This window comes from Stenotrophomonas sp., from assembly GCF_032061965.1.
Taxonomy (GTDB): Bacteria; Pseudomonadota; Gammaproteobacteria; order Xanthomonadales; family Xanthomonadaceae; genus Stenotrophomonas.
Genome location: NZ_DAMBEF010000002.1, coordinates 1 through 56240, shown reverse-complemented (window position 1 = coordinate 56240; position 56240 = coordinate 1). Strand labels below are relative to the sequence as shown.

The window sequence follows — 56240 nt, the reverse complement described above, 5'->3', positions numbered from 1 at the left end:
ACTTCGGCATGTTTTCGGTCAGCCCCACCGCCCAGGGCGGCGGCATTGGCAAGCAGCTGATGCAGCGGGCTGAGCAGTACGCGGCCGAACAATGGCAGGCCCCCAGCATGCAGATGACCGTGATCGACTGCCGCGCCGAACTCATCGCCTTCTACGAACGCCGTGGCTATGTGCGCACCGGCATCAAGAAGCCTTTCCCGTATGGCGACGAACGCTTTGGCATCCCCAAGCGCGATGATCTGCAATTCGAGATCCTGGAAAAGCCACTGGGAGCCACCGCATGAGCGAGACCTGGACCTTCATCTGCGCCAGCCAGGAGCTGTTGCCTGGGGAAATGAAGACCGGCTTCGATGAAGTCACCGGCGCGCCCATCGTCGTATTCAACCTGGACGGTGAGCTGTACGCGCTGGAAGACCAGTGCACCCACGAGGAGTTCGAACTGTCCTCCGGCGAGTTGGACGCGGACGAAGGCAGCATCGAGTGCATCCTGCACGGCGCCCGTTTCGACGTTCGCGATGGCCGCGCCCTGTGCGCCCCCGCCTACACCGCCGTACCCAAGTTCCCAGTGAAGCGCGAGAACGACGGCATCTGGTCGCGCGACGACCGCGACTGAGCAGAACGCGCGGCGTCTGGCCCAGGCCTTGGGCCGGGCCATCGTGGCTGACGATTCCACTGTCGCTGGCTGGGTCGTGTCCCTGCGCGGTTCGGCCTGCCACACACGCCGGCTGCGTACCCTTTGACCGGGCGGCTGTCTTGCGCACAATCGCATTGCAAACGCAAACAATTCTCAATAAGATGCGCATCTATCGCAATAACGCGATGTTAACGGTCCCTGCGCCTCTTCATGTCCGCCACGCCCGTCAAGGCTTTGCCGAACACTGTCGCCTCCGTGCGACAGCGGCTGCCGTTGCTGATGCTGGTGTTCGGCATGTTGCTGGTCTGGGCCGTCGCCCTGCAGGCGAAGGCAGTTGCCGCCGCCCCGCTGGCGATGACGGGCTACACGCAGATACTGGTTTCGCCTGAACCGGGCCACCCGCAGCAGCCGCTGCAGATGGTTGCCATCAGCGAAGCCGGCAGCGAATCCTCCCGCCCGACCCGCTCGCGCCCCGCACCGCTGCTGTCGGCACCGGTCATGACTGCTTCGCTTACCGCCCACCGCGTCTTCATGACTGCCGCCAGCGACACGCTGCTGCAGCACGCGGTGGAGCGCGCCCAGCGTTATCCGTTGGCGCCTTACCTGCTGCTCAATCCCGGCCACGCCCCGCCTGGCGCGCGCGCCATCTAAGCAGCCTCCGGCAGTGCCCGCGCCACAGCGTGTGCCGTTGCCAATTCCCCGCTTTCCACCTACACCCCCCTCGGCGCCATTCGGCCCGTGAGGTCAACTCGTCCTTTTCTCCCGGATATACCTGTCCATGACCCACATCAAGACCCGCAAGTACGCACCGCGCGCCACCATGCTCGCCACCGCCACGCTGGCTGCCGGCTTCTCGCCGTTGACCGCACTGGCTGCCGACGCAGACGCCGACTCGGCCAAGAACAAGGCCACCGATCTGGATCAGGTGCAGGTACGCGGCAGCTGGTTCGCGCCATCCTCGCCCAAGTTCACTGCCGAACTGCTGGACACCCCGAAGTCGGTATCGGTTGTCACCGAGAGGACCATCCAGGAAATCGGCGCCACCAACCTGGTCGATGCCCTGCGCATGGTGCCGGGCATCACCTTTGGTGCCGGCGAAGGTGGCAACTCCACCGGTGACCGTCCGTTCCTGCGCGGCTTCGATGGCCAGAGCAACATGTTCGTCGACGGCCTGCGCGACGTCGGCACCCAGACCCGCGAAGTGTTCGACCTGGAGCAGCTGGAAGTGGTCAAGGGCCCGAGTTCGGCCTACGGCGGCCGTGACTCCGGCGGCGGCAGCATCAACCTGGTCAGCAAGACCCCGAAGCTGAAGAACGAAACCAGCGCCAGCATGGGCATTGGTACCGACAGCTATGCGCGCGGCACCGTTGATGCCAACTACGTGCTGGGCGATGGCATCGCTGCACGTTTGAACCTGCTCAAGCACGAATCCGACATCGCCGGGCGTGACGCCGCCAATGTCAGCCGCTGGGGTATCGCACCGTCGATCGCCTTCGGCCTGAACGGCCCGCTGCAGCTGATCGCCAGCCATTACCACCTGGAAACCGACGACCTGCCCGATGCGGGCGGCTTCCCGTATGGCGACCCGACCACCGGCACCACCACCGGCGCGCCGATGGTTCCCAACCGCAATAACTACTACGGCCTGATTGACCGCGACTTCCAGCGCACCCGTGCCGACATCAGCACCCTGGACGCCAGCTACGCCTTCGGCGAGCACAAGCTGCGCAACATCGCGCGCCTGGGCAACACCAGCAATGACTACCTGTGGACGCAGCCGGACGACAGCAAGAACAACCCCAACAACTTCGGCACCTTGTGGCGCCGCACCAACAATCGTGCGATCGACACCAAGACCTTCGCCGACCAGCTGAGCCTGACCGGCGCCTTCCAGACCGGCGGCCTGAAGCACAGCTACAGCGCTGGCGTTGAGTACAGCGAAGAGAAGAGCAGCAAGGGCAGCTATGTGATCGGCGGCGCGGGCACCAATAATCCGCTCACCGGCAACCAGAACTGCCCGACCACCGGCGCAGCCACCGGCTATAACTGCACCGACTTCTACAACCCGAACCCGAACGATCCGTGGTCAGCCACCCATCCGGTTACCCGCAGTGACAAGGGCCTGGATATCGAGCAGACGACCAAGACCAAGTCGGTCTACGCATTCGACACCATCGAATTGAGCGAAAAGTGGCTGGTCAACCTGGGCCTGCGCTGGGACGACTACGACACCGAACAGGTCACCCCGGTCGCCGGCAAGGCCCCGACGGTGCTGAACAACAGCGACGGCTTCCTGAACTACCAGGCCGGCGTGGTGTTCAAGCCGACCGCCAACGGCAGCATCTACCTGTCCTACGGCACCTCCTCGACCCCGCCAGGCATGGACAGCGGTGAAGGCAATGACTCGATCAGCGCCGCCATCGAGAACCTCAAGCCGCAGGAAACCAAGAACTACGAACTGGGCACCAAGTGGGACCTGCTCGACAAGCGCTTGAACCTGACCGCCGCCATCTTCCACACCGAGATGAGCAATGCGCGCGTCGTCATCGACACCGGCACCACGCAAAATGCAGGCAAGAAGGCGATCAATGGTCTGGAGCTCAGCGCCACTGGCCAGATCACCGATAGCTGGAATGTTTCCGCTGGCTACACCTACATGGACTCGGAGCTGAAGGACAACGGTTTTGTCTGCGGCGTCACCGTGCCGCGCGGCCAGCCCTGCCCTGCGGGCCAGTACATCGTTTCGCCGAATAACGGCAACATGTTCCCGAATACCCCGAAACATGCCGCCACGCTGTGGACCACCTATGCACTGCCGTTCGGCCTGACCATCGGCGGTGGCGCCAGCTACGTCGACAAGCAGTACGGCGATGCTGCCAACACCAAGTGGATCCCGAGCTATACCCGTTGGGACGCCATGATCGGCTACGCCATCCAGGACAACATCAGCCTGCAGTTGAACGTGCAGAACCTCACCGACAAGACCTACTTCACCAAGGCCTATGCCTCGCACTACGCGAGCATCGCCCCGGGTCGCGCGGCCACGCTGGCACTGAACGTCAAGTTCTGATGCCCGCATGACCGGCAACGGCGGCAGGCGCGAGCCTGCCGCCGTTGTGCATTTCCGTTCCTGCCACGGCAGACGACAGCGACCACCCGCACTGGCTACCATCGGCAGCAGATACCGGCGGAAGCCTGCACACAGGCAAGACGATGTCCAACTCATTTCCAGGCGATGTCGCTGCACTCGCCCAGCAACTGGTGAACGATCCGCATGGCACCTTCGCGCAGGTCCGCGAGGCGGCGTTGGCGGGACAACTGGACGCACAGCTGCTGCTGGCGCAACTGTATATCGAAGGCAAAGGCGTGGACCGCGACGAACAGGCCGCCCTGCTCTGGTACGAAACCGCCGCCAACAACGGCAGCGCACTGGCGATGAACATGCTCGGTCGCTGCCATGAGCTGGGCCAAGGTTGCGCGCCTGACGCCACACTGGCTGCGGTCTGGTACCGCAATGCTGCCGAAGCCGGTCTGGACTGGGGCATGTACAACTACGCCAACCTGCTTGCTACCGGCCGCGGCGTCGCACAGGACCGGCCCAAGGCCTTGGCCCTGTATACACAGGCTGCAGAACTGGGCCATGCCAAGTCGATGAACCTGCTGGCGCGCCATCTGGAAGACGGCCTGGATATCGAGCGTGATCCGCAGGCCGCCTTGGCCTGGTACCAACGCTCGGCCGAGGCCGGTGATTTCCGCGGCCAGGCCAACCTTGCCTCCATCCTGCTGCAACAAGGCCAGGTCGAACTTGCCGTGCAGTGGCTGCAACTGGCATTGGCTCATGGCAGCCCTGCTTTCATGGCGCATATCGTGCCGGAACTGGCCGCCTCGACGCACCCGCAGATCCGCGCACTGGTCGCACACCACACCGTTTGAGGAAATCCCATGCTGCTGCATATTCCCAACGTCCTGAGCCCTGAGCAGGTCGCCGTGTTCCGGCAGAAACTGGATGCCGCCGACTGGACCGATGGCCGCGAGACCGTCGGTCATCTGGGCACCCACGCCAAACGCAACGAACAGCTGCCGGAACAGTCCGCGCTGCGCCGTGAACTTGGCGAAATCGTGCTGCTGGCCCTGGTGAACAACCCCTCGTTCTTCAGCGCAGCGCTGCCACTGAAGTATCTGCCGCCGCGTTTCAATCGCTATACCGGCGGCGGCACCTACGGCTTCCACGTCGATGGCGCAGTGATGAACCTGGGCCAGGGCGAACAACTGCGTTCGGATGTGTCCTGCACGCTGTTCCTGTGCGAACCGGACGAATACGAAGGCGGCGAGCTGATCATCAGCGACACCTACGGCGAGCACGAAGTGAAGCTGCCAGCCGGCGACCTGGTGGTGTATCCCTCCAGCAGCCTGCACAAGGTGCAGCCGGTGACGCGCGGTGCGCGCCTGGCCTCGTTCTTCTGGGTGCAGAGCATGGTGCGCAATGACGCTCACCGTCGCCTGCTGTGGGAAATGGATACGTCCATCCAGCAACTCACGCTGGACTGCCCGCAACATCCGTCCCTGGTCAGCCTGACCGGGATTTATCACAACCTGCTGCGGCAATGGGCTGAGACCTGAGCACGGTGTAACCCCGTGGCCCGGCCAAGCACTGCGCGCCCGGGGCTGTCGGCGCAGAGCCCAGCAATCGGCATGCCTTGCTCCCCGGGTGCGCTTCGCTTACCCGGGCTACAACGACCGCGATCGCGGCTTTTCCGCGCGCACCTGACAGGTGTGTAACCCGGGTAAATGCAGCGCACCCGGGGCTGTCGGCGCAGAGCCCAGCAATCCAGCATGCCTTGCTCCCGGGTGCGCTTCGCTTACCCGGGCTACAACGACCGCGCCTGCTGCTTTTCCGCGCGCACCTGACAGCACCGTAGCCCCCGGGTAAGCACCGCGCACCCGGGGCTTTCGGCGCAGAGTCCAGCACTCCGGCATGCCTTGCTCCCGGGTGCGTTGCGCCTACTCGGGCTACAACGACCGCAACCGCTGCCTTTCCACGCGCACCTGACAGCACCGTAGCCCGGGTAAGCACCGCGCACCCGGGGCTCTCGGCGCAGAGCCCAGCACTCCGGCATACCTTGCTCCCGGGTGCGCTTCGCTTACCCGGGCTACAACAATCGCAACCGCTGCTTTCCCGCGCGCACCTGACGGGTGCGTAGCCCGGGTAAGCGCAGCGCACCCGGGGCTGTTGCCGGAGAGTCCAAATATCCGTCTGTTTCTTACTCTCCCTGCGCTGCACCCCTACCCCACAGCTCTGCTACTCCCCGACTCCACAGTGGCCATCTTTTCGATAGTAATTCTTATTTGCAAAGGCTAACGAATCCCATCTACAATCCCCGCGCCAGCGCAGGTCAACCTGACCCCGCTCGTCACCGGGGGATACATGCAGCATCCACAGCGTCAATCAGGCGAGAAAACGCGCGGCATTCATGCCGGGCGCAACTTGTTGCTGACGGTGTTGGTGCTGCTGTCCATGCTTGCCGGCCTGACCGCAGGTGGTGCGCAGCTGGTTCGTTACGGTCTGGCCGAAGCCAGCGCAACGGCCCCGATTGAAGAACGCCAAGGTGGCGATCGCCATCTGGAAGAAGAAAGCCCGGCCAAGCTGCGCCGGGTAAGCAGCCTGAGCCAGGCAAAAGCGGCGCAGCCGCTGCCTGCGTCCACGGCACGGCCAGCGACGCCCTCACCCACGGTGGCGCAACTGGCAATACTGGAGGCACACAGCCTGGGCCATCCCTTGCCCAGCCAGCGCCAGCAACGCGGACAGGCACCCCCGCAGGCCTGAACTGACGGCCTCTGCCCGCCGCGTTACCGCATCACCGCGCCTTTCTCCCTTGCTGCCAGCCCGCACGCCCTGCGTTTGCGGCCGTAAGCCTGCATCCGTCTTTTGCTTTCGACTTCTTCCGAGGTATCCCCATGGCCCTGCGCCAGCGCCACCGTGTGTCCGTTTCCCGCCACCTGCTCAGCCTCGCCGTGCTCGGCGCAATCAGTGCCAGCGCCCATGCCAACGGCAGCGGCGCGCCCACCACGCTGGACAAGGTGGTGGTCACCGCCAGCGGCTTCGAGCAGAAGATCACCGATGCACCGGCCAGCATCAGCGTGGTCAGCCGCGAAGAACTGTCGCTGCGTCCCTACACCAGCCTGATTGATGCGCTGCGTGACGTCGAAGGCATCGACGTCGGCATGGAAACCACCGACAAGAACGGCCGCGCCACCATCTCCATGCGCGGCATGCCCTCGGAATACACGCTGGTGCTGATCGATGGACGCCGCCAGAGCAACGTCGGCAACCTCTACCCGAACAACTTCGGTGGTGGTCAGTTCGCCTACATGCCGCCGTTGGATGCAGTGGAGCGCATCGAAGTGGTGCGTGGCCCGATGTCGACCCTGTACGGCGCCGACGCCATGGGCGGCGTGATCAACATCATTACCCGCCGCAACCAGAACGAATGGCACGGCTCGGTGACCCAAGGTTTCACTGTGCAACAAGAAGACGCCTTTGGCGATGCCCGCACCACCGACCTGTACCTGAGCGGCCCGCTGATCCAGGACCGCCTGGGCATGACCGTGCGCGGCAGCTGGTACGACATCGACGAATCGCGACCGGAATGGGACTCGCTGCCGCTGCCTGATGGCAGCCAGTGGGAGCGCGCGCTTGGCTTTGGCGGCGGCGGCAAGGCCGTGGCCAACACCAACTGGAACAGCGGCATCCGCCTGAACTTCAAGGCCAACGACAATCACGACCTGTGGCTGGACTACGACGTCTCCCGGCAGAAGTACGACAACAGTCAGGGCCAGACCGGCACCCTGGATGGGCTGGAAAGCCTGTGGCGCAGTGGCGTGGCGACCATTCCCGATGGCAACGGTGGCACCACCAGCCGCCGCGTGGTGCAGCCGCGCGTGGGTTACACCGCCTACCAGCGCTATGAACTGGACCAGCTGTCACTCACCCACCAGGGCCGCTACGACTTCGGCACCTGGCAGACCAGCCTGTCGCGTACCCAGAGCAACAACCTGGGCCGCTCGCTGCCGTTGACCCTGGCCGAGCGCGCCGACCTGCAAACACTGTGGAATGACGTCTGCCAGCGCCAAGGCCTGGCCGCCAACTGCAACATGCCCAGCGGCAACCTCACCGTGCTCAATGATGCCGAGCGCAGCCGCCTGCAAGCCTTCCTGCCGCGTCCGCTGCGCACCATGGAGCTGGACGCGATGGTGCTGGACACCATGCTCGACATGAGTTTTGGCGCACACAAGGTCACCGTTGGCGGCCAGTACAACAACACCGACATGACCGATGGCGTATTCGGCATGGACGGCAACGGCTACCGCGACAACGTCAAGCAGAAGCACCGCACCTGGTCGGTGTTTGCCGAGGACAACTGGTCGCTGACCGACGCACTCACTGCCACCCTCGGCCTGCGCTATGACCACCACAACATCTTCGGCAGCCATGTCAGCCCGCGCGCCTACCTGGTGTGGAATGCCAGCGATGCGTGGACCGTCAAGGGCGGCATCAGTACCGGCTACAAGACCCCGCGCCCGGACCAGCTGTTCCCGGGTGTCACCGGCTTTGGTGGCCAGGGCGTGATCCCGATGGTCGGCTCCCCGCACCTGAAGCCGGAAACCAGCACCAACTACGAAATCGCCACCTACTACGATGGCGAACGCTGGGGCTTCAACGCCACCGCCTTCCTCAACCGCTTCGATGACAAGATCGCCAGCGGCGGCAGCTTCGCCAACTGCGAAGTGGCACCGGCCAACAGCGGCTACTGCGTGGACGTGGGCCCGGGCTGGGCAGCGCTGGGCTATAGCGTTTTCAGCCAGAGCGTGAACCTGGACAAGGCCGAGACCCGCGGTGTCGAACTGGCCAGCCATGTCGACCTGCTGGACAACCTGCAGCTGCGCGGCAACTACACCTACACCAAGAGCGAACAGACCAGCGGCGCCACCAAGGGCCAGCCGATCGCCGGCAACCCGGCCAAGCACATGGCCAACGCCAGCCTCAACTGGCAGCTCAACGACGCCATCAGCCTGAGCCTGATCGGCGAAGGCCGCTACGATCGCTATCGCGACACGCTGGTATCCAATGTGGGCGGCACCAACAGTTCCACTGTCCGCTACTACGAGGACTACACCACCTTCCACCTGGGGGGCAGCTGGAAGCTCAACGATTGGCTGACGGTCAACGCGCGGGTCAACAACCTGTTCGACAAGGACTTCGTCTCCCAATCCTGCATCCTCACCTCACCCAGCGAGTACAGCTGCGTGGACGACTATGCAGTGAAGGAACAGCGCCGCAGCTACTGGCTGTCGCTGAACGCGAAGTTCTGATGGGTGTAGCGGGGCACGGGCAGCGCCGAGCGCTTGCCCACCCCGCCTGTCAACGCCGCAGCCTCACAAACGTTTCCAACACAAGCAACACCGCTCCCTCCCTTTCACCCAGTGAAGGGGAGGGTTGGGGAGGGGTAGCCTTTGACTTGGCTTCTCGGCCTTACGCGAAGAACCAGAGCAAGAGCAAAAGTAGCCACTTCCCGCCCCTCCCCTTGCCTCAGGCAAAGAGAGAGGCATAGCACGGCACAAATTGCGAATCATTCTCATTAATGCTCTAATTGTCCCCCTTCGATAACTGATATTCCCGTGTCCGCAGAGCGCACTACCGCCACCACCGTGCAACAACAGGCCAGCCGCGGTTTCTGGCTGCGCACCCTGCACCAGTGGCATTGGATCAGCTCGGCGGTATGCCTGATCGGCATGCTGTTGTTCTCCATCACCGGCATCACCTTGAACCATGCGTCCAAGATCGAAGCCAAGCCGCAGGTGCAGAACCAGCAGCTGGAGTTGCCGCAGGCCATGCTCGGTGCCCTGGGTGATCGCGAAGACGGCAATGCGCCGCTGCCTGGCCGTGTCGCCGATTGGTTGTCCACGCGCCTGGATGTTTCCATCGGCAAGCGCGAGGCCGAGTGGTCAGCCGAAGAAATCTATCTGTCCATGCCCGGCCCCGGCAGCGATGCCTGGCTGAGCATCGACCGCGAAACCGGTGCGGTGGAGTTTGAAAAAACCCGTCGCGGCTTGGTCTCGTATTTCAACGACCTGCACAAGGGCCGCAACGCCGGCCCGGGCTGGGGCTGGTTCCTCGACGTGTTCGCGGTGGCCTGCCTGGTGTTCTGCATCACCGGCCTGTTCTTGCTGCATCTGCATGCGCGGCAGCGGCGCATGACCTGGCCGCTGGTCGGCCTGGGTTTGCTGATCCCGCTGCTGATTGCCCTGCTCCTCATCCATTGACCGTCCTACTCCCCGGAGTCGCACCATGCGCGTCACCCTGACCATCGCCCTGAGTGGTTTGATCGCCACCGCTCCCGCCGCCTATGCCGCCAGCCTCGACGTCAACGTCGAAGTGCCCAAGCTCAACGTGGCCGAATACCACCGCCCGTATGTCGCGGTGTGGATCGAAGGTGCCGACCAGAAGGTCGCCGCCAACCTGTCGGTCTGGTACCAGTTGCGCGACACCGCCGAAGGCCATGGCACCAAGTGGTTGCCGGACCTGCGCCAGTGGTGGCGCAAGAGCGGCCGCACCTTGCAGGTGCCGGTGGATGGCGTGACCGGCCCGACCCGCCCGGTCGGCAAGCACCAGCTCAGCTTCACTGACCGCCAGCCGCAGCTGCGCAACCTGCCCGCCGGCCAGTACACATTGGTCGTTGAAGCCGTGCGCGAAGTCGGCGGCCGCGAGCTGGTCAAGATTCCCTTCAGCTGGCCGGCACGCGCCGCGCAGAACGGCAGTGCCCAGGGCACGTCCGAGCTGGGCGCCGTCACCCTTGCCGTCAAGCCCTGATCCACTTCAACAACGGAGCCAACCGATGAAGCGTTCCCTCCTGCTTGCTGCCGCCATCGCCGCAGTCCTGCCCTTCTCCGCCGCCGCCCACAAGGCCTGGCTGCAGCCGTCGCAGACCGTGATTGCCGGCACCAATCCGTGGATCACCGTGGATGCGGCCGTGTCCAATGACCTGTTCTACTTCAACCACGTGCCGCTGCGCATCGACAACCTGGTGATCACTGCACCGGATGGCAGCGTCGTGCAGCCGCAGAATGTCGCCACCGGCAAGCTGCGCAGCGTATTCGACGTTGAGCTTACCCAGCAGGGCACCTACCGCCTGGCCAACGTCAATGCCGGCCTGATGGCCAACTGGCAGGAAGACGGCAAGCCCAAGCGCTGGCGCGGCAATGCGCAGACCTTCGCCACCGAAGTGCCGAAGGACGCCAAGGACCTGAAGGTCTCCGAAACCAACGGTCGCGTGGAAACCTTCGTCACCAATGGCAGCCCGAACGACACCGCACTCAATCCGACCGGCAAGGGCATCGAGCTGGTCGCCGATGGCCACCCGAATGACCTGTTCGCCGGCGAAGCAAGCAAGTTCAAGCTGCTGGTGGACGGCAAGCCGCAGGCCGGGCTGGAAGTGGAAATCACCCGCGGTGCCACCCGTTACCGCAACGCCCAGGAAGAGATCAAGGTCACCACCGACGCCAACGGCGAGTTCAGCGTGACCTGGCCGCAGGCCGGGATGTACTGGCTGGAAACCGGTACCGAGGACAACAAGACCTCGATCCCGCAGGCCAACGTGCGCCGCCTGAGCTACGTGGCCACGCTGGAAGTGCTGCCGCAGTAAAGCTCTAAAAGCCCCTCTCCCGTCCGCGGGAGAGGGGTTGGGGTGAGGGCAAGGCCGAAGCCGGGCTCCTGAAGCCGCGGCAGACCCACAAAAACAAAAGCTCCCCCTCATCCGCCCCTTCGGGGCACCTTCTCCCGTAAACGGAAGAAGAAACACCTGCCCCAGCTGGCCTTTTGATACCGATGTCCTCCAACTCCGACATCGCCGCCCTCGGCGGCCACACCATGGGCACCAGCTGGAGCGTCAAGCTGGTCGTTGCACGCAGCCGCGATCTGCATCCGCTGCATGCCGGCATCCAAGCCGAGCTCGACCGTGTCGTCGCGCAGATGAGCACCTGGGAAGCCGACTCGGACATCAGTCGCTACAACCGTGCCGCCGCCAACAGCTGGCATGCACTACCCGATGACTTCTGGAACGTACTGAGCAGCGCGCGCGACATCGCCGAACGCAGCGCAGGCGCCTTCGATCCCACTATCGGCCCCCTGGTCGCACTGTGGGGCTTTGGCGCCGATGCCGCCGCACAGACCGTGCCCGAGCCCGCGCGGCTTGCCGAGGTGGCTGCACGCTGCGGCTGGCAAAAGCTGCAGCTGGATCCACAAACGCAAAATGTCCTGCAACCCGGTGGCCTGCAGCTGGATCTGTCGGCCATCGCCAAGGGCTATGGCGTTGATCTGGTCAGCCGCTGGCTGCGCCGCAACGGCATCGAGGCCGCGCTGGTCGAAGTTGGCGGCGAACTGCATGGCTATGGCCTGAAACCTGACGGCCAGCCTTGGCGCGTACTGGTTGAATCCGCGCCGGAGGAAGATGCCGGTGCCGACTATCCACCGCGCGTACTGGCCTTGGACGATCTGGCGGTGGCCACTTCCGGCGACCGTTGGCATCACTTCGAACGTGAAGGCGTGTCCTACAGCCACACCCTGGACCCACGCCACCATGCGCCGGTCAGCCGCGCCGCTGCTGCGGTCACCGTGATTGCCCGCGACGCGATGCTTGCCGATGCCTGGGCCACCGCCTTGACCGTGATGGGCGCTGATCAGGGCCCGGCCTTTGCCAACAGCCATGACTTGGCTGCACGCTTCATCACCCGCACCAACACCGGCCTGATCGAAACCATGAGCCCCGCCTTCCAGCGCTACCTGGACGCCAGCGCGCAATGAACCCCAACCGCTCCACGCGCGCCCTGCTTGGCAACCTCGCTGTAGGCCTGGCCCTGCTGTTGATCGCCCTGCTGCTGTTGCGCCTGCATCTGGGCGAACGTTGGTGGCCGGCACCGCCACTGGCGCCACAGTGGTGGATGGCCCTGGCAGCATTGGTGATCTACGCAGCCGCCTGTTTCGCCCTGTGGTGGTGCACACGCGAACGCGACGATGAGGTCGGTGACAGCAAGGAACCGCCCATCCTGGTGGTGTGGGCCAGCCAGACCGGTTTTGCCCAGCAGCTGGCACAACGCACCGCGGCACAGCTGCGTGCCGCCGGCCACAAGACCCGGCTGCGCGCGATCGACCAGGTGGATGCGGCCTTGCTCGACAGCAGTCGCCAGGCTTTGTTCATCGTCAGCACCACCGGCGAAGGCGACCCCCCCGATCACGCCCTCGCCTTCCTGAGCCGGGTGATGCCGCAGCCGCTGCAGCTGCCGCAGCTGCAGTACGGCGTGCTGGCACTGGGCGACAAAACCTACGAGCACTATTGCGCCTTCGGCCGGCAGCTGGATCAATGGCTGCGCATGCACGCTGCACAGCCGCTGTTTGACACCGTTGAAGTCGACAACGCCGACGCGGAGGCACTGCGCCATTGGCAGCAGCTGCTGGGCCAGCTCGGCGGCGCAAGCACGGAGACAAGTGATTGGAGCGCGCCGGCCTATCAATCCTGGCTGCTGCGCAAGCGCGAAGTTCTCAACCCCGGCAGCATCGGCGGCAAGGTATTCCACCTGCAGCTGCAACCGGCCGATGGCAAGCTGCCAGCCTGGCAGGCCGGCGACATCGCCGAGATCGGCCCACGCCAATCCGCCGCCGCGGTGACCCAATGGCTGCACGCACACGACTTCACATCGACCGCCGTGCTGGCCGATGGCCGCTTGCTGCGCGACGCCCTGGCTGTTTCGCATCTGCCCGAAAGCTGCGACACCGGCGATGCCGACGCCCTGGCCGCCAGCCTCAAGCCCTTGCCGCACCGCGAATACTCGATTGCATCAATGCCAACCGAAGGCAGCCTGCAGCTGATGCTGCGCCGGCAGTTACGTCCCGATGGCACGCCGGGCCTGGCCAGCGGCTGGCTCTGCGACTACACCGCCATCGGTGACAGCATCGACCTGCGCCTGCGCAGCAACAGCAACTTCCACCCACCCAGCAACGATGCACCGCTGATCCTGATCGGCAACGGCACCGGCATCGCCGGCCTGCGTGCACATCTGCGCGCCCGTATCGATGCAGGCGCGCGCCGCAACTGGTTGCTGTTCGGCGAGCGCAACGTGGCGCACGACTTCCATTTCGGCGACGAGCTGCGGCAATGGCAGCGCGAGGGTGGAATCGAGCGATTGGATACGGTTTTCAGCCGCGACGAGGGCGCCTTCCACTACGTACAGGACGCATTGGCTGCGCACAGCAAAGTGCTGCGGCAATGGCTGGATGACGGCGCCACCGTGCTGGTCTGCGGCAGCCTGCAGGGCATGGCCCCGGCGGTGGACAAGGTCATCATCGATGCGATTGGCGCCGACGCACATCAGGCACTACGCATTGCCGGCCGCTACCGCCGCGACGTCTACTGAGCGTAGTGCCGAGCCATGCTCGGCAGAGGCCTTACACGCAATCCCACCTGTAGTGCCGAGCCATGCTCGGCAGACGCGTTCCCGGCAATGTCCATGCCGAGCATGGCTCGGCACTACAGGTTAAGCCTTGCGCTGTTGGTTCTTTGGTTTCGCGGCTTACGCCGCTCCTACACAACCGGCGTCAGCCGTATCGCCAGCAGCTCACCGCCGCCGCTGAGCGAATAGCGCTGCCGTTCGCCCGCCCCCAGCCACGCGGTATCGCCCGCCGACAACGCCGGCAGTACACCGCCCTCGAACACTGCCTGCCCGGCCAATAAATGGATCGCCCACGCGGCCTGTGGCTCGGTGAAGAACAACATGTTGCCCACCAGCGGCCGATGCAGCAGTTCGGCCTGCAAGGCATCCCGCCGCCACATCAGGTTGAAGTCCTGGGTCACTCCGTCGACCAGCTCGCCGACGATGTCTTCTTCGCCAGCAAAACGCAGGCGCTGATACGGCGGCAGCAGGGTTTGGCAACGCCCATCGGCGAAGCGCAGGCGCAGACCTTCACCCTGCAGCAACACCAGCTCGCGTTCGACACCAGGGAATGCGGAGAATGCCGCGTCCTGTTCGATCTCGGCGATGGACAGGCGCAGCTGCCAGTCGCCCTGCTCCGGCAGGCGCAGGATCTCTCGCGTCCACCCCAGGCCATTGCGCCAGCGCTCGCGCTGGTAGAGCGCAGAGGGAATGACGCGGGAAGGAGAGTTCAATGTATGCATCGGCCAATGATGCCATCAGCGCGGATGTGCGGGAGAGGTATAAGTCGCTAAGCCACAGATCCAACAGCGCAGAACAAAGCCAACCCCTCCCCAACCCTCCCCTTTGCCATGCAAAAGGGAGGGTAAAAGCCCTTACTTCGGCATCGCCAGATTTTCAGCCGTCAGGGCCTTGCCCGCACGTGGCGTGGTCGCAATCACCGCGTCGGCCGGCAACGCCGTGCCCTTGTCCAGCCGTGCCTGCACGCGATCCAGTGCTTCGTACACGTACGGCAGCAGTGGCAGATAGCGCGAACCGTAGTCAGGCAGCCCCAGGAAGCCGTCGAAGTGCTGCACATGCTGCACCTTCCAATAGCTCACCTCGCGATCAGCGGCCTTGGCCGCGGCCACATACGGCGCGCTGCTGAACGCCGGCGGGATCAAGCCATCGTCGGCGCCATGCACCACCATCACCGGCAGCCCCTTGCGCGGCACGCCCGCATGGGTAGCCTGGATGCCGGCCTGCACGCGCTTGGCATCTTCGCCCTGCCCGTCCCACAGGCCACGCAGGCACTTCAGCCCTGCGTAGGTCAGGTCCGGCAAGGCGACCTTGCTGTCCAGCAGGCCAACGCCGGCGCCCGGTGGGATGCCGCTGCCATCGGCGATCCATGCAGCACGCTCGGCGGCGGTGGCTGCCCGTGGCGAGAAATCCGGGTTCTGTGCCGCAAAGCTGAAGCCGCAGGGGTGCTCACCCACACCGTAGCGGCCGTAGGCCGAGGCATAGGTCGCAGCGATGGCACGCCACAGGTCGAAGCCGGTGGACAATGCACCGGCCCGCAACGAGGCCTCGGTCCAGCCCTTGCTTAGCATCAAATCGTAAGCCGACTTGGCCTGCGCAGCCGGGGTGGCGCCGCTGATCACGCCTTCGGCGGCCAACGTTGCACAACGCACCATGGCGCCGGCCTGCAGCGCCGCGGTCATTGGCGGCTGCGGCAGATCGCTCATGTGCAGTTGCGCGCACGGCATCAACAGCGCCGCCTCGGTGGTGTAGTCATACAGCGCGCGTGCGCCGGGACCGGACGAGTAAACGCTGGGTTCGCCGGCCACTACCGCATCCAGCCAGTCGCCTTCCAACTCGGCCGCACGCAGTACCGCACCACCGCCGTTGGAAATGCCGACCGCGATGATGCGGGTGTTCTCAAAGGTGAAAGGCGCTGCCTGCGGATAGGCCTGCGCCAATGCCACCAGGGCGAACTCAGCCGCCTGCTTCACGTGGCGGCCCCAATCCGCCTCCGGGTTGTCCTTGGAGTGCGCATGCTTGAAGGCCACGCCCGCTGCATTGACGCCTGCATCCGGCACGAACGCCAGGTCACTGACTTCGCCCAAGGCCCCCATGGTGCCGTTGGCGCGCACACCAACCTGGGCGTCCAGATCGTAGTAATCGCTGCCGGCGCCCTTGTCGGTATAGACCACGGCGCAGCCCTTGGGCAGGCCCCAGGCCGCTGCCACCGAGACCGCGCCGTAGATACCGCGCGAACCCGACGCCGGCGCGACCAGCACGCAGCGCTTGGCGGTATCGAAGTTGTCCGGCACCTGCGCCAGCACGCGATGCGGCTGCTTGGCACCGGGCAAACGTGCCAGTGCAGAAAATTCGCGGCCCGGCACACTCTGCAGGGTTCCGAACAGCTCGCCATAGCCGCCACCCGGGGCCAGATCGGCAATACCGCGCCAGCTGCCCCACATCGCACGCCTGCGCAATTCATCCAGCGTCGGTGCAGCCGCGTCGGCAAAGGCCGGCGGCGCCATGCTGCGCAGGCCTGCCAGGCCCAGGCCGGCGGTGAGCAGGTCATCGCTGCCGCGATGCTCGCTGCGAAGTTCGTTGCTGAACATGGAAGGCTCCACGGACTTGGAAGCTGGGCCGCTGGCACAGGAGGCCAGGCTCAGTCCGACGAATAGGCCGCAGGCGGCGCGCAGTAAGGATTGGCTCATGGGCGCACACTAGCAGAGGCACCGCCGGCGGCTCATCGTACTTAAGTACCACGCGCCGTTAGCACTGCGACTGCTACGTTTGCCCCCTACTTTCCCCCACGTTTTACGGAGTACCCCATGGACCGTTTCCTGCAAGGCCGCACCGCGCTGGTCACCGGCAGTACGTCCGGCATCGGCCTGGCCATAGCCCAGGCGCTTGCCGCCGCTGGCGCGCGCGTGGCCATCAATGGGCTGGGCACGCCCGAGCAGCTGGAAGCCGCACTCAAGAGCGTGACCGATGCTGGTAGCGAAGCCCGTCACTTTGACGCCGACCTGCGCAAGCCGGACCAGATCGCACACATGCTCGAGGCCGTGCAGGCCTGGGGCGATATCGACGTATTGGTGAACTGCGCCGGTATCCAGCACGCCGCGCCGCTGGCCGAACAGCCGCCGCAAAAGTGGGACGACATCATCGCCATCAACCTCAGCGCGGCCTTCCACACCATGCAGCACGCACTGCCCGGCATGGCCGAACGTGGCTATGGCCGCGTGGTCAACATCGCCTCGGTGCATGGCCTGGTTGCGTCCAGGAACAAGGCGCCGTACGTAGCCAGCAAGTTCGGCATCGTGGGCCTGAGCAAGGTTGCCGCACTGGAATACGCCGCAGCCGGCAATCGCGAAAGCGGCGGTGTCACCGTCAACTGCGTGTGCCCGGGCTGGGTGGAAACCCCGCTGATCGAGCCGCAGATCCAGGCCCACCGCAACGGCGGCAGCCGCGAAGACGGCGTCCGCGCCATGCTCGAGGAAAAGCAGCCCAGCCTGCGCATGTCGCTGCCCGAAGACATCGGCGCGATGGTGGTCTGGCTGTGCCGCCGTGAGTCGCACAATCTCACCGGTGCCGCAATGCCGATGGATGGCGGCTGGACAGCGCAGTAAGGCAGGAACCAGTTGTCGGGAACCAGGAACCAGGAACTAGGAACTAGGAACCAGTAACAGCGGAGCAACGCACACTTGCTGCTTGCCTTTGCCTTGCCGCTCTTCCCTCGTTCCGGGTTCCTGCCCTCCAGTTCCTGGCCTTTATTCCAGGAGATTGATTTTGACTTCGAGTGCGCATCTACTGGCCCCTGTTTCCTCGCCACTCGTTCCCAGCCCCATGCCCAGCTTGTTGATTGCCGACGACCATCCCTTGTTCCGCGCCGCCTTGCGGCAGGCGGCCAGCGAGGCGATGAGCGACCTGCAGGTGCGTGAGGCGGAATCGCTGGAAGGCGTGCTGGCCGCGTTGGACGCGACGCCGGACACCGACCTGATCCTGCTTGACCTGCATATGCCGGGCAATCATGGGCTGGCCGGGCTGGCCGCGATCCGCGCCCAGCATCCGGGGGTGGCGGTGATCGTGGTCTCGGCCAACGATGATCCGCGCGTCGTGCGTCGGGCACTGGACCATGGCGCGGCCGGTTACCTACCCAAGAGTTCGGGCCTGAATGAACTGCGCGAGGCCATCCGCAGCGTCATGGCCTGCGAGCAATGGTTGCCCGCCTCGCTGCGCGCTGCGGTGTCACGGGCGCAGTCGTCCAGTCACGACAGCGCTTTGGCAGCGCGCCTGGCCAGCCTGTCGCCGCAGCAGTTCCGGGTATTGGCCTTGGTGGCCGAAGGCCTGCTCAACAAGCAGATCGCCGACCGCCTGGATGTGCAGGAACGCACGGTCAAGGCGCACTTGTCGGCCATCTTCGAGCGTCTGGGCGTACGCAATCGTACCCAGGCCAGCGTTGTGCTGCGCGAACTGGAACTGAGCGACCCCGCACGCCAGGCGCTGTGATCGCTATTGACGCCGCGCCTACGCGCCGCGTCCCATTGCCGCCTTGTGCAGCAGCATGCCGGCCAGCATCGCCGGCACAAACCACAACGCCTCCGTCGACAGCACGCCCAACCCCACCAGTGCCGGCCCCGGGCAATAGCCCGCCAAGCCCCAGCCGATACCGAACACCGCTGCGCCGATCAGCAAGGGCCGATCAATCTGGCGCAGATCCGATATCTGAAAACGCTCGGCCAATACCGGCGCCGGCCTGCGCAATACGAAACGGAACAGCAGCATCGTCGTGCACACGGCACCGCCCAGCACGAACAGCAGGGCCGGATCGAAGTCGCCAAACACATCCAGGAAACCAAGGATGCGTTGCGGATCGGTCATGCCCGACAGCGCCAGCCCCAGGCCGAACAGCGCACCGGCAACCAGTGCCGCCAAGGTAACGCGCGACGTGCTCATGCCACGTGCCTGACGATGTAGGTGGTCAGTACCGCCGTCGCCATGAAGGTCAGCACGGCAGCGAACGAACGCACGGACAAACGCCCCAGGCCACAAACGCCGTGGCCACTGGTGCAGCCATTGCCCATGCGCGTGCCAAACCCCACCAACAGCCCCGCTACGACCAGCAGCACGGGCGAAAAGCCCTGGCGCGGCGTGTAAGCGCCTGGCACCAGCCACAGATACACCGCGCCGGCACCGATCAAGCCGATCAGGAACGCACCGCGCCAGGCCACTTCACCACGACGCGGCATCAACACACCGCCAACAATCCCGCTGATACCGGCAATACGCCCGGTCAGCCACAGCAACAGCGTGGCGGCAAGGCCGATCAACACACCTCCGGCCAAGGCCAGCATCCAGCTGTTCATTGCGCCGTTCCCATCTGGTCCAAGGGCAAGCGCAGGTAACGCACGCCATTGGCATCGGCCTCGGGCAGACGGCCGCCACGGATGTTCACCTGCAAGGCCGGCAGGATCAGTTTCGGCACCGGCAAACCAGCATCGCGCTGCTGGCGCATCTGCACGAAGGCCGCTTCACCGGTACCGCCCTTCAGGTGCACGTTGTGCTGCTTCTGCTCATCGATGCTGGTCTGCGCCTGGGCTTCGCGGCGATCGCCGGGATAGTCGTGGCACAGGTAGATGCGGGTGGCCTGCGGCAGCGCCAGGATCTTCTGGATGGATGCGAACAGGCGATGCGCATCACCGCCGGGGAAATCGCAGCGTGCCGTGCCGGTATCGCTGGCGAACATGGTGTCGCCGATGAAGGCAGCATCACCGATCACATAGGTCAGGCTGTCATCGGTGTGGCCCGGCGTGGCAATCACCCGTCCTTCCAGCGCACCGATATTGAAGGTATCGCCATCGGCGAACAGGCGATCAAACTGGCTCCCATCGGCGACAAATGCATCGCCCAGGCCGAACAGTTCCTTGAAACGGCGCTGGACCTCGACGATGCCCTGGCCAATGGCCACCGGTGCCTTCAAGGCATCGGCCAGATAGCCGGCGGCGCTGAGGTGGTCAGCGTGCGCATGCGTTTCCAGTAGCCAGGCCACCGTCAGCAGCTTGCCCTGCACGAAGGTCAGCAGGGCGTCGGCCGAGCGCGTGCTGGTACGCGCAGCGGCGGCATCGTAGTCCAGCACCGGATCGATGATGGCCGCCATGCCACCATCGTGGTCGTAGACCACGTAGCTGAAGGTACCCGTGTCCTTGTCGTGGAAGGCCTGTACCTGCGGGGAAGTGGCTTGCACGTTGCTCATGGGATGGCCTCGGCCTTTACTTTAGCTTTTTCTAAATTAAACTAGGAAAACCCAAAGTACAAGTCTGGACCCTGAACCGAAAATGGTCACCCAGGACATGGATATGGAACAGATGCAGGCCCACGCTGAACAAGCGGCGCAACTGCTCAAGTCGCTGGCCCACCCCGCCCGGCTGCGCGTGCTGTGTCGCCTGGTCGAAGGTCAGGCCTCGGTCACCGAACTGCAGGCGCAGGTCGGGCTGTCGATGTCGGCGCTGTCGCAGCACCTGGCGCTGATGCGCGAAGGCGGCCTGGTGACTACGCGCCGAGAGGCGCAGACCATCTACTACACCTTGGCCGACAGCCCCGCCCTGGGCGTAATGCAGGCACTGCACGCTGCGTATTGCGGCAGCGCCGCGCAGGCGAACCGGTAGCCGCACCAAGCATCTCGCCAGCCGTCACTGAGCCATCGTATAGGCGGCCAGCAGCCGATCAAGGATCGACTTCAGCGCCAGCGGACGCACGGGTTTATGCAGCAGGGTCAACCCCTGCTCCAACACTTCACGCCGCGTGGCCAGACTGTCATCGGCGCTGAGGATCAAGGTGGGCCGCACGCCAAAACGTTCACCCAGGCGCTGATGCAAGGCCGTGCCGGTATCGTCATCGTCCAGGTTGTAATCGAACAGCCACAGCGCAGCCGGCTGTGCCTGCAACGCTGCCACTGCCTGCGCCTCACCATCGGCTTCGGCTACCTGATAGCCCCAGCCACGCAACAGCCCGGCCAGTCCCTGCAACGCCGCCGGATCGTTGTCCACCACCAGCACCGGCACGCTGCCCAGCAGGCTATTGCTGCTGCGCGGGCTTGGCACTGCCACACTCTGCGGCGACATCGCCCGCCGCAACGACACTGAAAACGCCGTGCCACGGCCCTTTTCGCTACGCAGGCGCAAAGGCGCATGCAGCAGGCCGGCAATGCGATCGGCGATCGCCAGCCCCAAGCCCAGGCCCTGCCCGCTGCTGTCTTCGCCGCGACGGAACTCCTCGAAGATCCGCTGCTGCTCCTGCTTGGCGATACCCGGGCCCGTGTCGTGCACTTCAACGCGCAGGCGTTCGCCTTCGCGACGCACACCAAGCAGCACCCCACCCTTGCTGGTGTAGCGCACCGCATTGGCGAGGAAATTCTGCAGTACGCGACGCAGCAGCTGCGGATCACTGTTCACCCACGCGCGCGTGGACACGTAATGGAAATCCAGGCCGCGTGCGCTGGCCAATGCGCGGAACTCGGATACCAATGGGTCCAGTACTTCCGCCAACGGCAGGTCGCGGGGCTGCGGCACCAACCCACCGGCTTCCAACCGCGACATGTCGAACAAACCGGTCAGCAGATCGGTGGTGGAATCCAGGGCACCGCGGATCTGCACCACCGCCTGTTGCTGCTGGTTGGATTGGACCTGCTGGGCCAAGGTATCGGTGAACAGGTGCGCCGCGTGCAACGGCTGCAACAGGTCGTGCCCCACGGCGGCGAGAAAGCGGCTCTTGGCATCGTTGGCGCGTTCGGCTTCGCGCTTGGCAGATTCCAGCAGCGCAGTGCGTTCACCCACCCGCTGCTCCAGGGTTTCATTGCTGCGCTTGAGTTCGCGCTCGCTGCGACGGAACTCGGTGACGTCGGTAAAGGTCGCCACGAAACCACCGCCCGGCATCGGATTGCCTCGGATCTCGACGATGCTGCCATCGGGAAATACCCGTTCGGTCAGATGCGGCGTGCCCGCACGCATGAAGGCCAGCCGTCGATCTACCGCACGTTCATCGCCCCCGCGCGCCGGCATCGCCTGCAGCGCCCAACGGGTCAGATCGACGATCGGGCGGCCCACCTGCAGCAGCTCATCGGGAAATCCAAACATGCGCGCATACGGGCGGTTCCAGGCCACCAGCCGCTGTTCGCGGTCGATAACGCTGATGCCCTGGCTCATGTTCTGCAACGCCGCCTGCAATACTTGCTGGCTGAAGCGCAGATCCTGCGAGGCCTCGCTGACGATGGCCGCCACCGTCGCCAGCTCACCGCTCTCGCGGCGCGCGGCGTCCAACAGCAAACGTGCCGAAGCGGCACCCAGCACGGAGGAAAGCTCGCGCTCCAAACGCGCTTCCGTCGCAGGCGGCACCGGGCCTTGCCGTGGTGCGTCCACCAGCAAGTGCTCAACCTGCTCGTAAGGCAGGAATCGGCGTCCTGCATCACGCAGCGCCTGCACATCAAGATTGCGACTTGTGCGATTGGGCGTATCCCGCCGCCAGGCCATGACCAGCAGCGTCACCGCCGTGCCAACGAACAGGCTGGCCCCTACGGCTCGCCCCAAGGGCGTCCAACCGGTCAAACCGAACAGTCCCTGCGGCGCCAGCCAATTCCAACCAAACGGCCCCTGCAGCAACCAAGCCGGTGCACGCCCTTCGCTCTCCAGCAACGATGGCAGCAACAACACCCAGGCCCATGTAGCAAAACCGGCAAGCACGCCGGCAATGGCGGCGCGCGGCGGCGTCTGCGGGCGCCAGATGGCAAACGCCAGCACCGGCACCAGCGTGGCCATTGCCGAGAACGACACCGCACCAATATCGGCCAGCACGTTGCTACCGCCAATCAGGCGGCTGTACGCCCAGGCCAACAGCATGATCACGAAGATGCCTGCACGCCGCAGCCACACCAGTTCGCGCCGATGATCGCCACCGCCGGCACGTGCCCAGGCGCTGCGCAGCAAGCCGGGCGCAAACCAGTGGTTGCCGATCATCAGGCTCAGGGTCAACGTGCTCACCACCACCATGCCGGTGGCCGCGCTCAGGCCGCCGAGGAAGGCAAACAAGGCCACGCCTTCATGGCCCGCAGCGAACGGCAGCGCCAGCGTATACATGTCCGACGGTACGCTGTTGCCGAGCAGCAGCGTGCCAGCGCGTGCCAAGGGGAGGATCGGCAACGCGATCAACAGCAGGTAGAGCGGGAACAACCAGCGCGCGGTTCGCACATCGGCAGGATCACGGCATTCGACCACACCAACATGGAATTGATGGGGAAGCAGGAACATCGCCAGGCCACCGAGGATCACCAGTGGGATGAAGCCGCCGTCGTGCGCACTGGCCGCTACCGGCGCTGCAGCGGGAAGCCCTTTCAAGCCAAACCAGACGAACACGCCCAGCGCCAGCATCGCGCCGAGCTTGAACACCGACTCGGCGGCCATCGCCAGCACCAGCCCCCGATTGTGCTCGGACGCATCGGCGCGGCGCGCACCAAACAGCATCGCGAACAAGGCCATCGCCAACGCCACATACAAGGCGCTGTCGTGCCAGACCGAACCCGCCTGCCCGGCATCCACCGCGCGCGAGGTGATCATGCCGAAACTCATCGCCACCGCCTTGAGCTGCAGCGCGATGTACGGAATCAGGCCCAGCACGGTCACCAGCGTCACCGTCGCCGCCAACCAGGCATCACGCCCCAGCCGCGCAGCAATCAGGTCCGCCAGTGAGGTGGCATTGGTTTCGCGGGCCAGCCGCACCAGCCGCATCATCACGCCGATGGCCAGCGCATAGAAAAGGATTGCACCGACGAAGGTCGGCGGCAGCGGCCAGCCATTGCGCGCCGCCTGGGTGACGGTGCCGTAGAACGTCCATGAGGTGCAGTGCACCGCCAGCGAGAGGGTATAGATATGCCGCCAATGCCGCGCAAATGCGGTAGGCCGGCGCTCACCGTAGATGGCCACGCCAAACATAAGTGCCAACCAGGCCAGGCCCGCCAGCGCCACCGTCACCAGACTCAACATGCAATGCGTTCCCCAGAAGCTGCTTGGCAGGATACGGAGTTACGTCATGGGGATGAAGCGCCGGCGGCTTGAAGCCCCTCTCCCTCCGGGAGAGGGGTTGGGGTGAGGGTGCGCTTCACAAGCGGCGTCTCAAGCCCTTGCGGTGGACTTCCCATCAACGCGATGGATCGGGCTAGCCGTACCACTGTGCGGCTTTCGCGGTCGAGGCAAATCAGATGCCGGCGCCGAAGGTCAGGGGCAAAAGCTGCCCTCACCCCAACCCCTCTCCCGTGAACGGGAGAGGGGCTTCAAAGCGCAGCAAGGGCAAGGGCAACTGCCAAAGCCAAAGCCGAAGCAGAAGCAAAGGCAGAAGCAAGCATCACTGAAAACAAAAAGAAGAGCCCTCCCCCGCTATGCGGGAAAGGGCTCATCTGCATTCCGTAGGGGAGCCGTTACCGGCTACACCATCAGAAGTTGTAACGCACCGACACATACCAGTTGCGCGGCAGACCGTAATACGCGGTCTGGATGTTGCCAACGCTGGCAAATTCCTGGCCTTCGGTCTTGTACTGCTTGTCGGTCAGATTGCGCACGCCAGCACGCACCTGCCAGGTCAGCTGCGGCGAATCCCATACGCCGTAGGCGCCCACCAGGGTATATGCGTCCTGGCTCAGCACATCGCGGTTGTCTACCGACAACCATGTGTCACCACGGTAGGACACATCGCCACCCAAGGTCAGGCTGCCGCTATCAGCCAATGAGAACACGTGCTGCAAGGCAACGCGCGCGGTCCAGTCCGGCGAAAACGGCACATGGTCGTGGTTGACGCTCGGATCATAGCCCGCGTAGGACGGATCGAGGCGGAAGTCCTCGAAACTGTCGTACTTGGCATCCATCCAACCCAGCTGCGCGCTCAACGCGGTGCTCTCGCCCAGCAACGCGCTGCCTTCCAGCTCGATGCCCTTGATGTTGAGCTTGGCTGCATTCAACACCGGGAAGGTGCCCACGTCCTGCGATACGCGCGCCTGGAAATCGCTGTAGTTGCTGTAGAACGCCGCAGCGCTACCGCGGAAGCGATGGTCAGCCGAGCTGCCCTTCAGGCCCAATTCGTAGGTCCACACGTATTCCGGATCGAACTTGGCGTGCTCGGTGTCGTACACCGTGTTCGCACGGCCGTTGAAGCCGCCCGACTTGAAGCCACGGTTGGCCGATACATAGCCCATCAGGTTGTCGCTGAACGCCTTCTGCAAGCTGACCGACGGCGTCACCGCGGTCCACGAAGCCTTGCCGTTGAAGGCAACGGTTTCATTGAGGCCGCTGAACGGCGCCCCCCAGAACGTGCTGGTGGAACGGTCGTAATCCTTTTCGTCCTTGGTCCAGCGCACGCCGGCAGCCAAGGTCCAGCTCGGCACGAACTCCCAGTTGGCGTGCGCGAAGGCAGCCTTGGAGGTGGTGCTCAGGTCATCGTCGATGGTACGCAGGAATGGAATGCCGGTGCCGAGCATCGAGAACAGATCGTCGGCGTAAGCTTCCTGGTAGGACGGCACGTTCTCCTTCATGTAGTACGCGCCGAAGGTGAGGTGCAGGTTCGAACCATTGTCGTAATGCAGCTGGAATTCCTGGCTCTTCTGGTTCTGATCCAGTGCCACGAGCACATCACCCAGCTCGTATTCGGAAGCATCGATGTCGATGTACGACTCGGTCTTGAGCTTGCGGTAGGAGCTGATGCTCTTCAGCGTCCACTGCTCGTTGATGTCCCAATCCATCGCCAACGAAGCACCGGAATGCTTCAGGTACTGACCCTGGCCGTCGTCAAAGGAGGTCTGCGCACGACGGTTCCACTCACCGGTCTCACCCGGTTGCAACACCACCACGCCAGCCGGCGCCAGGCTGGTCTGGCGCAGCGGCGCCATCGGACGACCCAGCGTCAGCGCAGCATCCTGCTTGGTGGTATCCAGCGTCAGCACGGCACTGAAGTTGTCGGTCGGCTTGTAGGCCAGCTTCGCGCGCAGCGCCTCGGTATCGTCATCGTTGTAACGCTTGCCGGTGACCGCGTCCTTGACGTAGCCATCGTTGGTGATTTTGGCACCGGCGATGCTGCCAGCCAGCGTATCGCTCAGTTTGCCCGACACATAGAACCGACCTTCCAGGCGACCGTAATCACCCGCCGTCAGCTCCACCGCGCCACCTTCGTTGTCGAAGGGGTTCTTGGTGGTCAGCTTGATCGCGCCGCCGGTGGAGTTCTTGCCATACAGCGTGCCCTGCGGGCCGCGCAGCACTTCCAGCTGCTGGATGTCGAACAACGAGAACAATGCGCCATTGATGCGCGAGTAGTAGACGTCGTCCACATACATGCCCACGCCCGGATCGAAGGTCTGCAGCGCGTCCGGCTGGCCGATGCCGCGGATGAAGACGTTGACGCTATTGGACGAGCCACGGCCCTGGGCGATGTTCATGTTGGGCACCGCGCCCTGCAGGCCTTCCACCGTCGAGGCCTGCAGATCCTTGATCTGTTCCTCGCCGAAGGCGCTGACTGCCACCGGCACGTCCTGGATGGACTCGCTGCGGCGGCGCGCGGTTACGGTCACTTCGTCCAGCTGTGTGGCCTGGGTGCCGGCCGGCGTCGCCTGCTGCTCCTGGGCCTGCACGAATGCGGCCGGTGCCAACAGAATGCCACCGATGGCGATACTCAGATACTTGCGCTTCATTGGTCTCCCTCCTCCCGGGTATGACGTAGCGGCATACGAGTGCCGCCATGGAGCGCACGTTAATGGAGCGTTAGCCGGCCGCGTATCGTCCCTTCGTACAGTGGGCCGGGCCGCGCCCTGTCCTGATACTCGCCGGCAACGTATTGGCCGGGAGCCATGGATGTCGTTTCTGATCGTATTGGCGGCCCTGTGCTTCCTGATGTTTGTCGCCTACCGCGGCTATAGCGTGATCCTGTTCGCCCCCGTAGCCGCCCTGGGCGCGGTACTGCTGACTGATCCAACCCTGGTGCAGCCGATGTTCACCGGCTTGTTCATGGACAAGATGGTCGGCTTCCTGAAGCTGTATTTCCCGGTCTTCGTACTGGGTGCGGTGTTTGGCAAGCTGATCGAGGTCTCGGGCTTCTCCAAGTCCATCGTCAGCGCCACCATCAAGCTGGTCGGCGCCAAGCGGGCGATGCTGTCGATCGTGCTGGTCTGCGCCCTACTCACCTACGGCGGCGTATCGCTGTTCGTGGTGGTGTTCGCGGTCTATCCGTTCGCCGCCGAGCTGTTCCGCCAGAGCAACATCCCCAAGCGCCTGATTCCGGGCACCATCGCGCTGGGCGCCTTCACCTTCACCATGGATGCGCTGCCGGGCACCCCGCAGATCCAGAACATCATTCCCTCCTCCTTCTTCGGCACCAACAGCTGGGCCGCACCGTGGCTGGGCGTGATTGGCACGGTGGTGATCCTGATCCTGGGCATGAGCTATCTGGAATGGCGCCGCCGCGTCGCCATACGCAATGGCGAAGGCTACGCCGGCGCCAATGAGGAACTGCGCAACGAGCCTGAGCCGTTCCAGGGCCAGAACCTGGCGCATCCGCTGATTGCAATCGCACCGCTGGTGCTGGTGGGCGTGGCCAACTTTTACCTGACCCGCTGGATTCCAGGTTTCTACGGTGAAACCCAATCCTTTGTGCCGGCGGTGATCGGCAACCCGGCACCGGTCGTACAGGAAGTCTCCAAGCTGGGCGCTATCTGGGCCGTGCAGGGCGCCTTGCTGCTGGGCATCCTCAGCGTCATCGCCTTTGCCTGGAAGCCGGTGGTAGCCTCGTTTGCAGAGGGCACCAAGTCCGCCATCGGCGGCGCCATGCTGGCGTCGATGAACACCGCTTCGGAATATGGATTTGGTGCTGTCATCGCCGCCCTGCCCGGCTTCCTTGTGGTGGCCAACGCACTGGGCTCGATCCCCAATCCGCTGGTCAACGAAGCCGTTTCGGTCACCGCTATGGCCGGCATTACCGGTTCGGCATCGGGTGGCATGAGCATCGCCCTGGCGGCCATGGCTGACAGCTTCATCGCCAATGCGCAGGCTGCAGGCATTCCGATGGACGTGCTGCATCGGGTGGCGGCGATGGCCTCCGGCGGCATGGACACCTTGCCGCACAACGGCGCAGTGATCACTGTTCTGGCAGTGACCGGCCTGACCCACCGCCAGTCCTACAAGGACATCTTCGCCATCACCATCATCAAGACCCTGGCGGTGTTCGCGATCATCGGCGTGTACTACGCCACCGGGTTGGTTTGATCCGTTCCGATTTGTCCCCGCCATTGTCGGGGACAAGGCCCAGGGAAAGCAGCGGCGAGCTTCAGCGGAACCGGCTTCAAGCCAGGCAAACGGCCAGGTGAAATCGTAGCCCGGGTAAGCGCAGCGCACCCGGGGCTGCTTGCGAGCATCCTGATGAGGAGCTGCTGGCGGCTACCGGCCGTTCACTGCGAGAACCCGTAGAAATCGTAGCCCGGGTAAGCGCAGCGCACCCGGGGCCTCTTGCGAGGATCCTGATGAGGAGCTGCTGGCGGCTACAAGCGGTCCACTGCGAGAATCACGTAGACGGTGATCAACGCGTCGGCCGCCCGGGTAAGCACAGCGCCCCGGAGCCATTGCGAAGAACTCCCGGTGCACCCTGCTTGCCTGAGCTGCACCGTCGGCTCAATTTCCACGCCGACGGTGTTCTCATCCAGCCAAGCTAGACAAAGCACGCCAGCCAGTTCGGCGCGAAAGGTGCCTGCAATGCCCCAGGCCGCTACCTAACCGCGCTACGTGATCCATCAGGCAATATCACTGGCCCGGCGGCTCTGCGCAAAGGCCCCGGGTGCGCTGCGCTTACCCGGGCTACACAACCGCGCCAACAATTACGCCGCCAGCGCAAAGCCAAGTCACGCATTCGGCTTTTACGAATCCCCAATCCCCAATCCCTGAGAACAAAAAAGGCCCGGGAAATCCCGGGCCTTTTTTATTCCGACGAGCGGAACAAGAAAAATCGCCCGGCTGCACGTCACTGTGCAACACCGGACGATCTCACGTCCTTGTTGGCATCCTGCCTTCCCCCAGCGTCCTGCCCCTATGGGTTCCTCGTGTGCCGCCATCCGGGCGACCCACAATCCTTATGGCGCGGCATCCATTGCTGCGAACCAGGCATCCGTTGCCTCAGCGCCTCTCCACCGGTTGAACAACTGCCGTCCCGGCAGCTTTCTTGGCGGGGGCCGTTCCAGCCTTCGCCTCGATCAGGTCACGATTCCGTTCGACCGTCTTCAATCCGATTCCCTTCACCAGCGCCAACTCCTCGGCACTCTTGAAAGGTCCGTTTGCCTGCCGATGATCGATGATTGCCTGCGCCTTGGAAGGCCCGACGTTCACCAATCCCTCGCTCAGCTCCGCCGCAGAGGCGGTGTTGATGTCGACCTTGTCCGTGGCTGATGCCGTCAGGGTCAACAACAACGCTAGAGCCAGTGACTTCAGCGTCACGGTGAAAAGCTCCATCGCTACACTCCTTGTGTCTTGGGAAGGGATTGCCGGCTTTCCCGCCGGTAGATCCAGTGTCCCGCGCCACATGAACACAGCCTATCCGTCACGTCTCGCTAACGCAGCCGGCAAACACCCCGGTCGCTTGTAGGAAAAACCCTACAAAGACACAACGTCACCCCAGGTGCGGCCCGTCGCAGGAGCCAGCGGCGTAGAATGGTTACACCTGACATTTCTACCGGAGATCCAGATGGACAGCGCCAAGATCGGCCAATTTCTCAGCGACAAGTGGGATAACGACATCGTCCCGCAATTGGTCGATTACATCCGCATTCCCAACAAGTCGCCGATGTTCGACGCCAACTGGGTCGCCAACGGTTACATGGATCAGGCCGTCAACCTGATGGAAAGCTGGGCCAAGGCGCAGAACATCCCCGGCCTGCAGGTCGAGGTGGTCCGCCTGGAAGGCCGTACCCCGCTGATCTTCCTGGAAATCCCGGCCACTGGCCCGGAAACCGGCGAGGACACCGTGCTGCTGTACGGCCACCTCGACAAGCAGCCGGAAATGACCGGCTGGGACGAGGACCTGGGCCCGTGGAAGCCGGTGCTGCGTGGCGAAAAGCTGTACGGCCGTGGCGGTGCGGACGATGGCTACGCCATCTTCGGCTCGCTGGCCGCCGTGCTGGCGCTGCAGGAACAAGGCCTGCCGCATGCGCGCTGCGTGATCCTGATCGAAGCCTGCGAAGAATCCGGCTCCTACGACCTGCCGGCCTACGTCGACCACCTGGCTGACCGTATCGGCCAGCCGTCGCTGGTGGTCTGCCTGGATTCGGGCTGCGCCAACTACGACCAGCTGTGGTGCACCACCTCGCTGCGCGGCCTGACCGGCGGCAACTTCACCGTCAAGGTGCTCAACGAAGGCGTGCACTCCGGTGATGCCTCCGGTGTGGTGCCGTCCAGCTTCCGCCTGCTGCGCCAGCTGCTGTCGCGCATCGAGGACGAGAAGACCGGCCGCATCCTGCTCGACGGCCTGCACGTGGAAGTGCCGGCCGAGCGCCTGGAACAGGCCAAGCGCGCCGCCGACGTGGTCGATACCGCCATCTTCGACAAGTTCCCGCTGGTCGACGGCCTCAAGCCGATGAGCGAGGACCTCACCGAGCTGGTGCTCAACCGCACCTGGCGCCCGGCCCTGTCGGTCACCGGCATCGGCGGCATGCCGCCGCTGGAATCGGCCGGCAACGTGCTGCGCCCGGAAACCTCGGTCAAGCTGTCGCTGCGCCTGCCGCCGACTGCCAATGGCAAGGCCTGCGGCGAGCTGCTGAAGGAAGCCCTGCTGCGTGATCCGCCGAACGGCGCCCACGTCAGCCTGGATCTGGAAAAGGCGTCCACCGGCTGGAACGCACCGGCCATGGCTTCGTGGCTGGAAAAGTCCATCGACGACGCCAGCCAGGCCTTCTTCGGCAAGCCGGCCATGTACATGGGCGAAGGCGGCTCGATCCCGTTCATGGGCATGCTGGGCGAGAAGTTCCCGGGTGCGCAGTTCATGATCACCGGCGTGCTGGGCCCGCATTCCAACGCCCATGGTCCGAATGAGTTCCTGCACATCCCGATGGGCAAGCGCGTGACCTCCTGCGTGTCCAAGGTGCTGTTCGACCACCACGCCGCCAGCCTGCGCGGCGAGACCAGCGGTTCGCCGGTCGCTGCCGACAGCGGCACCCGTCACGGCGGCCACGGCTGCTGCTGATCGCCTGCGGTTTGCCGGTTGGATGACGAACGCAGCCTGGCCTTGCTAGGCTGCGTTTTTATTTGGCAGGGGCACGCGCATGAGCGGACTGTTTGGCAGCGACAGCTGGCTGTACATCATCCTGATCGGCTTCTTCGTCGGCCTGCTGGGGCGTTTCTTCATGCCCGGCAACAACCGCATGGGCTGCCTGCTGACCATCCTGCTGGGCATTGCCGGCGCAGTCTTCGCCGGCTGGTTCGGGCGCGAGATGGGCTGGTATGCCGCAGGCCAACCGGCCGGTTTCCTCGGCGCCATCCTTGGCGCGGTAGTGCTACTGGCATTGCTGCGCCTGATCAGCGGCGGCAAGCGTCGCTGAGTATCCCTTTACACCCAACGGCGCCCAAGGGCGCCGCTTCACTTGTAGTGCCCATGAACGAACCCGCATCCGATCCCCTGCGCGCCGAACAGCGCCGGCAGTGGGCTGCCGCCGCGCTTGGCGACCCCGCAACCACCCTGGAGCGTGCATCCGTCGATGCCGGCTTCCGCAGCTACTGGCGAACCACCAGCGCGCGCGGCAGCCACATCGTGATGGATTCTCCGCCGGGCCTGGAAGATGTGCGCCCGTGGCTGCGCATGCGCGATCTGCTGCAAGCCAACGATGTGCGGGTGCCACAGGTGCTGGCGCGCGAAGTCGACAGCGGCTTCCTGCTGCTGGAAGACCTGGGTGGCCCCACCCTCGCCCGCTTCATCACCGACGACACTGCCGATGCGTGGTTCGATGCCACCTTCACGCAGCTGATCCGGCTGCAGTCGATTCCCGTGCCTGAGGGCATGGGCGCGTTTGCTGAAGCGCTGCTGCAGCGCGATGCCGGCCTGTTTGAGGAATGGTTCGTGCAGCGCCACCTTGGCCTGCAGCTGGACTGTGGCGAAAGCGAGCAGTTGCAACTTGTACAGCGGCGTTTGATGGACAACGCCTTGAACCAACCGCAAGTACTGACGCATCGCGATTTCATGCCACGCAACCTGATGCCGGTGGACGATGGCCCGGCGGTGCTGGATTTCCAGGACCTGGTCAGTGGGCCGATTGCCTACGATCCGGCAAGTCTGTTCAAGGATGCATTCCTGAGTTGGCCACTGGAAAAAGTCGATGCATGGCTTGCGCGCTATCACGCCCGGGCCTTGGCCGCTGGCCTGCCGGTACGGCCGTGGCCGTTGTTCCTGCGCGATGCCGACTGGATGGGCGTGCAGCGCCATTTGAAGATCCTCGGTCTGTTCGTGCGCCTGCGCGACCGCGACGGCAAGGGCCATTACTTCGAGGACGCGCCGCGCTTCATCCGTTATCTGGACGAAGTGCTTCCACGCTATCCGGAACTGGCTCCGTTGCAGGAGCTGTTTGAACGACGTTTCAAACCGGCTCTTGCGGCCAAGGCATCGGCATGAAGGCACTGATCTTCGCTGCTGGCCTGGGCGAGCGCATGCGCCCGCTCACCGACCATACGCCCAAGCCGCTGTTGCGCGTTGCTGGCATGCCGCTGATCGAATGGCACCTGCAGCGGCTGGCTGCGCTTGGCATCCGCGATGTGGTGATCAATACCAGCTGGCTGGCTGCGCAGTTCCCCGAACAACTGGGTGACGGCAGCCGTTGGAATCTGCGCCTGCATTATCTGTACGAAGGTCCGGTACCGCTGGAAACCGGTGGCGGCATGCACAATGCCCTGCCCTTGCTTGGCGATGCGCCGTTCCTGGCGATCAATGGCGATATCTGGAGCGATTTCGATTTTTCCGCCTTGCCGAAGCAGCCCAGCGGCAACGCGCACCTGGTGATGGTCGACAACCCTGAGCATCACCCTCGCGGCGATTTCATCCTTGCCGCGGATGGCCAGTTGCAGGATGACGGCCAGGCCCCACGCCTGACTTTCGCTGGTATTGGCGTCTACCGGCCACAGCTGCTGCAGAACTGGCAGGCGATCATTGGCGATGCGGCCGGCAGCGATGAGCTGCCGCCTCGGTTCAAGCTGGCGCCGCTGCTGCGTGCGGCGATGACAAGCGGTGCTGTAAGCGGACAGCATCATCGCGGGCGCTGGACCGACGTGGGCACGCCGGAACGTTTGCAGCAGTTGGATGCACAGCTGCGGGCGACTGGGCGCTAGGTCGCGTGCGGGACTTGCTGTAGAGGACGCTGCCGCTACCGCGATTGCCGGAAAGACCCATGCCGAGCATGGCTCGGCACTACCCTGGCAGCCTGTTGCCCAGCCTCCGTAGCCCCGGGTAAGCGCAGCGCACCCGGGAGCCTGTGCATCGTCCTGCCGGCTGCGCTTACCCGGCCACCTTCGGTGCGGCAAGCCCGCTGCCAGGCATGGGGCACGGCGCTACGGCTCAGTCGGTTTCCAGCACACGCTTCAGGAACGGCACGGTGATGCGACGTTTGGCTGCCAGCGACTCCCGGTCCAACCGCTCCAGCAGCGTCACCAGCCCACTGAGGTCGCGTCCGGTACGGGTCAACAGCCAATCCAGCGTGGCCTCATCCATCACCAGCCCACGGCGCACCGAACGCTCGCGCAACACGGCGCCACGGCCTTCGTCGTCCAGCGGTTCAAGGGTGATGCGACTGCATTGCGACAGCCGCGAGCGCAGGTCCGGCAATACCAGGCCCAGCCCATCAGGTGGCAGGCGCGCGGTATAGATCACGGTGACATCGGCGGCACGCGCGCGGTTGTGGAACTCGAACAGCGTTACTTCCTGCTCGCGCCGGCCGGCAACGTACTCCAGGCCATCCAGGGCGACGATATCGTGGCCCTCCAGCGCTTCCAGCGCTTCGGCCAGCCGCACGCCGGCAGCCTGCAGCGGCAGATAGGCCGGGCGCCGCCCGGCCTGCAGGGCCGCCGCACAGGTCGCCAATGCAAGATGGGTCTTGCCTGTGCCACCGGCGCCAACCAGATAAATCCAGTCCTCGCTGTCGCCATTGGCAACCGCGCGCAACTGGGCCAGCGCACCGTCAGGTGCGCCGATGAACGTCTCAAATCGTTGGTCAGGCGGATAGCGCAAGGCCAACGGCAACTGCGGAACACTCACTTGGGATCTACATCCTTCGACACGATGGCCAGGTCCGCGGGAACTTCAATGTTGCGCGGGTCCAGCACGATCGTCGGCCCATGGCCGGCGTACAACTCACTTTGACGATAACGCTCGTGCGCATAGCGCAACAGCACGTTGATCACCGCCGCTGCCGGCAAGGCCAGCAGCATTCCAAGAAAACCAAACAACTGACCACCGGCCATCACGGCGAAAATCACCGCAACCGGGTGCAGGCCAATCTTGTCACCCACGATGCGCGGGGTCAGCACATAACTTTCCAGCAACTGGCCCACGGTGAACACCACGCCGACAAGCACCAGCAGCTTGAGGTCGAAACCCTGCGACTGCACAAGCGCCGCCAGCACTGCCAGTACCACGCCGGTGGTCGCCCCCAGGTAGGGAATGAAGCTGATCAGGCCCGCCACCAGGCCGATCAACAGGCCCAGGTTGAGGCCAACCAGGGTAAGCCCAGCCGCATAAACCACACCCAAGGCGACCATCACCGCGATCTGGCCGCGGATGAAAGCACCCAGCACATCGTTTGATTCGCGCGCCAGCCGCGACACGATCTCAATGTGGTTACGCGGGATCAGCGAGGCGACCCGCTCGACCAGCTTGTCCCAGTCGCGCAGGAAGTAGTAGGCCAGGATCGGCAGCAGCGCCAGGTTGATCACCCACGCCACCATCGCAAAACCCGACCGCGACACGTAGCCGAAGAACGTCGAGGCCACGCCGCCTGCCTGCTGCCAATGGCTGCGCACCCACTCGAACAGACGGCTGGGATCCAGCCACGCCATGATCTCGACGCCGGTCTTCTGTTCGATCCACGGGATCGCCGTACCCAGCAACCATTCCTGCCCCTGCGGCAGCGCCACGACAAGGGTCTCGATCTGGCTTTGGATCAAGGGCACCAGGATCAGCAACGCCAGCGTCAGCAGCAGGATCATCAACACGAACACCAACACCACCGAGGTGTTGCGTGAACGCCCGCTCGCCTCCAGCCGGTCAACCAGCGGGTCGCCCAGCCAGGCCAGCATCAAGGCAACCACGAACGGGGTCAGGATTGGCGCCAGCAGCCAAGTGACCCATAGCCCGAAGCCAGTGATCACCACCGTTTTCAGGCGGCGCAGGAACAGCGCGATTTCAGCTTCCGGGCTTTCGGCGCTCATCGAATACGGTACTCACCTTGTCTGCTGACCGGGGCATCCTCTGCATCGGTCGTGTCCTCGTCGGCGCTGCTGCCAACAGGCTGCAGTGCGGCGTTCTGTCCCAACATGCGGTTGAGCCCCGGCAGGCCGGTCATCAACTCCACATCCAGCTCCAGCCGGTCGCCATTGGCCTGCACCGGCATGATGGACTTGACCACGGCAACACCCTGCAGCGCCGCCGACATGCGCAGATAGTCATCTGCACTGTGGATGCCGCTGACTGCGATGCGGTAGACGCCCGCCGCGCCAGCCGGCGGGGCCTTGGCATAACGGCGTACCAGCGCGTCGGCGGCACCGTCGGCACCGCCCGCCATTGCCCGGCGCGCATCGCCGTCACGGGTCGTCCACTTGGACAGCTCGCGACCATTGTCGACGAACACCCAATCTGCCTGCCAGCCACCACTCTTGGCGCGGTACAACTTGCCAACCAACTGCATCGGCGGCGAATAACGGGCCGAGGCACGGGCGATGGCCGCGGTGTCCTGGCGCATGATGGCGCCGACCAGCGCCTGCTCTGCCGCACCGCCATTGGGCAGGCCCAGGCGGTAGCCGCGATCAGTGGCCCGGTCCAGCAGCGGCCGCGCGGCATTTGCCTGCTGCACGCCGACCAGGCGCGCACCGCTGCCGTCGTCGATGGCCAGCCACACCACCGGCTTGGGACGCGGCTGCGGCCACACCGGCAAACCCAGCGCTGCAACCAATCCATCCACATCGTCCTGGCGGAACCGCGCTACCAGCATGGTGCGGTAGCTCGGGGCGCCGCTTGCCCCCACGCTCTGGTCCTGGCGGTAGTCGTAGTTCTGCACCATGTCCTTGGCGTTGCGCAGGGCCTGGGCAACACCAGGACGGGTCATCGTGCTGCGATCACCCGACAACTTACCCAGTACTACGCCCAACGCCCGGGCAAGCGCGCCGTTGCGATCGGCCTCGCCCTGACTGTTGACCGGCACTTCGGCCTCGTAGGCACCTTGGGCACTGGCGACATCGCCTTCCGTACGCATGCCGGACTGTGCCTGCACCGCCGAAATCGGCAGGCAGAGCAGCAAAAACAGGAGTGGGGCCAGGCTGCGGCGCATTGAAGTTTCCATTGTTCGATGGTTCCGGAGGGAATTGTTGCCCGAATAGGGCCTTCGCGCCAACGTGGCCTGTTAAAATGCCGCGTTCACCCCGCCAGCGCAGCCGACCGTGACCAGCAGCCCGACTTCCGCCAACTCTCCCCTGACCTACCGTGACGCCGGTGTCGACATCGACGCGGGCAATGAACTGGTGGAACGCATCAAACCCTTGGTAAAGCGCAGTTTCCGCCCGGAAGTGATGGGTGGGCTGGGCGGCTTTGGCGCCTTGTTCGACCTGTCCAACAAGTACCGCGAACCGGTCCTGGTTTCGGGCACGGACGGCGTAGGCACCAAGTTGAAGCTGGCCCAGCAGCTGGGCCGCCACGACACCATCGGCATCGATCTGGTCGCCATGTGCGTGAACGACGTGCTGGTGCAGGGTGCCGAGCCGCTGTTTTTCCTCGACTATTTCGCCACCGGCAAGCTGGACATCGACACGGCTGCGGCCGTGGTGGGTGGCATTGCCAACGGCTGTACCGAAGCCGGCTGTGCGCTGATCGGCGGCGAGACCGCTGAAATGCCGGACATGTATGCGCCTGGCGAGTACGACCTGGCCGGCTTTACGGTTGCCGCGGTTGAAAAGAGCGAACTGAAGGACGGCGCGGCGGTGCAGGACGGCGACGTACTGATCGGCATCGCCTCCTCCGGCCCCCACTCCAACGGCTATTCGCTGGTGCGCCGCATCTACGAGCGTGCCGGCAGCCCGGCCGACCTGGTACTGGAAGACGGCAGCAAGCTGGTCGATGCGCTGATGGCGCCGACCCGCCTGTACGTCAAGCCGCTGCTGGCGCTCCTCAAGCAGCACGGCAACGCGATCCACGGCATGGCCCACATCACCGGTGGTGGCCTGACCGAGAACATCATCCGCGTGGTGCCCGACGGCCTGGGCCTGGACATCGACGCCAGCAGCTGGACGCTGCCACCGGTGTTCCAGTGGCTGCAGCGCGAAGGCAATGTCGCCGACAGCGAGATGTGGCGCACCTTCAACTGCGGTATCGGCTTCGTGCTGCTGGTACCGGCCGACCAGGTCGCCGCCATCAATGCCTCGCTGGATGCCCAGCAGCTGGCGCACTGGCAGATCGGCAAGGTGGTCGCGGCCAGCGAAGGCGCCGAGCGCGTCCATATCGGCTGATTCCCGCCGTCCCAAGGTTGCCCTCATGGATGTAGTCGACCTGCCCGCGCCAACGCCCGCACCGACCGAAGACGACGCCAACCAGCTGCGTCTTCTGTCGATCTTCCACTAAGTGGTAGCGGGGATGACCGGCCTGTTTTCGCTGTTTCCACTGTTGCACCTGGTGATGGGCATTGCCATGGTCACCGGCGCCCTGCCGATGGAGTCCAACCCGCCGGGCAGCAGCAACGGCGAAGAGCGGATGTTCGGCTGGATCTTCATCATCTTCGCCGGCGCGTTCATCCTGTTCGGACTGACCCTGGCGGGCTTGATCGCCTACGCCGGCCGCTGCCTCATGCAGCGTCGGCGTTATCTGCTGTGCCTGGTGGTTGCGGCCATTTCCTGCATGCTGATGCCCTTTGGCACGGTACTCGGGGTGTTCACCCTGGTTGTGCTGATGCGCCCTTCGGTCAAGGCGGCCTTTGCTTGAACACCGCACCACGTTCGCCCGCCCCGCTGCCGAGCCCTATTGCATGACACCCACAAAAAAAGCCGCCTTCGCCATGTTGCTGGCGATCTTTGTCGCCACCTGGATCAAACCGCTTTGGCCGGTGGAACAGGCACTGCACAGCTCATTGACCGTCATCGGATTGGCTGCCCTGTGGTGGGTAGACCGGCGCTGGCGACTGGGTAACGGCGCCTTCGCCGCCATCTGTGGCTTCATTGCCCTGCACTGCATCGGTGCACGCTGGCTGTACTCCAATATCCCCTACGACCAATGGGCGCAGACGCTGTTCAACTGGTCGCCCAACGCGACCTTTGGCTGGCAACGCAACCATTTCGATCGCCTCATCCATTTCCTGTACGGGCTTTGCTTCACCCCGGCACTGCTGCAACTGGCACGCCATGCCTGGCCGGCACTGCGGACCGGGCAGGCCTTCGTGCTGGCGGTGATGGTGGTCATGTGCACCAGCCTGGCCTATGAGTGGCTGGAATGGGGCATCGCCCTTGCGCTGTCGCCGGAAGCCGCCGAGGCCTACAACGGCCAGCAGGGCGACATCTGGGACGCGCATGCCGACATGCTGCTGGCAACCATCGGCGCCTTGCTGCTGTGGCCAATGGCCAGGAAGATCGCCCGATGAACACTTCCCTGTGCCCCAGCCGCATTGCCGTGCTTGCCTCCGGGCGGGGCAGCAATCTGCAGTGCCTGCTCGACGGGATCGCCAGCAACCAGTTGCAGGCGGAGATCGCCGGGGTGTTCTCCGACAAACCGGACGCTCCGGCATTGGCAAAGGTGCCGGCAGAGCGCCGCTGGGCACGCGCACCAGGCGAATTCGAAAGCCGCCCAGCCTTTGACCTTGCACTTGCAGACGCGGTCGCGGCCTGCCGACCGGACTGGATCGTCTGCGCGGGCTATATGCGCATCCTCGGCGAAGGATTCGTGCAGCGCTTCAACGGCCGCCTGATCAATATCCACCCATCGCTGCTCCCGCTGCACAAAGGGCTGCATACCCACGCCCGCGCCCTGCAAGCCGGCGATGCCGAACATGGCGCCAGCGTGCACTTCGTCGTACCTGAACTGGATGCGGGGGCGGTAATCGCCCAGGCCCGGGTGCGGGTACAGCCCGATGACACCGCCGAATCCCTTGCGGCCCGGGTGCTGAAGACGGAACACCCCTTGCTGTTGGCGACGGTGCAGTTGCTGGTCGCCGGCCGCATAACTGAACAGGCGGGCGTGATCCAGCTCGATGGTCAGTCCCTGTTTAGCCCCTTGCGCCTAGATTCCGCCGGAACCCTCGCCTGATCCCCACATCACGCTGATGCGTGCTTTGGCAGTATTCCCCTTTCTCCTGGCCACGCCGCGCATGAATTTCACTTTCCTCAAGCCGCTGCTGCTCACCGCCACCCTGGTCATGCCGCTGGCCCAGGCGCAGCAGGCTGAGCCTGCGGCACCTGCTGCCGCGCCCCAGGTGCTGCCTGCGCTGGAATGGAATCCGCCGGCGCTGGAGCCTTTCGTGGCCACCTACCAGGCCTTCTACAAGGGCAAGGAGGCCGGGGATGCCACTATGCGCGTGGTGCATGGCGATGGCCCGCAATGGCGCGTGGACATGGCCGTACACGGCAAGCGCGGCTTTGCCGGCGTTCTGGGCCTGAACATCGAACAGAGCACGGTGTTCAACAACGAGAACAGCATCTATACCCCGCTCAGCCAGAGCACGGTCAAGAAAGCCCTGTTCATGGGCAAGAAAGTCACCGGGGTCTACAACTGGCAGGCCGGCAGTGCGCAATGGCAGGGCGACCTGAAGAAGGAGCGCCAACAGCCCATCCCCTTGCAGCGTGGCGACCAGAGCGCGCTGCTGTTGAACCTGTCGCTGATGCGCGATGCCCGCCCCGGCAGAGCGCTGAGCTACCGTTACGTGGACGTGGGCCGCGTACGCCAGCATGAGTACCGGGTCGCCGACGCCACCGAAACTGTACAGGTGGGCGATCTCAGCTACGACGCGCTGCGTGTGTACCGCACCAACGGCGGCAATGACGAGACGATCCTGTGGATCGCCAACGGCGTACCCACCCCGGTACGCATCCTGCAACGCAAAGATGGCCAGGACGACATCGACCTGCGCCTGGTTGAATATCAAGGAGCCTGAGCATGAAGCACCTCCCCCGCCCCCTGCGCATCGTCGCTGCTGCCGCCCTGGCGATGAGCAGCCTGCCCGCCCTGGCCATGGCTCCGTTCACCGCGAACTACCAAGCCAGCTACATGGGCATGCAGGCCAACGGTGTGATGAGCGTGGCTGCCGAAGGCGACAACCGCTGGCGTTACAGCCTGCAGATCAAGAACCCGATGGCCGACCTCAGCCAGAGCACCGTGTTCGACGAACACGCTGGCAAGCTGCGCCCGCTCACCAGCCATGACCGCTCGGTGCTGCTGATCAAGCGCAAGCAGGTGGACGCGCGTTACGACTGGAACAGCAACCAGGCCACCTGGACCGGCGATGTGAAGGAAGATCGGCGCGGTCCCATCCGCCTGCAAAACGGCGACATGGATGCCCTGCTGATCAATCTGGCCATTGCCCGCGACCTGGCTGCTGGCCGCCCGCTGACCTACCGCATGGTCGACGATGGCCGCATCAAGTCGATGACCTACCGCGTGATCGGCAAGGAGAACGTGACCGTCGATGGGCAGAGCAAGGAAGCCACCAAGGTGTCGCGCGTGGATGGCGACAAGGAACAGATCGCCTGGATCGTTCCGGGCATGCCCGTGCCAGCTCGCCTGCTGCAGCGTGAAAATGGCCAGAACGCCCTGGACCTGACCATCAAGTCGATCAACTGATCCAGCCCGATCCACAAAACGCCCAGCTCGACAGCTGGGCGTTTTGCATTGACGCTGCGGCAACAGGCAAGCGATGCAGCCTGTCGCGCTGAAGCCTCCTATTCGGAGGCTTCTTTCTTGAAGACAGTGCGGCAGTCACGGCGGAACTCCTCACCGCTGCTGCGCCAGATGAAACTGCGGCAATGGCGGCTGCCTTCTTCGCTGTCTTTCACCTGCACCGCATAGAAGGCCTGCAGGAATTCGTCGCGACTGACCTGGCCATCGCCATTCCAGTCCATTTCTTCCTTCTCCACGCCTTGGGTGATGGCCACGCCGCTGTACCAACCCCAGCCCAGCCAGGCCAGTGCCAGCACGACCAACGCCAGCAAGGCCTTGCGACGCGGCGTGAAGCGGCCGCGCAGGATCATGCGACCCGCCGGACGATGGCGCCCAGTGCGCTGAGCTTTTCTTCGATGTTCTCGTAGCCGCGATCCAGGTGGTAGATGCGGTCGATGCTGGTGTCGCCCTCTGCCACCAGGCCGGCCAGGATCAGGCAGGCCGAAGCACGCAGATCGGTCGCCATCACCGGCGCACCGCTGAGCTTGTCGGTACCGCGCACGATCGCGGTGTTGCCCTCGATCTGGATGTCCGCGCCCAGGCGCAGCAGCTCGTTGACGTGCATGAAACGGTTTTCGAAGATGGTTTCCTTGATCACGCCAACACCTTCAGCCACGCAGTTCAACGCCATGAACTGGGCCTGCATGTCCGTGGGGAATGCCGGGTGCGGCGCGGTGGTGATGTTCACCGCCTTGGGCCGCTTGCCGTGCATGTCCAGGGTGATGGTGTCTTCGGTGGTGCCGATTTCGGCGCCAGCCTCGACCAGCTTCTGCAACACCGCGTCCATCGTGTCCGGGCGCGCGTTGCGGGCGATGATGCGACCGCCGGTCATCGCCGCGGCAACCAGGAACGTACCGGTCTCGATGCGGTCAGGCAGCACTGCGTGACGGCCACCGTGCAGGCGCTCCACGCCTTCGATCACCAGCCGCGCCGTACCAATGCCCTCGATCTTCGCACCGAGTGCGATCAGGCAATGCGCCAGATCGGCCACTTCCGGCTCCATCGCCGCGTTTTCCAGCACCGTGGTGCCTTCGGCCAGCGCCGCTGCCATCAGCACGTTCTCGGTGCCGGTGACACTGACCATGTCGAAGGTGTAACGGCCGCCCTTCAGGCGCCCATCCACATGCGCCTTGATGAAGCCGTTCTCGACCGTGATGTGGGCACCCAGCGCCTGCAGGCCCTTGATGTGCTGGTCCACCGGCCGTGAACCGATCGCGCAGCCACCGGGCAGCGACACTTCGGCCTTGCCGAACTTGGCCAGCAACGGCCCCAGCACCAGCACCGAGGCGCGCATGGTCTTGACCAGCTCATACGGCGCGACATGCTGGTCGACCGTACGCGGGTCCACCACCACGGCACTGCCGCGCGACAAGGTGCCCTGGTCGATGGTGACCTTGGCACCCAGCTCGCCGAGCAGCTTCACGGTGGTGATCACGTCGTGCAGATGCGGCACGTTGGTGATTTCCACCGGCGCATCGGCCAGCAGGGTTGCACAGAGGATGGGCAGGACGGCGTTCTTGGCGCCGGAGATATGAACCTCACCGTTGAGCGTATTGCCGCCGGTAACTACGATTTTTGCCATGAATGAAAGCCGCTAGAAGTTGAGTGGGGCGGTCCGGCTCAGCCGGCCTCGCCTGGGGTAAGGGTTCTCAGGGCCAGCGCGTGGATCGCGCCCCCCATCAGCTCGCCCAGCGTCGCATACACCATGCGGTGGCGGGCCAGGGGCAGCTTGCCGGCAAATGCTTCGCAGACCACCGTGGCCTCGAAATGCACGCCGTCTTCACCCTGCACGTCGGCGCGGGCTCCCGGCAAGCCGGTTTCGATGAGGTTACGGATGGTCTCGGCGTCCAAGGCGCTTTCCTAATAAAATGGCTGCCCATTCTACTCTCCCCGGTGGCGTCCGCATGGCTGCTTCCCCGCTTTCCCTGGACATGCTGCAGGACACCGATCTGGTGGCCAGCGGCCGTCGGGTGTTCGAGATCGAGCGCGATGAGCTGGACCGCGTTGGCGGCCGCATCGGCGACGATTTCGCCCGCGCCTGCCGCCTGATCCTGGGCTCGCGCGGTCGCGTGGTGACCACCGGCATGGGCAAATCGGGGCATATCGCCCGCAAAATCGCCGCCACCCTTGCCTCCACCGGCACGCCATCGTTCTACGTGCATCCGGGTGAAGCCGGGCATGGCGACCTGGGCATGATCACCGAGGATGATGTGGTACTGGCACTGTCCTATTCGGGCGAATCGGACGAGGTATTGATGTTGCTGCCGGTGCTCAAGCGCCAGGGCAACGCCTTGATCTCGATGACCGGCAAGCCGCAATCCAGCCTGGCCCGTGCAGCTGAAGTGCACCTGGACGTCAACGTCGACCATGAAGCCTGCCCGTTGGCGCTGGCCCCCACCTCCAGCACCACCGCCTCGTTGGCGATGGGCGATGCGCTGGCGGTGGCCCTGCTCGACGCCCGCGGCTTCACCGCCGATGATTTCGCCCGTTCCCACCCGGCCGGCAGCCTGGGCCGACGCCTGCTGCTGCACATCACCGACGTGATGCATGGCGGCGACGAACTGCCCAGCGTGCGTGAAGACGCGAGCCTGAGCCAGGCCTTGATGGAGATGAGCCGCAAACGCCTGGGAATGACCGCGGTGGTTGACGCCGGCGGCCGTCTGGTGGGGCTGTTCACCGATGGTGACCTGCGCCGCGCCCTGGATACGGACATCGATGTGCGGGCAGCCGGCATCGCCCAGGTGATGACCCACAACCCGCGCACGATCAGCGCCGACCAGTTGGCGGTGGAAGCCGCACGCCTGATGGAAAAGCACAAAATCACCGGTTTGATCGTTGTGGACGGGGCCAATCGACCGGTCGGCGCCCTGAACATTCATGACCTGTTGCGGGCAAAAGTGGTTTAAACCCCGCACAATGACCCGTTCCGGGACCCTTCCCGGCCAGCCGCAACGGACCGCCTGCAGATGCCCTATACCCCGCTCGACAAGTTCCCTCCAACGTTGCACGCCAAGGCCGCCGGCATCCGTCTGGCCTGTTTTGACGTGGATGGCACGCTGACCGATGGCCGCCTTTACTACGACCACGCCGGCAACGAGAGCAAGGCCTACTACGTGCAGGACGGCCTGGGCCTGAAGCTGTTGCAGCAGCACGGCATCCATCCGGTGTTGATCACTGCCCGCAACAGCCTGTCGGCACAGAAGCGCGGCGCCGACCTGGGCATCGACACCCAGATCGCGGTGGGCGACAAGCTGGCCAGCGTGCGCGCCCTGTGCGAGCAACACGGGATTGGCCTGGACCAGGTTGCCTTCCTCGGTGATGACCTGCCCGACCTGGCCCCGCTGAGCGCGGTGGGCCTGGCCGTGGCCCCGGCAGATGCCCACCCCTGGATCGCCGAACGCGTGCATTGGCAGACCGCCAGCAAGGGCGGGCGCGGTGCCGCGCGCGAATTGTGCGACGTGCTGCTGGCCGCGCAAGGCAAGCTGGACGCCGTCCTGGCGAGGTACAGCGCATGAGTTGGCGTACCGTCATCGGCGTGGCCTTGCTGATCGCCGCACTGGCCAGTGGCTGGTCGGCCTGGCGCAACCGTGCCAACGTGGTGCCGACTGCCGCCGAACAGGGGCGTTCGGACTATGTGTTGGGCGATTTTGAAATCATCACCCTCGGCAAGGACGGCAAGGAATCGATGACCCTGCGCGCACCGTCGATGGAACGCAGCCGGGTGGACGAAACCTCCACCATCACCAAGCCGCTGTTCCTGCTGCCCGACGAGGCCGGCAACCATTGGCGGCTGCGTGCCGATACCGGCTGGGTAAGTGCCAAGGGCGAAGAAGTACGCCTGCGCGGCAATGTCGCCGGTGACAGCCCGACCGATGGCAAGACCCCGCCTACCACCTTCCGCACCGCCGCGCTGGACGTGCTGCCCAAGCAGGACATCGCCCGCACCGACGGCCAGGTCACCATGACCCGCCCCGGCCTGGTCCAATCCGGCGTTGGTTTCCAGACCAACCTCAAGAACAAGCAGTACTCTCTCCTTTCCCAGGTCAAGACCCGCTATGAACCCAATGCTGCCCGCTAAGCTCGCGTCGATCACCCTGCTCGCCGCCCTGCTCGCACCTGGCCTGGCATGGTCCAAGGCATCGGACCGCAACCAGCCGATGACCATCGACTCCAATCACAACGACTGCGATTTCAGCGACAACGGCAAGTGCCAGTTCCGCGGTGACGTGGTGATCACCCAGGGTTCGCTGGAAATCCATGCCGACAGCGCCGACGTCATCCAGCGCGGTGGCGAAACCGAGCGCGTGATCCTCAGCGGCAAGCAGGCACGCCTGAAGCAGCAGATGGACGACAACACCTGGATGAACGCCCGCGCCGACAACATGGATTACAACGTCAACAGCGAAGTGATCATCCTGTCCGGCAACTACAACGTTGAATCCGAGCGCGGCACCAATGCCGGCCAGCGCATGGTCTACAACACCCGCACCGGCGCCATGCAGAGCGGCGGCGACGGTACCCGCGTGCGTACCGTGATCCAGCCCAAGAACAAGGCGCCGGCAGCGTCGGGAGACAAGAAGTAATGCTCGTCGCCCAAGGCCTGCGCAAGCGCTACAAGAACCGCGAAGTCGTCAAGGACTTCGGCCTGACCCTGGAGGCCGGTGAAGTGGTGGGCCTGCTCGGCCCCAACGGTGCCGGCAAGACCACCTGCTTCTACATGATCGTCGGCCTGGTGGCCGCCGATGCCGGCAGCATCGTGCTCGATGGCCAGGACATCACCGCCGACGCCATGTACACCCGCGCCAAGCTCGGCGTGGGCTACCTGCCGCAGGAACCCTCGGTGTTCCGCAAGCTCAGCGTGGCGGACAACATCCGCCTGGTGCTGGAACTGCGCGAAGACCTGAATGCGGAAGGCCGCGAGCGCGAACTGGCCTCGCTGCTGGAAGAACTGCAGATCACCCACGTTGCCGACCAGGCCGGCGCCAGCCTGTCCGGTGGTGAGCGTCGGCGTTGCGAAATCGCCCGTGCACTGGCGGCAAAGCCGCGCCTGATCCTGCTGGACGAACCCTTCGCCGGCGTTGACCCGATTTCGGTCGGTGAGATCCAGCGCATCGTGACCCACCTCAAGCAACGCGGCATCGGCGTCCTGATCACCGATCACAACGTGCGCGAGACCTTGGGAATCTGCGACCGGGCGTATATCCTCGCTGAAGGCATGGTTCTTGCGCAGGGAGCGCCGGAACAACTGCTGGCCAATTCCGACGTTCGTCGCGTCTACCTGGGGGACGCTTTCACCCTCTGAGTCCGACGACGGGGCGGCATTGGCTTCCCCTTCCCGGACGGAACAGGCATGAAGGCTCGGCTGCAGACATCGATGGGGCAGAACCTGGTCATGACGCCGCAGTTGCGTCAGGCCATCCGCCTCCTGCAGATGTCCACCACCGAACTTGAGCTGGAGCTGGTCGAAGCGGTGGAAACCAACCCACTGCTGGAATGGGCAGAGAACGATGGCGGCGAAGACGACGGCCCCGCCAGCGCCAGCAACGACGATAGCCCCGCCGATCCGGCCCAGGGCGACATCAATTCCGACAGCGAAGACTGGGATGGTATCCAGGAAGGCGTCGATGAAGACTGGTCCAGCGCGCGCAGCGGCTCGTTCGACGACGAGGACGGCAACGATCGCGAACAGGCCGCCGAAGCCGACACGTTGGCCGATCACCTGCTGTGGCAGCTGCATCTATCCCACCTGAGTGCCCGCGACCGCGCCATCGGCGTAGCCTTGATCGATGCGCTGGATGAAGACGGTTACCTGCGCGAGCCCTTGTCGGCCATCAGCGAGACCCTGCGTCCTGAAATCAACGCGGGCGAGGACGAGATCATCGCCGTGCTGCGGCAGGTGCAGCGGTTCGACCCGGCAGGCGTTGGGGCCCGCTCGCTGGGCGAGTGCCTGGCCCTGCAATTGGATACCCTGCCCTGCGATACACCCGGCATGGCCTTGGCCAGACGGATCGCCGAGGGCCCGCTTGAACGGCTGCCGCGCGCCGGTATTGCCGGCATCGCGCACGAACTGAAGCAAGCCGTGCCCGCTGTGGAAGAGGCCGTGCAGCTGCTGCGCTCACTGGACCCCCGCCCCGGCAAGCAGCTGGGCGAACTGTCCTCGGACAACTACGTGGTGCCCGATTGCGTGATCTGGCGCCAGCGCGGCGTGTGGCGCTGCGCGCTGGCAGGCCATGCCGGCCCCAGGGTGGTGATCAACCGCGGCTACGAACAACTGATCCGCCGCTGCGGCGATGCCGATGCCAGCTATCTGCGCGCCCAGCTTCAAGAGGCGCGCTGGTTGCTCAAAAGCCTTGAGGCGCGTGGGGAAACCCTGCTGCGCGTGGTCAATAGCCTGCTGCAGCACCAGGCCGGCTTCCTTGAATTCGGCGAGCAGGCGCTGCGTCCGCTAACGCTGCGTGAAATCGCCGGCGAGCTGGAATTGCACGAATCGACGATTTCCCGTGCCATTGCCCGCAAATACGTGCGCACCCCGCGCGGCACGCTGCCTTTGCGCGCGTTCTTTGCCTCGGGCATCGACACCGAAGGCGGCGGCGAGGCCTCCAGTACCGCCATCCAGTCGATGATCCGCAACCTGATCGACGCGGAGAACCCGCGCAAGCCGCTTTCTGACGCCAAGCTTGCCGAGATGCTCAAAACCAGTGGCATACCGGTAGCGCGACGCACCGTGGCGAAGTATCGTGAAGCCATGAACATCTCTGCCTCCCACGAACGCGTACGTATTGCTTGAAGCTTCGCAGGGTGGGCAAGGGGTTCATGACGGCAACCCGAACCACAGGAGGAATCCGATGCGTATCGAGACGTATGGCCAGCAAGTTGAAGTCACGCCCGCCTTGAAGGAGTACGTGGAAACAAAGCTGGAAAGATTGGGCCGCCACTTTGACCAGCACTGCGAAGTGCGGGTGCAGTTGTCCACACGCAAACCCGACTATCTGGTCGTGGCCACGGTGAACCTCCCCGGCCGCACCCTGCACGCAGACGCCGCCGAGCCCACCATGTATGCGGCCATCGACGTCCTGGCCGACAAGCTTGACCGCCTGGTCATCAAGCACAAGGAAAAGAATCTTCCCCATGCTTCGCATGCTCTGCGCGACAATGGCGCCTAGCCGCCATCATCCGCACCCCACATGCCGTTGACCGACCTCATGGCGGCCGTCAGTACCCAGGTACTTTCGGCCGCCGACCGTGACAGCACCCTGCTCGCCGCATCCCGTCTGCTCGCCTGCCGCGAAGCCGGGGCCGACAGCCTCTTTGAAAGCCTGCGCGAACGCGAACGCGTGGGCAGTACCGCCATCGGCCATGGCATCGCCATCCCGCATGGCCGCTCCGCCACCTTGCAGCAACCGCGTGGCGCCCTGTTGCGCCTGCAGCAGCCGGTGGACTTCGGCACCGACGAACCGGTGGACCTGGTATTTGCCATGGCTGTCCCCGAGCACTACACGCACCAACACCTGATGCTGTTGTCGGAGTTGGCGGAGATGTTCTCCGACCCCGGTATCCGCCAGGCATTGCGCGACGCACCGGATGCCGACGCCCTGCAACACATCTTCTCCAACCCGCAACAGGCCCGCAGCGGATGAATACCAGCATTACGGCGCAGGAACTCTTCGATCAGCAACGCGAAAAGCTGGAGCTGCGCTGGGTCGCCGGCCAACGCGGTGCGCAACGCGAGCTGGAGGCCGGCAATACGGTCTCACGGCGGCCGTCACTGGCCGGCTACCTCAACACCATCTACCCCAACAAGGTGCAGATCCTCGGCACCGAGGAGCTGACCTGGCTGGACTCGCTGGAGTCACGGCAGCGTTGGGAAGTGATCGAACGCATCATCCAGGCCCGGCCGCTGGCGCTGGTGATCACCAAGAGCCATGGCTGCCCGGAAGACCTGCGCGCCGCTGCCGACGAGTCGCAGACGCCGCTGTGGGTCTCCCCCCGCCGCGGCCATGAACTGCTCAACCATCTCAGCTACCACCTTGCCCGCACCCTTGCACCACGCGTGATCCTGCATGGTGTGTTCATGGAGATCTATTCCATCGGCGTGCTGATCACCGGCGAAGCCGGTTCGGGCAAGAGCGAACTGGCGCTGGAACTGCTCTCGCGCGGGCACCGCCTGGTGGCCGATGACGCACCGGAATTCACCCAGATCGCACCGGACGTACTGGATGGCACCTGCCCCGAGCTGCTGCAGGACCTGCTGGAAGTCCGCGGGCTCGGCGTGCTGAATGTCCGACAGATGTTTGGTGATACTTCTGTAAAGAAGAACAAGTATCTTCGCCTGATCGTCCACCTGACCAAGCCGATGACCGAGCCCAGCAGCTATGGTTACGAGCGCCTGACTGGCGACTCGGGCAAGCGCCACGTGCTGGACCTGGACGTACCGCTGATTACCCTGCCAGTCATGCCGGGGCGCAACCTGGCGGTACTTACCGAGGCCGCCACGCGCCTGCATATCCTGCGCACCAAGGGCATCGATCCTGCGGCGATGTTCATCGCCCGCCATAGCAACCTGTTGGAGCAACGCAGCCAATGAACACCCCGTTGTCGCCGGTCCTGGTCATCGTCAGCGGCCTGTCCGGTTCGGGTAAATCGGTCGCGCTGAAGACCTTCGAAGACCTGGACTATTACTGCTCGGACAACATCCCGGTGAACCTGCTGCCGGACTTCGTGCGCAACGTGCTTGGGCAACGCCACGAAGGTGCGCCGCGCCGTTTGGCGGTGGGCATCGACGTGCGTGGCCGCAACGACCTCAGCCAGCTCGGGCAATGGCGCAAGATCGCCAACGATTACGGCATCGACGCCCACCTGCTGTTTTTCGAGGCCGATGACGACACCCTGCTGGCCCGTTACGCCGACACGCGCCGGCGTCACCCACTGAGCCAGCTGGGCCTGTCCCTCCCCGAGGCGATTGCCCACGAGCGGACACTGACCGCGCCGTTGCGCAACGAAGCCGATGCCGTCATCGACACCACCCGGCTCAACGTGCACCAGCTGCGCCGCAGGGTGATCACCGAATTCGCATTGGCGCAGCAGGGCAAGCTGTCGCTGTTGTTCGAATCCTTCGCCTACAAGCGCGGCGTACCGGCCGAGGCTGACTTCGTCTTCGACGCACGGGTGTTGCCCAATCCGCACTGGGACCCCGAGCTGCGCTCGCTGACCGGTCGCGACCGCGAAGTGCGCGAATATCTGGATACCCAGCCCGAAGTCATACGCTATGTGGCCCAGCTGCAGGATCTGCTGGATACCTGGTTGCCCAAGCTCGGCAGCGAAACCCGCAGCTACGTGACCATCGCCTTCGGCTGCACCGGCGGCAAGCACCGCTCGGTCTACCTCGCCGAACGGCTGGCCCGGCATGCCCGGGAAACCGGCTGGCAGGACGTGGCCACCTTCCATCGGGAACAGGACTGAGCCCCAGCTGCCCGGCGCAGATACCCCCGTGCTGAATGGCACACTGAAGACAGATTTCAGCGCTATCGCGGACTTGCCCTGACCTGTTAACGTTCAGTAATGACCTGCGGCATTCTCCTTGTAACTCACCCTGGTGTCGGCACTTCCCTACTGGAAGTGGCGACAACCTTGTTGCGGCAATTGCCACTGAAAGCCGAGGCGTTCGAAGTTCCGTTCGACGCCGATCTGGACGCGTTGCTGCCAGCGGCTTCGGCGGCAATGCGCAGGGTGGAAGGCGACGAAGGGGTGCTGGTGCTGACCGACCTGTACGGTGCCAGCCCCAGCAACCTGGCGGGCCGCCTGGCACGCTTGGGCACCCCGGTGCGACGCGTGTCGGCACTGAACCTGCCGATGCTGCTGCGGGTAATGAACTATCCGGAACAGGGACTGGACCAACTGCCCGCCACTGCGGCGGCGGGCGCCCGCAATGGAGTCATCACTGACGATGCTTGAACAAGAACTCATAGTTTCCAACCGGCTGGGCCTGCATGCCCGCGCCACCGCCAAGCTGGTGCAGGTGCTGTCCGGCTTCCGCGCCAACGCCACGCTGCTGGCCAAGGGCCGCGAAGTCAACGCCAAGAGCATCATGGGCGTGATGCTGCTGGCCGCTGCCCAGGGCACGCCGGTGACGGTGCGCGTGGACGGCGAAGACGAGGCCGCCGCACTGGAAGCCGTCACCGCCCTGTTCGAGCGCCGCTTCGACGAGGACAACTGATGCCGGTCGCCGCCCTGCCCCCTGATCACTCCCTCCGGGAGCACCAGCCGTGACGCGGCTGCAGGGGCTGGCGGCATCACGCGGTACCGCCTTGGGCCGCGCCCGCGTACGCCTGCCGCATGTGCAGGATGTGGGCGAAAAACGCATTACCGCCGCGGCGGTGGAACAGGAGCTGGAACGCCTGCACCGCGCCACCGACGCCGCACGCGCGGAAATGCGCGAGCTGCGCACGCGCCTGCAGGGCGCACTGCCGGCCGAAGTAGGCGAGTTCCTCGACCTGCACGCCATGCTGTTGGACGACCCGGAGCTGCTCAGCGCGCTGGACGAACTGGTCCGCAGCAAGCGCTACAGCGCCAGCCATGCCCTGCGCGTACAGCGTGACCGCCTTGCCCAGGTGTTCGAAGGCATGGAGGACGCGTACCTGAAGAGCCGCCTGGATGACCTTGACCATGTCATCGGCCGCATCCATTCCTTCCTGCACAAGCGCACCACCACGGTGAAGGGACTGGCCGGGGAAATCCTGGTCTGCGAGAACGTGGCCCCGTCCGAACTGGCGCAACTGCAGTCGCAGGGCGTGGTCGGCATCATCAGCAGTGCAGGCAGCGTGCTTTCGCACAGCGCCATCCTGGCGCGCAGCCTGCACATGCCCTTGGTGGTGGGCGCCAGCGCCGTGCTGCAGAAGGTCAGCGATGGCGATGTCCTGATCGTCGATGGCGCCAGCGGCGAGATCGTGCTGGACCCGGGCCCGGCCGACCTGCGCCAGTACCGCGCGCGCCAGCGTGAACTGGCACGCGAGCAGCGCGAGCTGGGCCGCCTGCGCGGCAAGCCCACCCGCACTGTCGACGGGGTTGAGATCACACTGCTGGCCAATGCCGAGTCCGCCGAGGATGTACTGCAGGCGCATGCCCTGGGCGCACGCGGACTCGGCCTGTACCGCACCGAATTCCTGTTCCTGCAGCGCAACCAGCTGCCGAACGAAGACGAGCAGTTCCGCATCTATCGCGACACCGTGCTGGGCATGAGCGGGCGCCCGGTCACCATTCGCACCCTGGACCTGGGCGCGGACAAGGCCGACCGCACCGGGCTAGTGATGGGCAGCGAGGAAAACCCGGCGCTGGGCCTGCGTGGCGTGCGCCTGTCACTGGCCAAGCCCAAGGTCTCCGATACCCAGCTGCGTGCCATCCTGCGCGCCTCCGGCTACGGGCCGGTACGTATCCTGATCCCGATGCTGACCACCCGCGAGGAGATCATGGCGGTGCGCCGGAGGCTGTCGCGCCTGGCCGCACTGCTGCGCAACGAAGGCCATGAGGTGGCCGACAACATCCAGGTCGGGGCGATGATCGAGGTGCCTGCTGCAGCCTTTGCGCTGGACACGTTCATCGACCAGGTCGACTTCCTGTCGATCGGCACCAATGACCTGGTGCAGTACCTGCTGGCCGCCGATCGCAACAACGAAGCCGTCTCCGAGCTGTATTCTCCCCTGCACCCGGCGGTGCTGCGCCTGCTGGCCCACGTCATCGACACCGCCCAGCGCAACGAGACGCCGGTGGCCGTATGCGGCGAGATCGCCGGCGATGCGCGCATGACCGCGATGTTGCTGGCGTTGGGCCTGACCGAGTTCAGCCTGCACCCTGGCACCTTGCTGGAAGTGCGCCGTGCAATCCGTGCATTGGACCTGGGCACACTGCGCGGCCAGGCTGCCCAACTGTTGGCCGCACGCGACCGCCGCGGCATCGAACGCTGGATAGCAGGCACCGCGCTGGACTGATGCGCAAAAAGCGTGTGCAAAGCATGTACCTTGCACGCGATAATGACGGGCTCAACACCGCCGCTGGTGCATGCTGCCCCGGTTAGCGGCCATCACACACCCGGGAGCTGCGCATGGCCGAAGCCGTACGCCACGACAAGACCGCACGCCAGCTGCGACTGCTTTCCGATGCGCTTGATAGTGGCCGGCTCGGGCCGGTACGTCGTCTCGTCAACACCTTGTCGCCTGCCGAGATCGGCAACCTGCTCGAATCGCTGCCACCGGGCAAGCGCGAGGTGGTGTGGGGGCTGGTCGACGCCGAGGACGATGGCGAGGTGTTGGTGCATGTCGGCGACGACGTGCGCGAAAGCCTGCTGGCGGACATGGACCCGGACGAAATCATCGCCGCGGTCGAAGACCTGGACATCGATGACCTTGCGGACCTGGTGGAAGACCTGCCGGACACCGTCATCGACGAAGTCCTCAAGTCGATGGACCGCGAAAACCGCGAGCGTCTGGAACAGGTGCTGTCCTACCCGGAAGACACCGCCGGCCGCCTGATGAACCCGGACGTGGTCACCGTGCGCGCCGACGTCAACGTCGACGTGGTGCTGCGCTACCTGCGCCTGCGCGGCGAGCTGCCCGACCACACCGATCACCTGTTCGTGGTCAGTCGCCGCCACCAGTACCTGGGCCGGTTGTCACTGGCCTCACTGGTCACCCACGAAGACACCACCCCGATCAACCGGCTGATCGACGACGAACAACCGGCCATCGACGTGGGCGAAAGCGCCGACGAAGTGGCCCGCCAATTCTCCGACCATGACTGGGTATCCGCCCCGGTGGTGGACGACAACAACATCCTGATCGGCCGTATCACCATCGATGACGTGGTCGATATCATCCGCGGCCAGGCCGAGCACCAGGTGCTGGGCGCCGCCGGTCTGGATGAGGACGAGGACCTGTTCAGTCCGGTCTGGCGCGCGATGCGGCGCCGCTTGATGTGGCTGTCGATCAACCTGTGCACTGCCTTCCTCGCCTCCAGCGTGGTCGGCCACTTCGAAGGCACCATCGACAAGCTGGTGGCACTGGCGGTGTTGATGCCGATCGTCGCCGGGCTGGGCGGCAACGCCGGCACCCAGGTGCTGGCACTGATGATCCGCGGCCTGGCGCTGGGCCAGGTCGGTGCCTCCAATGCCCGCACCCTGCTCTGGAAAGAGCTGCGGGTGGCCCTGCTCAACGGCCTGTTCCTCGGTACGGTATTGGGCCTGATCGTGCTGGCCTGGTTCCACATGCCGGGGCTATCGCTGGTGATCGCCGTCGCCCTGACCTTCAATCTCCTGTTCGCTGCTTCGGCCGGCGTACTGGTGCCGCTGACCTTGAAGCGCTTCGGTTTCGATCCCGCCTTGGCCAGTGGCATCTTCCTGACCGCAGTGACCGACTCGATGGGCTTCTTCACCTTCCTCGGCCTGGCCACGCTGGTGCTGTTGCACTGATCGCAGGCGCTGCGCAACCGTAGCCCCGGGCGCGCTGACGCTTGCCGGGGCTACACTTCCAACGCCTCTTTCCAGAATTGCCCATGACCATCACTGTCAACGATTACTACCAACCCGGCTGGCGCGACGACGTGCACAACTGCCCCGCCTGCGAATGGAAGGGCAACTCCCGGCAGATGGAGATGGAGCTGCACGACGAGCAGACCGAATACAGCTGCCCGCAGTGCGAGTTTCCGGTACTGGTCGTGCAGCATCCGGACCTGGCCCAGGTGCAGGCAGCGGCCGCTGCCGGCAACGAGGAGGCGCAGCAGCAACTGGCCATCCTGGCGATGGCGCCCCGCGACTGACCGGCCCCCTAGCGATCCGCGAAAGCTCCGGCTAGGCTGGCCGCAACGCCGCTACGCAAGGATTCGCATGCGCCATCTGCTGTGGATTGCGTTCACCCTGCCCTTCACGCCCGCAATCGCACAGGACGCCCCTGATCCGATTCAGCTGACCACGTCGCAGATCTACTCCCAACCCGGCGAGCCAGCTCTCGGTAAGGAACTGCGTAGCGTCGTGGACGAAGCCAACGCGCTCAGCCTCAAGGGCGAGCACGACCAGGCCAAGGCGCTGATGCTTGACGCCGCCCGCCAGTGCGACCAGTACCGGGCCGCCCCGGGGCGGCGCTCGCTGAGCTTCCGCACCCAACGCCAGTACGAGTTGTATCTGCGCGACCATGGCGATGGCCAACCGATTGATTGGCTGGATACGTCCTGCGCCAATGTTTACATTCGGTTGGGCTATATCGCGGTGGAACTACGCGACGCGGCGCAGGCGCTGCGCTGGCTGGACAGGGCCCATGAGACCGCGCCTTATGAGCCTGAACCACTGACCGAACGCGGCGTCGCGCTCAACATGATGCGGGACTGGGCGGGGGCACTGGATAGCTACCAGCGCGCGCTGGTCTTGACCCGCACGCATCCGGAAGCAGCCTATGCGCAGGCGCTCGCGCTGCGTGGTACTGGCTATGCGTTGATCGAGTTGGGCGATCTGGCAGCAGCCCAAAGCGCCTATGAGGATTCATTGAAGCTGGAGCCCGGCAGCAAGGTGGCCAACAACGAGCTGACCTATATCAAGCAGTTGCGGGAGCGTGAAGCGAAGCCTTGAGTAGCCGTTGGTGAAGGGCTGGCTGGGCTTGCGTTTTCCTTGGGCGCTTGCCGAGCATGGCTCGGCACTACACAGGTAGACCTTTGTAGCCCGGGTAAGCGCAGCGCACCCGGGGCTTGTCGCGGGTGCGCGCACTATCGGCTCCGGGCGATCCTTGCCGAGCATGGCTCGGCACTACAGGCAGACCGTTGTAGCCCGGGTAAGCCCAGCGCACCCGGGGCTTGTCGCGGGTGCGCGCACTATCGGCTCCGGGCGATCCTTGCCGAGCATGGCTCGGCACTACAGGCAGACCGTTGTAGCCCGGGTAAGCCCAGCGCACCCGGGGCTTGTCGCGGGTGCGCGCACTATCGGCTCCGGGCGATCCTT

Annotated in this window: 55 protein-coding genes and 2 pseudogenes (1 of these 57 running past the window's edge); 43 read left to right on the top strand and 14 right to left on the bottom strand. The window is 64.7% G+C overall.

From position 1 onward, the window contains the following. From RT460_RS01505 to RT460_RS01445, 13 genes are all read left to right on the top strand, one after another. Window positions 1-284 carry the 3' portion of a GNAT family N-acetyltransferase gene (locus RT460_RS01505; protein ID WP_313316735.1) on the top strand. Its footprint begins 253 nt before the window's first position, so only the last 284 of its 537 coding nucleotides appear in the window; the start codon falls outside the window, past its left edge; its stop codon occupies window positions 282-284. Then, window positions 281-613, top strand: a complete 333-nt coding sequence (locus tag RT460_RS01500) for a non-heme iron oxygenase ferredoxin subunit (protein ID WP_313316734.1) — start codon at window positions 281-283, stop codon at window positions 611-613. Before RT460_RS01505 ends, RT460_RS01500 begins: the two co-directional genes overlap by 4 nt. Before the next feature lie 231 nt (window positions 614-844). After that, the gene (locus RT460_RS01495; RefSeq protein WP_313316733.1) at window positions 845-1285 is read left to right on the top strand and encodes a hypothetical protein; all 441 of its coding nucleotides are present in this window, start codon (window positions 845-847) and stop codon (window positions 1283-1285) included. 127 nt (window positions 1286-1412) lie between these two features. Next, window positions 1413-3704 carry a TonB-dependent receptor gene (locus tag RT460_RS01490; protein ID WP_313316732.1) on the top strand — a complete coding sequence of 764 codons (2292 nt, stop codon included), beginning with the start codon at window positions 1413-1415 and terminating at the stop codon, window positions 3702-3704. Window positions 3705-3847: 143 nt separating this feature from the next. After that, on the top strand, window positions 3848-4567 hold the full coding sequence (locus RT460_RS01485; protein ID WP_313316731.1) for a tetratricopeptide repeat protein: 720 nt from the start codon (window positions 3848-3850) through the stop codon (window positions 4565-4567). 9 nt (window positions 4568-4576) lie between these two features. Next, entirely contained in the window at window positions 4577-5254 is a 678-nt protein-coding gene (locus RT460_RS01480) for a Fe2+-dependent dioxygenase (RefSeq protein ID WP_313316730.1), read from the top strand. Window positions 5255-6059: 805 nt separating this feature from the next. Continuing rightward, a complete protein-coding gene (locus tag RT460_RS01475; protein WP_313316729.1) occupies window positions 6060-6458 on the top strand; it encodes a hypothetical protein in 399 nt (132 codons plus the stop codon). A gap of 131 nt (window positions 6459-6589) precedes the next feature. After that, window positions 6590-9004 carry a TonB-dependent receptor gene (locus tag RT460_RS01470; RefSeq protein WP_313316728.1) on the top strand — a complete coding sequence of 805 codons (2415 nt, stop codon included), beginning with the start codon at window positions 6590-6592 and terminating at the stop codon, window positions 9002-9004. 336 nt (window positions 9005-9340) lie between these two features. After that, the gene (locus RT460_RS01465) at window positions 9341-9955 is read left to right on the top strand and encodes a PepSY-associated TM helix domain-containing protein (protein WP_313316884.1); all 615 of its coding nucleotides are present in this window, start codon (window positions 9341-9343) and stop codon (window positions 9953-9955) included. Between the two features lie 25 nt (window positions 9956-9980). Next, window positions 9981-10502, top strand: a complete 522-nt coding sequence (locus tag RT460_RS01460) for a DUF2271 domain-containing protein (RefSeq protein ID WP_313316727.1) — start codon at window positions 9981-9983, stop codon at window positions 10500-10502. A 25-nt stretch (window positions 10503-10527) separates the two neighbouring features. Then, window positions 10528-11334 carry a DUF4198 domain-containing protein gene (locus RT460_RS01455; protein WP_313316726.1) on the top strand — a complete coding sequence of 269 codons (807 nt, stop codon included), beginning with the start codon at window positions 10528-10530 and terminating at the stop codon, window positions 11332-11334. A gap of 182 nt (window positions 11335-11516) precedes the next feature. After that, on the top strand, window positions 11517-12491 hold the full coding sequence (locus tag RT460_RS01450; protein ID WP_313316725.1) for an FAD:protein FMN transferase: 975 nt from the start codon (window positions 11517-11519) through the stop codon (window positions 12489-12491). Then, window positions 12488-14098 carry a sulfite reductase flavoprotein subunit alpha gene (locus tag RT460_RS01445; RefSeq protein WP_313316724.1) on the top strand — a complete coding sequence of 537 codons (1611 nt, stop codon included), beginning with the start codon at window positions 12488-12490 and terminating at the stop codon, window positions 14096-14098. Before RT460_RS01450 ends, RT460_RS01445 begins: the two co-directional genes overlap by 4 nt. A 167-nt stretch (window positions 14099-14265) precedes the next feature. On the opposite strand, the gene RT460_RS01440 is transcribed toward RT460_RS01445, so the two are convergent. Continuing rightward, window positions 14266-14856, bottom strand: a complete 591-nt coding sequence (locus RT460_RS01440) for a HutD family protein (protein ID WP_313316722.1) — start codon at window positions 14854-14856, stop codon at window positions 14266-14268. A 132-nt stretch (window positions 14857-14988) separates the two neighbouring features. After that, the gene (locus RT460_RS01435; protein ID WP_313316721.1) at window positions 14989-16821 is read right to left on the bottom strand and encodes a 3-hydroxybutyrate oligomer hydrolase family protein; all 1833 of its coding nucleotides are present in this window, start codon (window positions 16819-16821) and stop codon (window positions 14989-14991) included. 117 nt (window positions 16822-16938) lie between these two features. Here RT460_RS01435 and RT460_RS01430 point away from each other — a divergent pair, with 117 nt between their 5' ends. Together RT460_RS01430 and RT460_RS01425 are read left to right on the top strand one after the other, a co-directional pair. After that, on the top strand, window positions 16939-17736 hold the full coding sequence (locus RT460_RS01430; RefSeq protein WP_313316720.1) for a 3-hydroxybutyrate dehydrogenase: 798 nt from the start codon (window positions 16939-16941) through the stop codon (window positions 17734-17736). A 217-nt stretch (window positions 17737-17953) separates the two neighbouring features. Beyond that, window positions 17954-18616, top strand: coding sequence for a response regulator transcription factor (locus RT460_RS01425; RefSeq protein ID WP_313316719.1), 663 nt, complete (start codon window positions 17954-17956; stop codon window positions 18614-18616). An 18-nt stretch (window positions 18617-18634) separates the two neighbouring features. Here RT460_RS01425 and RT460_RS01420 read toward each other — a convergent pair whose 3' ends face one another. The 3 genes from RT460_RS01420 to RT460_RS01410 are packed head-to-tail and all read right to left on the bottom strand — an operon-like array spanning window position 18635 to window position 20360. Beyond that, window positions 18635-19063 carry a DUF6691 family protein gene (locus RT460_RS01420; RefSeq protein WP_313316718.1) on the bottom strand — a complete coding sequence of 143 codons (429 nt, stop codon included), beginning with the start codon at window positions 19061-19063 and terminating at the stop codon, window positions 18635-18637. Continuing rightward, the gene (locus RT460_RS01415) at window positions 19060-19473 is read right to left on the bottom strand and encodes a YeeE/YedE family protein (RefSeq protein WP_313316717.1); all 414 of its coding nucleotides are present in this window, start codon (window positions 19471-19473) and stop codon (window positions 19060-19062) included. The genes RT460_RS01420 and RT460_RS01415 overlap by 4 nt, the downstream gene beginning before the upstream one ends. Beyond that, window positions 19470-20360: an MBL fold metallo-hydrolase gene (locus RT460_RS01410; RefSeq protein WP_313316716.1), complete on the bottom strand. Its 891-nt coding sequence runs from the start codon at window positions 20358-20360 to the stop codon at window positions 19470-19472. The genes RT460_RS01415 and RT460_RS01410 overlap by 4 nt, the downstream gene beginning before the upstream one ends. A gap of 103 nt (window positions 20361-20463) precedes the next feature. Between RT460_RS01410 and RT460_RS01405 the strand changes: the two genes are divergently transcribed. Continuing rightward, the gene (locus RT460_RS01405) at window positions 20464-20772 is read left to right on the top strand and encodes a metalloregulator ArsR/SmtB family transcription factor (protein ID WP_313316715.1); all 309 of its coding nucleotides are present in this window, start codon (window positions 20464-20466) and stop codon (window positions 20770-20772) included. A 24-nt stretch (window positions 20773-20796) separates the two neighbouring features. Here RT460_RS01405 and RT460_RS01400 read toward each other — a convergent pair whose 3' ends face one another. Together RT460_RS01400 and RT460_RS01395 are read right to left on the bottom strand one after the other, a co-directional pair. Next, on the bottom strand, window positions 20797-24138 hold the full coding sequence (locus RT460_RS01400) for a PAS-domain containing protein (RefSeq protein WP_313316714.1): 3342 nt from the start codon (window positions 24136-24138) through the stop codon (window positions 20797-20799). A gap of 446 nt (window positions 24139-24584) precedes the next feature. Continuing rightward, on the bottom strand, window positions 24585-26825 hold the full coding sequence (locus RT460_RS01395) for a TonB-dependent receptor (protein ID WP_313316712.1): 2241 nt from the start codon (window positions 26823-26825) through the stop codon (window positions 24585-24587). Between the two features lie 160 nt (window positions 26826-26985). Between RT460_RS01395 and RT460_RS01390 the strand changes: the two genes are divergently transcribed. Then, complete coding sequence (locus RT460_RS01390; protein ID WP_313316709.1) at window positions 26986-28392, top strand: GntP family permease; 1407 nt, start codon at window positions 26986-26988, stop codon at window positions 28390-28392. Window positions 28393-29292: 900 nt separating this feature from the next. On the opposite strand, the gene RT460_RS01385 is transcribed toward RT460_RS01390, so the two are convergent. Continuing rightward, a complete protein-coding gene (locus RT460_RS01385; RefSeq protein ID WP_313316706.1) occupies window positions 29293-29625 on the bottom strand; it encodes a helix-hairpin-helix domain-containing protein in 333 nt (110 codons plus the stop codon). Between the two features lie 232 nt (window positions 29626-29857). Here RT460_RS01385 and RT460_RS01380 point away from each other — a divergent pair, with 232 nt between their 5' ends. The 4 genes from RT460_RS01380 (at window position 29858) to murU (ending at window position 33480) form a co-directional block, all read left to right on the top strand. Continuing rightward, the gene (locus tag RT460_RS01380; RefSeq protein WP_313316704.1) at window positions 29858-31351 is read left to right on the top strand and encodes a M20 family metallopeptidase; all 1494 of its coding nucleotides are present in this window, start codon (window positions 29858-29860) and stop codon (window positions 31349-31351) included. A gap of 79 nt (window positions 31352-31430) precedes the next feature. Further along, the gene (locus RT460_RS01375) at window positions 31431-31706 is read left to right on the top strand and encodes a GlsB/YeaQ/YmgE family stress response membrane protein (protein WP_313316701.1); all 276 of its coding nucleotides are present in this window, start codon (window positions 31431-31433) and stop codon (window positions 31704-31706) included. A 53-nt stretch (window positions 31707-31759) separates the two neighbouring features. Continuing rightward, complete coding sequence (locus RT460_RS01370; protein ID WP_313316700.1) at window positions 31760-32770, top strand: phosphotransferase; 1011 nt, start codon at window positions 31760-31762, stop codon at window positions 32768-32770. Next, window positions 32767-33480 carry an N-acetylmuramate alpha-1-phosphate uridylyltransferase MurU gene (murU, locus tag RT460_RS01365; protein WP_313316698.1) on the top strand — a complete coding sequence of 238 codons (714 nt, stop codon included), beginning with the start codon at window positions 32767-32769 and terminating at the stop codon, window positions 33478-33480. Before RT460_RS01370 ends, murU begins: the two co-directional genes overlap by 4 nt. A gap of 226 nt (window positions 33481-33706) precedes the next feature. Here murU and hda read toward each other — a convergent pair whose 3' ends face one another. The 3 genes and pseudogenes from hda to RT460_RS01350 all read right to left on the bottom strand — a co-directional run bounded on the left by hda (window position 33707) and on the right by RT460_RS01350 (window position 36701). Beyond that, window positions 33707-34402, bottom strand: coding sequence for a DnaA regulatory inactivator Hda (gene hda / locus RT460_RS01360; RefSeq protein WP_313316697.1), 696 nt, complete (start codon window positions 34400-34402; stop codon window positions 33707-33709). A gap of 83 nt (window positions 34403-34485) precedes the next feature. After that, window positions 34486-35574 (bottom strand): annotated as a pseudogene (locus tag RT460_RS01355) (AI-2E family transporter); the annotation flags it as partial. Continuing rightward, window positions 35571-36701 (bottom strand): DUF2066 domain-containing protein, encoded by a 1131-nt coding sequence (locus RT460_RS01350; RefSeq protein ID WP_313316696.1) that lies wholly within the window; start codon window positions 36699-36701, stop codon window positions 35571-35573. The pseudogene RT460_RS01355 and the gene RT460_RS01350, both read right to left, overlap by 4 nt. A gap of 97 nt (window positions 36702-36798) precedes the next feature. Here RT460_RS01350 and purM point away from each other — a divergent pair, with 97 nt between their 5' ends. From purM to RT460_RS01320, 6 genes and pseudogenes are all read left to right on the top strand, one after another. Continuing rightward, a complete protein-coding gene (purM, locus tag RT460_RS01345; RefSeq protein WP_313316695.1) occupies window positions 36799-37860 on the top strand; it encodes a phosphoribosylformylglycinamidine cyclo-ligase in 1062 nt (353 codons plus the stop codon). A 25-nt stretch (window positions 37861-37885) separates the two neighbouring features. After that, window positions 37886-38329, top strand: a pseudogene (locus tag RT460_RS01340) (hypothetical protein). 43 nt (window positions 38330-38372) lie between these two features. Further along, window positions 38373-38981: a DUF2238 domain-containing protein gene (locus RT460_RS01335; protein ID WP_313316694.1), complete on the top strand. Its 609-nt coding sequence runs from the start codon at window positions 38373-38375 to the stop codon at window positions 38979-38981. After that, window positions 38978-39643 carry a phosphoribosylglycinamide formyltransferase gene (gene purN / locus RT460_RS01330; RefSeq protein WP_313316882.1) on the top strand — a complete coding sequence of 222 codons (666 nt, stop codon included), beginning with the start codon at window positions 38978-38980 and terminating at the stop codon, window positions 39641-39643. The genes RT460_RS01335 and purN overlap by 4 nt, the downstream gene beginning before the upstream one ends. Before the next feature lie 109 nt (window positions 39644-39752). Next, window positions 39753-40487, top strand: coding sequence for a DUF3108 domain-containing protein (locus RT460_RS01325; protein WP_313316881.1), 735 nt, complete (start codon window positions 39753-39755; stop codon window positions 40485-40487). A 2-nt stretch (window positions 40488-40489) separates the two neighbouring features. Beyond that, on the top strand, window positions 40490-41173 hold the full coding sequence (locus RT460_RS01320; RefSeq protein WP_313316693.1) for a DUF3108 domain-containing protein: 684 nt from the start codon (window positions 40490-40492) through the stop codon (window positions 41171-41173). A gap of 98 nt (window positions 41174-41271) precedes the next feature. On the opposite strand, the gene RT460_RS01315 is transcribed toward RT460_RS01320, so the two are convergent. Genes RT460_RS01315 through RT460_RS01305 form a run of 3 tightly spaced genes read right to left on the bottom strand, consistent with a single transcriptional unit; the run spans window position 41272 to window position 43120 of the window. Next, window positions 41272-41580, bottom strand: coding sequence for an EF-hand domain-containing protein (locus tag RT460_RS01315; protein ID WP_313316691.1), 309 nt, complete (start codon window positions 41578-41580; stop codon window positions 41272-41274). Then, window positions 41577-42851 carry a UDP-N-acetylglucosamine 1-carboxyvinyltransferase gene (murA, locus tag RT460_RS01310; RefSeq protein WP_313316689.1) on the bottom strand — a complete coding sequence of 425 codons (1275 nt, stop codon included), beginning with the start codon at window positions 42849-42851 and terminating at the stop codon, window positions 41577-41579. Before murA ends, RT460_RS01315 begins: the two co-directional genes overlap by 4 nt. A 38-nt stretch (window positions 42852-42889) precedes the next feature. Further along, on the bottom strand, window positions 42890-43120 hold the full coding sequence (locus RT460_RS01305; protein ID WP_313316688.1) for a BolA/IbaG family iron-sulfur metabolism protein: 231 nt from the start codon (window positions 43118-43120) through the stop codon (window positions 42890-42892). Between the two features lie 53 nt (window positions 43121-43173). Here RT460_RS01305 and RT460_RS01300 point away from each other — a divergent pair, with 53 nt between their 5' ends. From RT460_RS01300 to RT460_RS01225, 16 genes are all read left to right on the top strand, one after another. After that, window positions 43174-44175 (top strand): KpsF/GutQ family sugar-phosphate isomerase, encoded by a 1002-nt coding sequence (locus RT460_RS01300; RefSeq protein WP_313316687.1) that lies wholly within the window; start codon window positions 43174-43176, stop codon window positions 44173-44175. Window positions 44176-44235: 60 nt separating this feature from the next. Beyond that, window positions 44236-44784, top strand: a complete 549-nt coding sequence (locus RT460_RS01295; protein WP_313316686.1) for an HAD hydrolase family protein — start codon at window positions 44236-44238, stop codon at window positions 44782-44784. Then, on the top strand, window positions 44781-45347 hold the full coding sequence (gene lptC, locus RT460_RS01290) for an LPS export ABC transporter periplasmic protein LptC (RefSeq protein WP_313316685.1): 567 nt from the start codon (window positions 44781-44783) through the stop codon (window positions 45345-45347). The genes RT460_RS01295 and lptC overlap by 4 nt, the downstream gene beginning before the upstream one ends. Further along, window positions 45325-45852, top strand: coding sequence for a lipopolysaccharide transport periplasmic protein LptA (gene lptA, locus RT460_RS01285; RefSeq protein ID WP_313316684.1), 528 nt, complete (start codon window positions 45325-45327; stop codon window positions 45850-45852). The genes lptC and lptA overlap by 23 nt, the downstream gene beginning before the upstream one ends. Then, complete coding sequence (gene lptB / locus RT460_RS01280; protein ID WP_313316683.1) at window positions 45852-46571, top strand: LPS export ABC transporter ATP-binding protein; 720 nt, start codon at window positions 45852-45854, stop codon at window positions 46569-46571. The genes lptA and lptB overlap by 1 nt, the downstream gene beginning before the upstream one ends. A gap of 48 nt (window positions 46572-46619) precedes the next feature. Further along, a complete protein-coding gene (locus RT460_RS01275; protein WP_313316682.1) occupies window positions 46620-48056 on the top strand; it encodes an RNA polymerase factor sigma-54 in 1437 nt (478 codons plus the stop codon). Between the two features lie 58 nt (window positions 48057-48114). After that, on the top strand, window positions 48115-48432 hold the full coding sequence (gene raiA / locus RT460_RS01270) for a ribosome-associated translation inhibitor RaiA (protein ID WP_293706260.1): 318 nt from the start codon (window positions 48115-48117) through the stop codon (window positions 48430-48432). Between the two features lie 21 nt (window positions 48433-48453). Continuing rightward, the gene (locus RT460_RS01265; RefSeq protein ID WP_313316681.1) at window positions 48454-48906 is read left to right on the top strand and encodes a PTS sugar transporter subunit IIA; all 453 of its coding nucleotides are present in this window, start codon (window positions 48454-48456) and stop codon (window positions 48904-48906) included. Beyond that, on the top strand, window positions 48903-49853 hold the full coding sequence (hprK, locus tag RT460_RS01260) for an HPr(Ser) kinase/phosphatase (RefSeq protein ID WP_313316679.1): 951 nt from the start codon (window positions 48903-48905) through the stop codon (window positions 49851-49853). Before RT460_RS01265 ends, hprK begins: the two co-directional genes overlap by 4 nt. Beyond that, complete coding sequence (gene rapZ, locus RT460_RS01255) at window positions 49850-50728, top strand: RNase adapter RapZ (RefSeq protein ID WP_313316678.1); 879 nt, start codon at window positions 49850-49852, stop codon at window positions 50726-50728. Before hprK ends, rapZ begins: the two co-directional genes overlap by 4 nt. Before the next feature lie 99 nt (window positions 50729-50827). Continuing rightward, window positions 50828-51220 (top strand): PTS fructose IIA subunit family protein, encoded by a 393-nt coding sequence (locus tag RT460_RS01250; protein ID WP_313316677.1) that lies wholly within the window; start codon window positions 50828-50830, stop codon window positions 51218-51220. Continuing rightward, complete coding sequence (locus RT460_RS01245) at window positions 51213-51482, top strand: HPr family phosphocarrier protein (protein WP_313316676.1); 270 nt, start codon at window positions 51213-51215, stop codon at window positions 51480-51482. The genes RT460_RS01250 and RT460_RS01245 overlap by 8 nt, the downstream gene beginning before the upstream one ends. 49 nt (window positions 51483-51531) lie before the next feature. Next, window positions 51532-53250 (top strand): phosphoenolpyruvate--protein phosphotransferase, encoded by a 1719-nt coding sequence (gene ptsP / locus RT460_RS01240; RefSeq protein WP_313316675.1) that lies wholly within the window; start codon window positions 51532-51534, stop codon window positions 53248-53250. Window positions 53251-53363: 113 nt separating this feature from the next. After that, window positions 53364-54725, top strand: coding sequence for a magnesium transporter (mgtE, locus tag RT460_RS01235; RefSeq protein ID WP_313316674.1), 1362 nt, complete (start codon window positions 53364-53366; stop codon window positions 54723-54725). An 83-nt stretch (window positions 54726-54808) separates the two neighbouring features. Continuing rightward, the gene (locus tag RT460_RS01230) at window positions 54809-55072 is read left to right on the top strand and encodes a hypothetical protein (RefSeq protein ID WP_313316673.1); all 264 of its coding nucleotides are present in this window, start codon (window positions 54809-54811) and stop codon (window positions 55070-55072) included. A 67-nt stretch (window positions 55073-55139) separates the two neighbouring features. After that, window positions 55140-55874 carry a hypothetical protein gene (locus tag RT460_RS01225; protein ID WP_313316672.1) on the top strand — a complete coding sequence of 245 codons (735 nt, stop codon included), beginning with the start codon at window positions 55140-55142 and terminating at the stop codon, window positions 55872-55874. The last annotated feature ends 366 nt before the right edge of the window (window positions 55875-56240 follow it).

Bases quoted from the DNA above. Each gene is read 5' to 3' on its own strand.
- RT460_RS01500 (WP_313316734.1), top strand. From the start codon at position 281: ATGAGCGAGACCTGGACCTTCATCTGCGCCAGCCAGGAGCTGTTGCCT.
- RT460_RS01495 (WP_313316733.1), top strand. From the start codon at position 845: ATGTCCGCCACGCCCGTCAAGGCTTTGCCGAACACTGTCGCCTCCGTG.
- RT460_RS01490 (WP_313316732.1), top strand. From the start codon at position 1,413: ATGACCCACATCAAGACCCGCAAGTACGCACCGCGCGCCACCATGCTC.
- RT460_RS01485 (WP_313316731.1), top strand. From the start codon at position 3,848: ATGTCCAACTCATTTCCAGGCGATGTCGCTGCACTCGCCCAGCAACTG.
- RT460_RS01480 (WP_313316730.1), top strand. From the start codon at position 4,577: ATGCTGCTGCATATTCCCAACGTCCTGAGCCCTGAGCAGGTCGCCGTG.
- RT460_RS01475 (WP_313316729.1), top strand. From the start codon at position 6,060: ATGCAGCATCCACAGCGTCAATCAGGCGAGAAAACGCGCGGCATTCAT.
- RT460_RS01470 (WP_313316728.1), top strand. From the start codon at position 6,590: ATGGCCCTGCGCCAGCGCCACCGTGTGTCCGTTTCCCGCCACCTGCTC.
- RT460_RS01460 (WP_313316727.1), top strand. From the start codon at position 9,981: ATGCGCGTCACCCTGACCATCGCCCTGAGTGGTTTGATCGCCACCGCT.
- RT460_RS01455 (WP_313316726.1), top strand. From the start codon at position 10,528: ATGAAGCGTTCCCTCCTGCTTGCTGCCGCCATCGCCGCAGTCCTGCCC.
- RT460_RS01450 (WP_313316725.1), top strand. From the start codon at position 11,517: ATGTCCTCCAACTCCGACATCGCCGCCCTCGGCGGCCACACCATGGGC.
- RT460_RS01445 (WP_313316724.1), top strand. From the start codon at position 12,488: ATGAACCCCAACCGCTCCACGCGCGCCCTGCTTGGCAACCTCGCTGTA.
- RT460_RS01440 (WP_313316722.1), bottom strand. From the start codon at position 14,856: ATGCATACATTGAACTCTCCTTCCCGCGTCATTCCCTCTGCGCTCTAC.
- RT460_RS01435 (WP_313316721.1), bottom strand. From the start codon at position 16,821: ATGAGCCAATCCTTACTGCGCGCCGCCTGCGGCCTATTCGTCGGACTG.
- RT460_RS01430 (WP_313316720.1), top strand. From the start codon at position 16,939: ATGGACCGTTTCCTGCAAGGCCGCACCGCGCTGGTCACCGGCAGTACG.
- RT460_RS01425 (WP_313316719.1), top strand. From the start codon at position 17,954: ATGCCCAGCTTGTTGATTGCCGACGACCATCCCTTGTTCCGCGCCGCC.
- RT460_RS01420 (WP_313316718.1), bottom strand. From the start codon at position 19,063: ATGAGCACGTCGCGCGTTACCTTGGCGGCACTGGTTGCCGGTGCGCTG.
- RT460_RS01415 (WP_313316717.1), bottom strand. From the start codon at position 19,473: ATGAACAGCTGGATGCTGGCCTTGGCCGGAGGTGTGTTGATCGGCCTT.
- RT460_RS01410 (WP_313316716.1), bottom strand. From the start codon at position 20,360: ATGAGCAACGTGCAAGCCACTTCCCCGCAGGTACAGGCCTTCCACGAC.
- RT460_RS01405 (WP_313316715.1), top strand. From the start codon at position 20,464: ATGGAACAGATGCAGGCCCACGCTGAACAAGCGGCGCAACTGCTCAAG.
- RT460_RS01400 (WP_313316714.1), bottom strand. From the start codon at position 24,138: ATGTTGAGTCTGGTGACGGTGGCGCTGGCGGGCCTGGCCTGGTTGGCA.
- RT460_RS01395 (WP_313316712.1), bottom strand. From the start codon at position 26,825: ATGAAGCGCAAGTATCTGAGTATCGCCATCGGTGGCATTCTGTTGGCA.
- RT460_RS01390 (WP_313316709.1), top strand. From the start codon at position 26,986: ATGTCGTTTCTGATCGTATTGGCGGCCCTGTGCTTCCTGATGTTTGTC.
- RT460_RS01385 (WP_313316706.1), bottom strand. From the start codon at position 29,625: ATGGAGCTTTTCACCGTGACGCTGAAGTCACTGGCTCTAGCGTTGTTG.
- RT460_RS01380 (WP_313316704.1), top strand. From the start codon at position 29,858: ATGGACAGCGCCAAGATCGGCCAATTTCTCAGCGACAAGTGGGATAAC.
- RT460_RS01375 (WP_313316701.1), top strand. From the start codon at position 31,431: ATGAGCGGACTGTTTGGCAGCGACAGCTGGCTGTACATCATCCTGATC.
- RT460_RS01370 (WP_313316700.1), top strand. From the start codon at position 31,760: ATGAACGAACCCGCATCCGATCCCCTGCGCGCCGAACAGCGCCGGCAG.
- murU (WP_313316698.1), top strand. From the start codon at position 32,767: ATGAAGGCACTGATCTTCGCTGCTGGCCTGGGCGAGCGCATGCGCCCG.
- RT460_RS01350 (WP_313316696.1), bottom strand. From the start codon at position 36,701: ATGGAAACTTCAATGCGCCGCAGCCTGGCCCCACTCCTGTTTTTGCTG.
- RT460_RS01335 (WP_313316694.1), top strand. From the start codon at position 38,373: ATGACACCCACAAAAAAAGCCGCCTTCGCCATGTTGCTGGCGATCTTT.
- purN (WP_313316882.1), top strand. From the start codon at position 38,978: ATGAACACTTCCCTGTGCCCCAGCCGCATTGCCGTGCTTGCCTCCGGG.
- RT460_RS01325 (WP_313316881.1), top strand. From the start codon at position 39,753: ATGCCGCTGGCCCAGGCGCAGCAGGCTGAGCCTGCGGCACCTGCTGCC.
- RT460_RS01320 (WP_313316693.1), top strand. From the start codon at position 40,490: ATGAAGCACCTCCCCCGCCCCCTGCGCATCGTCGCTGCTGCCGCCCTG.
- RT460_RS01315 (WP_313316691.1), bottom strand. From the start codon at position 41,580: ATGATCCTGCGCGGCCGCTTCACGCCGCGTCGCAAGGCCTTGCTGGCG.
- murA (WP_313316689.1), bottom strand. From the start codon at position 42,851: ATGGCAAAAATCGTAGTTACCGGCGGCAATACGCTCAACGGTGAGGTT.
- RT460_RS01300 (WP_313316687.1), top strand. From the start codon at position 43,174: ATGGCTGCTTCCCCGCTTTCCCTGGACATGCTGCAGGACACCGATCTG.
- RT460_RS01295 (WP_313316686.1), top strand. From the start codon at position 44,236: ATGCCCTATACCCCGCTCGACAAGTTCCCTCCAACGTTGCACGCCAAG.
- lptC (WP_313316685.1), top strand. From the start codon at position 44,781: ATGAGTTGGCGTACCGTCATCGGCGTGGCCTTGCTGATCGCCGCACTG.
- lptA (WP_313316684.1), top strand. From the start codon at position 45,325: ATGAACCCAATGCTGCCCGCTAAGCTCGCGTCGATCACCCTGCTCGCC.
- lptB (WP_313316683.1), top strand. From the start codon at position 45,852: ATGCTCGTCGCCCAAGGCCTGCGCAAGCGCTACAAGAACCGCGAAGTC.
- RT460_RS01275 (WP_313316682.1), top strand. From the start codon at position 46,620: ATGAAGGCTCGGCTGCAGACATCGATGGGGCAGAACCTGGTCATGACG.
- raiA (WP_293706260.1), top strand. From the start codon at position 48,115: ATGCGTATCGAGACGTATGGCCAGCAAGTTGAAGTCACGCCCGCCTTG.
- RT460_RS01265 (WP_313316681.1), top strand. From the start codon at position 48,454: ATGCCGTTGACCGACCTCATGGCGGCCGTCAGTACCCAGGTACTTTCG.
- hprK (WP_313316679.1), top strand. From the start codon at position 48,903: ATGAATACCAGCATTACGGCGCAGGAACTCTTCGATCAGCAACGCGAA.
- rapZ (WP_313316678.1), top strand. From the start codon at position 49,850: ATGAACACCCCGTTGTCGCCGGTCCTGGTCATCGTCAGCGGCCTGTCC.
- RT460_RS01250 (WP_313316677.1), top strand. From the start codon at position 50,828: ATGACCTGCGGCATTCTCCTTGTAACTCACCCTGGTGTCGGCACTTCC.
- RT460_RS01245 (WP_313316676.1), top strand. From the start codon at position 51,213: ATGCTTGAACAAGAACTCATAGTTTCCAACCGGCTGGGCCTGCATGCC.
- mgtE (WP_313316674.1), top strand. From the start codon at position 53,364: ATGGCCGAAGCCGTACGCCACGACAAGACCGCACGCCAGCTGCGACTG.
- RT460_RS01230 (WP_313316673.1), top strand. From the start codon at position 54,809: ATGACCATCACTGTCAACGATTACTACCAACCCGGCTGGCGCGACGAC.
- RT460_RS01225 (WP_313316672.1), top strand. From the start codon at position 55,140: ATGCGCCATCTGCTGTGGATTGCGTTCACCCTGCCCTTCACGCCCGCA.